Origin of the sequence: Sediminibacterium goheungense, from assembly GCF_004361915.1 — a bacterium.
Lineage (GTDB): Bacteria > Bacteroidota > Bacteroidia > Chitinophagales > Chitinophagaceae > Sediminibacterium > Sediminibacterium goheungense.
In genome coordinates, this window is sequence record NZ_SNWP01000015.1 from 1 (window position 1) to 57,671 (window position 57,671).

The window sequence follows — 57,671 nt, forward strand, 5'->3', positions numbered from 1 at the left end:
TATAGTGTAGTAGCGACCAGTGCAGAAGGTTGTTCATCAGCATCGGTATCAAGCAGTGTAACAGTTAATCCAGTTCCGACAGCAGCGATCAGTGCGAATGGTCCGACCACATTCTGTGCAGGTGGATCTGTAACCTTGACTGCAACAGGTGGTGCGAGCTACCTGTGGAGCAATGGAGCAACAACTTCATCAATCACCGTATCAAACGGAGGAACATATAGCGTAGTAGCGACCAGTGCAGAAGGTTGTTCATCAGCATCGGTATCAACCAGTGTAACAGTTAATCCAGTTCCGACAGCAGCGATCAGTGCAGATGGTCCGACTACATTCTGTGCAGGTGGATCTGTAACCTTGACAGCAACAGGTGGTGCAAGCTACCTGTGGAGCAATGGAGCAACAACTTCATCAATCACTGTAAGCAGTGGGGGTGTATATAGTGTAGTAGCAACCAGTGCAGAAGGTTGTTCATCAGCATCAGTATCAACAACAGTAACAGTTAATCCTAAACCAACGGTATCGATTAGCGCGAATGGTCCAACTACATTCTGTGCAGGTGGATCTGTAACATTAACAGCAAGTGGTGGGGTAAGTTATCTATGGAGTAATGGTGCTAATACAGCTTCCATTACAGTTTCAACAGCTGGAACATATAGTGTAGTAGCTGTTAATGGTGCAGGATGCAGCTCAAGAGCTGAAGTGGTAACGGTAAATGTTAACCCATTACCTGTGGCAACTATTACAGCAAATGGTTCTACCAGTTTCTGTGCAGGTGGATCTGTGACACTTACAGCAGGTGGCGGTACTAGCTATCTCTGGAGTAATGGCGCAAACACAGCATCTGTTAATGTAACAACCGGTGGTACCTACAGTGTGGTAGCCATTAATGCAGCGGGTTGTCAGTCGGCTCCTGTATCGCAAACGGTTACCGTAACAGCACAACCTACTGTTAACATCACAGCCAACGGACCATTAAATTTCTGCCCAGGTGGTAGTGTGACTCTTGATGCGGGTCCTGCCGCATCTTACCTGTGGAGTAATGGTGCAACCAGCAGAACCATTACGGTAAATACATCAGGTAATTATGCTGTAACCATTAATAATGGGAATAACTGTACGGCAACTTCTGCAGCAGTAACAGTGAATGCAACAGATAATATTGCACCATCGATTACAGCTCCAGCGAATATTACGGTGACTTACGGTCAAACGGTAGTATTGGGTAATGCAGTTGCTTCCGATAATTGTAGTGTAACGGTGACCAATAATGCACCATCTGTATTCCCTGTTGGTGTAACAATCGTAACCTGGACAGCGACAGATGGCTCAGGTAATACGAAGACAGCACAACAAACCGTTACAGTACTTGCACCAGCAACCTGTTCAAGCAGTATTACAGTTGTGCCTGAGAATACCATATATACAGGCGGTGTACCAACCGATATTTATCTTGGATATGGACCACAGAAAGTAACACTGAAAGTAAATGCAACCGGTGGTTCTTCCTATACCTATAGCTGGACATCTGTTTCAGGTGGAGGTACACTGAGCAATAATGCAAGCAGTCAGCCTGTATTTGCACCATCAGTAGCCGGTATCTATGTATTCAGGGTTCAGGTAAGAACACAGTCAGGCTGTGTAACGACCAGCACTGTTACCATCTGTGTGAAAGATATTCGTGTGAAAGAAAGCGATGATAATAAATGCGACCATAAATCTCATAGCTATAAAGATTGTAAACATAGTCAGCATAATCATTCCAAATGTGATCATAAATCACATGATAAGAGTAAGTGTAAGGACAAATATGATGATGGCGATGATGATGATGATGAGTGTGATCATAGGAGCCATGATTATAAAAATTGTAAGCACAAAGGTCATAGACACAGTAGCTGTGACCACAGAAGTCATAGTTCATCATCCTGTAAGAATAAATATGATGATGACGATGATGATGATCATGACGACGACGACGACGATGACAACTATAAAGTTTACATCTGTCACGTACCTCCGGGTAATTCGGGTAATCCGTTAACCTTGTCTATCAGCATCAATGCTGTAGAAAGTCATCTGAGAAACCACTCAGGCGACAGATTGGGATCTTGTGGTACACAAAACAGCTGTTCAGTATCTCAGCCACCTGTTTGTACCAGCTCTATAACAGCAGACGGATCAACCACTTTCTGTACCGGTGGATCAGTAAAACTTACCGCCAGTGCAGGTAGCAGTTACAAATGGAACACAGGTGCCACAACCCAGTCTATCACAGTTACCGCTTCCGGAACATACAGCGTCATCGTTACTTACGCAAATGGCTGTAAAGCACCGTCAGTTTCACAAACTGTAACTGTTAATCCGAAACCTGTGGTAAACATTTCAGCCAATGGACCATTGAATTTCTGTCCGGGTGGTTCTGTAACCCTTGATGCAGGCGTTGCAAATGCTTATCAATGGAGTAATGGGGCTACTACCAGAACCATTACGGTTAATAAGTCAGGTAATTATAATGTAACCATTAACAATGGAAATGGATGTACCGCAACTTCTTCAACTGTTTGTGTAACGGTAAGTGATAATGTACCTCCAACCATTACAGCACCTGCCAATATCACAGTTACGAGTGGACAGCCAGTTGTTCTGGGTACACCTGTTGCCAATGACAACTGTAGTGTAACAGTTACCAATAACGCTCCATCTGTATATCCAGTTGGTACAACAACGGTTACCTGGACAGCAAGAGATGGTTCAGGTAATACTGCAACAGCCACACAAAGAGTAACCGTGGTAGCACCGGTAGTATGTAGCAGTAACATTACGGTAATACCTGAAAACAATGTGTATACGGGTGGAATACCCACCAATATCTATATTGGATACGGACCTCAGAAAGTAACCCTTAGGGCCAATGCGACAGGTGGTTCAGGATACAGCTATAACTGGAGATCGGTTTCAGGTGGCGGTTCATTGAGCAGCACCAGCAGTTCACAACCCGTATTCTGTCCGAGCAAAGAAGGATATTATACATTTGAAGTAAGAATCACCAATTCAGCAGGCTGTGTAAGTACCAGTCAGGTGAGCATATGTGTAAAAGATATCAGGGTAGATGATGATTGCGATGACTGGGGCTGGAGAAGCAGCAGTTATTCCAAAGTATATATCAGCAGACGTTATGGCAATACCAATAACTATACAGTACTTCAGGTGAAAGTATCTGATGTAGCTAATCATCTGAATTGTTACCCGAATGACAGACTTGGTAAGGGCCTCACTGGTTGTGTAACCAATGCGCTATCTAGTCCGGTTACAACAGGTGTTAACACAGCAACACTCACTACTGAAACGCCGGCTGTAAGTTCGGGTGGCAAGATTGTTGCCAATGCTGCAACAGAAACAGATCTGGATGTACAGGTTATGGGTAATCCTTCGTACAACTACTTCATTGTGAGGGTTCGCAGTAAAGAAACGGCTCCTGTTCAGGTGAAAGTAGTCGATATGTATGGCAGAACTGTTGAAGCCAAAGCCAATCAACAAGCAAACAGTACCCTTCAGATAGGGGAGCAATATCAGACAGGAACATATTTTGCAGAATTCCGTCAGGGAACCCGCCGCAAAGTTGTTCAACTCATCAAGCTGAAACGCTGATGATCTTTTACCGGCATGTTATTGTATGCAATAACATGCCGGTTTTTTCAATCCAACTATCCTTCAAGTAAACAATCGGTCTTAACTGACTGATTATACTTGTTTATGCAAGAACCTGACCGTACAACTAAAACCACTGGCTCGTTATGTTTGCAAGGATCCGTATCGCCTTCTTTTTAATGGCAGTAATATTGATTGCCGTTACGAATGCAACCGCACAAAACACCACTTTCAAAAAAGGATCTGCTATTATTGATGTAGGATCTGCCACACCAACAATCGGTAATTCATTAAAGCCATATGGATTGATTTATGCTTTGTTGAAAAACCACAATGTTCCGGTAAATTGTGTGATTGATCCGAATAAAGTAAAAGACGGTATCGACTTTACCTATTCTGGAAAGAGTTATAGGGGTGGGCCATTTATTATTTCTGTTGATTATCTGACAACACAGGTAAAGAATACGATTAATTCTTTTGTGAATCAGGGAGCGATCGTAGATTATACAACTTCAGATCTTACTGTTAATGTTACCTATAAACTGAATTTTGCACCTAAGTGGGTAATGGACAGAACCAATGGTGTAATTGCTGTTCGTTTTCTGAATAATGCCGGTATTCCTTCTTCAGCTTTTTCATTCAAAGAACCCAGCCAGTTGGGCGATTGCGACGATTTGTTTGTAATGCCGCACGCTGATCCTACCTGGGCTTATCATAATAAATTATACTTCTGGAATAAAGAAAATAGAGGTGCCATCTGGGCTGGTTGTCATGCGGTAAGTGTGTTGGAAAACCTTTCTAAGGATACATCGATTTCTGGTGTGCCGACTACACTGAAAATGAATTTTCTTTCTACTAATGGGTTAGTTAATTTTGAAGAACATGGCAAGGGAGCATTGCCATATAGTCCTTATAACCCCGCAGATCCGCTTGCCCAGTATATTGGTAAAACAGATGGGGCGCAAACTTTTGGATCTGAAAATGTGTTCCTCCCAAAACTCGGTGGTGGTTGGAATAGCGGCACTAAAATTTTAACAGGTAGTCCGCAGCAATCTGATGTTCCCTTGCTTTCTCCTGGCCCTGGTGCCGTTAATATTTATGGTAAGGGATTCAATGATAATGCACGCGGATATGTTGCATACCAGGCTGGTCATAATATAGCATCAACACTTACCGCAGATGCGGTAGCGGCTCAGCGTATATTTTTCAACTTCAGTTTTTTTGCACTGAATGACAATGTGATTCCTAAAATCTCTGCATCCATTTCCGGAATTCCAACCCAAATGAATGCCAATACCACGTATACTAATTTTACAGCTAATGTAACAGGTTTGGGTGGTCCTTTTACTTATGAGTGGGTATCAACCATACCCGGAACCTTTACAGCTGCAAATGGTGCAGTAACTTCATTTACACCGAGCAATTCCATAACTACATTAACCACAGGAATTGTTACCTGTAAAGTAACCGATGCCTGCGGTCGTGTAAGCTTCGATTCAAAAGGTATTACGGTAGTGCCTGCTAATCCGCCGATTACTGCCAGCAATATTGCTAAATCTATACTGTCTGAATGTACGTCAAGTTCTATCGTATTCAATGTATTCGACAGCAATGTGGATGCCAATGCCGGTGCGAGAACACTGGTATCTGTTACTGGTCTTACCAATGGTACGGTATTGACCAATACTACGGGAGAAATTACTTATGTGCCGGCTGCCTATTTTAAAGGGACCGATGCAGGTACCTATACCATTTCGAATGGTATTTCGAATGTAACCGGTAACCTGAATATAACAGTAGGGGAAGTGGCATTGATTCCTTCCTTAACCAATGATGCGGCCACTGCAAAAATTGATAACCCAACTGCGATCAATGTATTGGGCAATGATAAGAATACGCCCTCAAGTTCAGATGGAGGAAATCTGTATATCAGGGATATTGTAACCAAGCCTGGTAAGGGTTATGTATATATTAATACCAATGGAACGCTTACCTATCTTTCTAAAAAAGATGAAACCAATATAACTGGTGGAGATTCTTTCAGTTATCTGGCCTGTAATAATTCAGGTTATTGTGCTGTGGGTCTTGTGAATATTACATTGGAGCAGGATGCGTGTACAACGGGACAGTACCAAGCTGCCAATACCACAACAAGTACGACTACATTTACTGCAGTTTCGGATACGTATATTAATAGCCAGAATTCTCCAATTGATTCTTCTAATCATGTATCTGTAGGTGGATTAAGTGTTTTAAGGTTACATGGTAACTCAACGTCAACAATCGGTGTCAGAAAACCACTGATGAAGTTTGATCTATCAACCATTGCTACCAATGCCACTGTGAATAGTGCAACATTAAAATTATATGTTACTTCAGGTACTTCTTTTCTTAATGCTACCCTTAGTCCGATACAGGCAACCATCTTTGCTTTAACAAAAGACTGGGTAGAAAATGAAGCTACATGGAATAATTATAAAACCGGATCTGCATGGTCTGCGGGCGGTGCCGGCACAGATGATTATTCAAGTCTTGTGACCAACCCATCACTTCCCGGTACAGCGCCAACCTATACGCTTACACTGGCTGCACAATCAGAAATGAATGCAAGTATTGGTTCATTGGTAAGTAGTTGGGTTTCTACACCTGCAAATAATAAAGGATTAATCATTGTACCTAAAACATCGATTGGGGCAATCGGTGGCGGTATTCATTTCTTCAGCCGTGAAGCATCTACAGCCAGCTTACGTCCTCAACTGGAAGTAAACTATTCGACACCGGCACCCTGTCTGGTTATACCCGGCAACTACAAACCGATTGCTTACCCTGACACTACCAGTACACCATCCGGGACAGCAAAAACCATATCTGTATTGGCGAATGATGCTAACTACTATGGTAATACCAATGTTATTCAATCCGTAACCACACCGCAATATGGTACTGCAAGTATTGTGGGTAATACTATTCTTTACACACCGAATGGTTCTTATGTCGGTACGGATACCCTTACCTATACGATTAAGGATAACAGTACCAATGAAACCACTACCACCACAGTGCGCATCAATGTAACACGCATTGCTCCCAAAATTAACCACGATGCAGCTTCTACTAATTCCGGTACTGCTGTGACGATTGCGGTAGGTGCGAATGATACTGATGCACAGGGACAAATGGGGGCGCCCACAGTTACCACCAATCCTAAAAACGGAACCTTTACCATTAATGGTAACAGTATTGTGTATACGCCAGGCGCAGGATTCTATGGTAAAGACAGTTTGATTTATTCCCGTTCCAATATCAGTTCTGACCCTTGTGTGCCGGTTTTGAGTGATACGGCCATCGTACGCATCACGGTTAATAACCAACCGCCAGTTGCGGGTAACGATATCGTAACCACATTCGGTTGCACACCAGTAGACATCAACGCGAAAACGAATGACAGTGATCCGGAAGGTACGCCACTCACAATCAATATAGTTTCCCAACCTACGAACGGGACCGTTACCATCAATGGAAATGGTACCATCCGGTATACACCCAATAATGGATTTACCGGTTCAGATGGGTTCACCTATAAAGTAAAAGATGGCTCGCCCGATTCCTTACAAAGTAATACGGCATCGGTTAGCGTAACCGTGAGTGCTGCTGCAAACCCAAATCAGGCACCGGTAGGTGTGGCAGACTCGGATAATACACTGATTAATCAACCAGTCAATACTGATGTATTAGCCAATGATAGTGATCCGAACAGTGATCCCCTTACCGTAAGCATTACTGCTCCGGGTTTATTGGCTCCAACCAATGGTACATTGGTATTGTTGGGGAACAAACAGATACGCTATATACCCAATGCGAATTTCACAGGAACAGATACCTACGAATATCAGCTGACTGATAACCACCCATCCTGTTCAGGTTCATCTTCTTTATCAGTAAAAGTATTGGTAACCATAAAAGTTACCCCAATACCTATCACGGTAGCCGGTACCGTATGGGATGATGCGAATGGTAGTGGTACAGGTACTTTCTCCAATATTTTCACAAGTGGAGAAGTGGGTACCAATGGTAATGGTGGTATATACCTGTATCTGGTAGATAACAACAATGAAATTATCGACCAGACTTCTATTGATAACAGCGGTAATTATTTACTGGTAAATGTGCCGCCTTCTTCCAATAACCTGAAACTGATAATGAGTAATGAGGTGAAGTCGATCGGTGAAACACTGACCACTTCAACCTTGCCAGCTGGTTATGTGGTAACCTCACCCGGTATCAGAAACCTGACTACCGGAACATCGAATCTGACGGGTATCGACTTTGGCGTCGGTATTCTGCCCGTAGCCATATCCTATGATTTTACCAAACAGGTAAATCCCGGAGCCTTACTGGCATTGGATGCCACTAAATTTACGGGAACAGATGTAGACGGAACGATTGTCAGCATTCGTTATACAAGTTTCCCCTCCAATATTGCTTCGGTGGTGATCGGAGGTACTACCTATACCAGTGGTAACTGGCCAGGTGGTGGTGTAACTGTAGCGTTGAATACAACGATTTCCATTTTCCCTAATGCAGGAACGGTAACACCTGAAATTCAGTTTCAGGTCATCGACAACAGTGGCAAGGAATCGCTTACAGCAGCAACTGTAAAAGTACCTATGTATACACCATTGTTGCCAGGTTCTATCAATGGGCCGGGTGCTGTATGTGGTGTGAGTGTGCCGGGAGCTTTAACTTCACTGACTGCAGCAAGTGGTGGTCAGTCTGCTATCAGCTATCAATGGCAAAGTAGTTTAGATAATACCACTTTCACAAATATTACAGATGCAACTTTCGCTGATTATACACCTGGCAATACCATAGCTGCTACTACTTATTTCAGGAGAAGAGCGATTACGAACGATGATGCAGCTGTATTCAGTAATGTGGTGACTGTTACCTTTAATGCCTTACCATCTGTGCCCGTAAGTGGAACCGGTGCTACCAGCGCAGTGTCGGGTACTTTTAATATCAGTGCAACGGCACCTGCCGGAGCAAATCTCACCCTCGATTGGTATGCAACTTTAACAGGCGGTTCAGTATTAACAGGGGGATCCGGTACCACCACGTTTACAACACCTACCGTAACCTATACAACTACTTATTTTGTGGCGACCAGAAATACGGTAACAGGTTGTGTATCCAGTTCAAGATTATCTGTAGTGGTCACTATTACAGGTAGTACCAATCCGGGTATTATCGGAAGTAACCAAACGATTTGCGGTTCCGGCACTCCTGCGCAGCTAACTTCTATACAGGCGCCAGATGCAGGCGCTATACAATGGCAGAGCAGTACAAGTACTGACCCGCTCACTTTTACCAACATTGGCGGAGCAAATAGTGCAACGTATACACCAACAACGATCACTACCACTACCTACTATCGCAGGTTGGTAGCCGGTAATGCATCCAATATTGTAGAAGTAACGGTTAATCCTCTGCCTGCTCAGCCAACTATTACAGCAGGTGCCAGAACGGGTACAGGTACAGTTACACTATCGGCCGCGGTACCGGCAGGCGTTACTGTAGACTGGTATTCTGCAGCTTCAGGCGGTACACTTTTATCTTCCGGTTCGGTTAACTACACAACACCATCTATCAGCAGTACAACTAATTATTTTGCATTGGCAAGAAATATCAGTACCGGTTGTGTGGCTTCTGCACGTACACCGGTTACTGCTACGATTAACCCTACATTAACAGGCGGAACCATTGGCAGTAATAACAGTTATTGCGGACCTTCTACACCTGCTGCATTTACTTCAACAGCCGCTGCTTCAGGTGGTACAGGTTCTATCAGTTACCAGTGGGAGAGCAGCACAGATAATACAACTTTCACCAATATAGGAGGTGCCACCAACGCCACCTATACACCAGGTACTAATATTGCACAGACAACCTACTACAGAAGAAAAGCAAGTACTTCGGTGGATGCTGCTGTGTATAGTAATACAGTAGTAATTACCATTAAAGCATTGCCGATTATTGTGATCGCTCCTTTAACAGCGGCTATAACAACGGGCAGCAGTATTGGTATTACAGCCAGTGGTGCGGTTACTTATTCATGGTCGCCAACCATCGGTTTATCTGCTGCGAATACGGCAACCGTTACAGCTTCACCCACTACTACAAGACTCTACACCGTATCAGGAACAGATGCGGATGCTTGTGTGGGTACTGCTAGCATTACTGTTACCGTAAACCCTGCATTAAATCCCGGATCCATTGGTTCAGATCAGGTGATTTGTGCGAATACAGCTCCTGCAGCTCTTACGTCTGTTGCTGCAGCTTCAGGCGGAACGGGTACCATCAGTTACCAATGGCAGAGCAGTACAAACAATATTTTGTTTACCAATATTGTTGGTGCGATAGCAGCTACATATGCCCCTTCAGCACTTTCTCAAACAACTTATTACAGAAGATTAGCTACCACATCAGTAGATGTTACAGTGATGTCGAATGTGGTTACCATTACAGCAAATCCATTGCCTGTATTAACCATTACGCCAGCTTCACTTACTTTACCCAAAGGAGCTTATGCCGTACTTACGGCATCGGGTGCTACTACTTATACCTGGACTCCCACTACGAATCTCGGTTCAACCAATACAGCTAGTGTTACCGCAAACCCATCCGCTACAACTACCTATACTGTTTCCGGTATTGGTGCGAATACCTGTACCAATACATTAAGTGTAACGATTACAGTGGATGATGTAAAACATCCTGATTTTGGTGTTACGAATGTAAACGTTCCATTACCCGGTAATGTATCCACCAATGATAATACACAGGCAGGTACAACCTACGGTACGCCGATACCAGTTACCGGTAATCCTTCTGGTGGTACTGTTACCATGAATGCAAATGGTACATACAGCTTTACCTCCCCCAATGTAGGTATATACAGGTATTATGTACCGGTATGTGCAAGCGGACAAACAACAGGTTGCCCGGTAACATTGTTGCAGATTACAGTGTTCAGTCATATATCAACTACCAATCCACCTGTTGCCAATCCGGATATTGCTACTACTAAAATGAATACACCTGTAACGGTAAATATTCTGTCGAATGATAAATGTGCCAATACAGGATGTACCTTAAATCCTGCGAGTGTCAGCATTACTACCAATCCAGTAAACGGAACAACTACAGTAAATCCTGACGGCACAATTATTTATACGCCGAATAATGGATTTACAGGAAGAGATAGTTTGCAATACAGTGTGTGTGATAATACTACACCAGTTGCATTATGTGCTGTTACAAAAGTTTATTTCAATGTACTGCCAACTGTAGTTTCGGCTAAGATTACAGCAGCCGATGACTATGGATCAACAACACTGGGAGGAACCATTACAGGTAATATTCTTTCAAATGATAAACACTCAGAAAATTCTGCTATTACAGTTACTTCAAATGGCACACCTTTAAGTTCACAGGGAACGTTGGTAATGAATGCAAACGGTTCCTATACGTTTACAGCAGCGGCTAATTTCACAGGACCTGTAGATATTGTGTACACGGTTTGTGGTGGTACTCCTAATATCTGCACGAATGCTACTCTGCACCTGCTGGTATCGCCTTTAGGTATCGACGCAGTGAATGATGACTTTACCAGCAAACCGATTGACGGTGCAAAAGGTGGAAGTACCACAACTGTATTGACTAATGATAAACTGAATAATAATGCCGTAAATGCCAATGATATCAATATTACAATTGTAAACAACGGTGGTATCACAGGTTTAACGGTTTCTTCTTCAGGTATATTAACCGTGCCTAGTAATACAACTGAAGGTAATTATACGGTTATCTATCAGATATGTGAAAAAGCGCAGCCGGTCAATTGTGACCAGGCAACAGTGCTTATCACCATTGCAAGAGGATTGTATAGTGAAGTAACTGCCGTATGTATAGGTGATGTGCCATATGTGCAATACAAGGTAACACCTAACTTCCTGGCAGGTGCCAATCCGGTTACATTGACCTGGCTGAATACGGATAAGTCTGTAGTAACCGCACAAGCGGTTCAGGCCAATCAGTCAACCACCGCAACTATTTTGTGGCCCGGTGCTGTAGTGGATGCTAATAGTAAACCTGTTGACTGGCCAGGTTGGATTATACAGAATGGTGTATGGGTACAGGGTAATGATGGCTTTGAAAAAACAAGACCCACAGCTTATCTGGTATTTAGTGTAAACCCTACTGATACCGTTCAGTTAAGTTATCCGCCTGCTTCTCCAGCTTGTGTGGCATCTCCTGATAAATACGAGTTATTGGCAGGTAGTATTGGAACCAATCATACAATATGTGCAGGTGCACCGGCGAATACATTGACCTCAATTACCAATGCAAGCGGCGGTATCGGTACAATCAGTTACCAGTGGCAGATTAGTACAGATGGTACCAACTTTACAAATATCACCAATACCAATGCTGCAACGCTGGCACCTGGTACGCTAACGCAAGACAGGTTTTATAGAAGAATAGCTTCTACCTCTAATGGTATTACAGCCATTTCGAATGTGGTAAAAGTAACTGTAACGCCAGTACCTGCTATTGTTGGACCTATTATTGGAGATTGTGCGGTTAATAAAGACAGTACAAGATTATATACCGTAACACCTGCTGCCAATGCTACCAGTTATTTATGGACAGTTCCGGTAGGATGGACGGGTAATTCAACCACGAATAGCATAACGGTTGGAACCGGTAATTCCAATGGTGTGATTACTGTAACACCTAAGAATGGCAATTGTACAGGATCGACTGTATCCTTTACGGTGAAAGTAATTGACTATGCACAGGTAACATTCAGTGCTACACCTACTACTGCATTAGGTGATAACAATACACCTATCAATGTAGGCATTCAGTTGATAGATGTGAACGGATTACCTATTACATGTAGCGGAGGACCGGCCACTTTATGTACCAATTCAGGAACCGGAACCTTTACAACAGTAATTGATAATGGTAATGGAACCTATTCTTCTACATTAACTTCACCGGCCAATAATATAGATATCTGTGGTTCGGTAGGAGGTGTGAAAATTCAGAAGACAGTGAAGGTGAATTTCACAGGACCGCAGGGTGCGATTAAAGGTAATGGACCTATATTTAGCCATGAAACACCTACTCTTACTTTTACAGCAACGGAAGGTGTAGCTCCATTTACCGTGATTTACAGAGCAGGTAATAGTCAGAAGACTGATACTTTGAAAAACATACAAAGCGGTCAGGTGATACCTGTGCCAAATATTCAGCAAACTACCTTCTATACAATGCTATCGATCATTGCTTCTGATGGTGCAAGGAGAGATAATAATTTTACACGTGACACTACAACAATAATTGTACTCGCGCCAAGGATTGTAGTAACACTGAAAGCGGATCCTCCTAAACTGATCAGAGACAGTATCTATTCTACAAAACTGAATATCAAAGTAAAGAATATTGGTGATGTAGACCTGAAGCAGGTTGAACTCAGGGCCAATCTGGAAGAAATTTTTCCAAGACCAGTTGAGTTCTTCCTTGATAGCGTGAAGGTGAGTGGTGCTACAGTAAGGCAAAATCCCAACTACAACGGGAGAAGTAATACTGATCTTTTTGCTTATTATAAACCCAAGCAAACACTGCCCGGTGAAATTTGGAGTGCCGGTATGATTAATTGGCATCAACCTAATACCTATAATGTTTCTTCGATAGGTTTGATGTCTGATGCGCAGATCAATCAATTGGCAGAACAGATCCAGCAAAAACTTGAACAGCGTATCAGCTATCAACTACGGACAGAATCTGCAGATGAAACAGCAACAGAAAATGAATTGGAATACTATACAGTAAGAAATGAAGAAGGCTACAATATGTTTGCGGCTATTTCTGAACTGCCTGTTAATGTTGAGGGTAATGTGCAAATATTCCTTCGTATTAAACCCAATGGTTATTTTGAACCCTTTATTGCACAGGTAACAACAGTAGGTACCGGATTTACACAATTTGGTACTGCGAAAGCCAATAGCGTTTCGAATGATAATCAGGATGAAACACAACATCCGGAGATTACAAAAAAAGGCACACCTGTACCTTCTGTGATTACCGTGTTCCCAAATCCATCTATAGGTCTCGCACTGAAAGCAGGGCCGCTCATAGCACAGGGAGATGGTAGTTATAATGTGAAATTGTCTTATGTAGTAACCAATTACGGAGACGTGAACTTACAGAATGTAACCCTTTTACATAACCTGTTAAGTAATATTGGAAGTCCCGCTACATTTACAATTGTAACACCACCATCTACTACTGGTACAATTGCAGCTAATCCGGCATTTAACGGGAAAACAGACATTAATTTGCTTGTGAGTGCCAATAGCATCCTGGGAGTAGGTGCAACAGCTACTGTTGAAGTGACGGTTAATATTAAACCGAATCAACCCAATGCCATCTATAAGTTACAGGCTACTGTTACAGGATTCTCTTTGGAAGTGAATGGTACAGTTAGTGATCTTTCTAATGATGGTGTAAATCCAGATACAGATGGTGATAAGAAGCCTTCTGAAAAACTGATTACTACCATTGCCATCAATGTAAATATACCTCCATTGGTAACACCACCTGTAGGAACACCGAAAGATATTACCGAAGCAGTATTGGTTACCGACACAACATTCTGTAATACCGTTAGCAATCTGAAGTTAATTCCAAGGGGAGCAGTAACAGGTGGTTACTATCCATATGAATACCAGTGGCAGCAATCGGCTAATAATGTAAACTTTACAGATATTACCGGTGCAACCGATACATTCTATGTAACAGGTACACTCACAAGTACCACATGGTACCGTAGAAGAGTAATATCAGGAAGTCTGGAAGTATTCAGCAACAGTATTAAGGTAACAATCAATAAAGCTGATAAACCAGCATTCTCACCTACAGGTACAAAAGTTATTCCATTCAATGGAAGTCTTACGGTAACCGCATCAACTGCAAAAACCTACGCATGGTCAACGGGAGGAACTTCCAATGCCATAACAGTGGTAAATGCAGGTAAGTATTGGCTGAACATTACAGATAATAATAACTGCGCAGCAGTAGATACCGTATTGATCATGCCGCCACCGCCTTTGGTCAAAGATTCTGTCTATATTTTTGGTACACCTGGCTTACCGGGTACACCAACATTACAAACAGAGAAGAGTGCCAATAATAATATAGTTTGGTATGCAGACAGCACCACAACCAATGGAACAGTTGCTCCTGTCTTCCCCACTACACCTGGAGTATATACTTATTGGGTAACACAAAAAGATCCGGTATGGGGTCTGGAGAGCATACGTGTGAAATTCACCGTAACTATTAAACCACCGGTACCAGTAACAAGAAATGCTATCTATATTATCGGGGCCCCAGGAAACCCGCCCAATAGTGGTGTACAGGCTCAGGCAACAGGTGGTGGAACCCTTCGTTTCTATACTTCACCTACGGGTGGTACCAATGTGGCAGCTCCGGTATTACCGGGTGTAATAGGAGTGTACACCTATTATGTGAGTCAGATCATCAATGGTGTAGAAAGTGATCGAATTCCATATACGGTAACTATGCTGGCACCAACACAGGTAACGGATATTGAGAAAGTGTTAACGAAACCTGTACAACTGCAGGAAGATGGATCATTCCTGTTTGGATTCACTTTCTATACCAAAAACCTTCGTCCTGAATTACTGGATAGCGTTAGACTTTCAGATGATCTTACAACCGTATTCCCGAATACAACCAGCTTCAATGTAGTGTCGATCAAGGCATCCGGTAATTTAATTGCCAATAGCCTTTATGATGGAAGGGCACAGATTGAACTGTTGGCGAATGGCAGCCAATTACCTGGTCTGAAAACTGATTCTGTGGAGATTATGGTTCGTATGGTGCCCAACGGTTTCTCCGGAACCCTTAATAACACAGCAAGAATCAATGCGATATCTCCATTCGGAAGAGTAGGTGTTGTATCAACAGACCCATTCGGAACTGGAACGGGAAGAATACCTACCAAGTTTTCAATTCCACTCGTTGATATTTTTATTCCAACAGGCTTCTCCCCGAACAGAGATGGGGTGAATGACAATTTCGTGATTACACGTCCTTTTAATACAAATATCAGTCTGGAAATTTTCAATAGATGGGGCAATCGTGTATATCGGGATGATAACTACCAGAACAACTGGGGAGGAAGAGGTAATCAGCCAAATCGGATACTAGGTGATGAACTGCCTGATGGAACCTACTACTACATAGTACTTGCAACAGATAAAGGAACGGGTGCCGTAAGGAAATTTGCTGGCTATTTAACATTAAAAAGGTAAGTGAAAGACATGAAGCGAACAGATACAATCATAGCAACAAAAGAGAGCTTCATATTGAGAGCGTGTATGGGGCTCTGCTTTCTACTTGTACTGCAACAAAGTAGGGCCCAGCAGCAACCCATGTATTCTCAATATATGTTCAATATGATGAACATTAATCCGGCATATGCGGGTAGCAGGGGCGTGGTAAGTGCTACAGCACTCTATAGAAACCAATGGGTAAATATGCCAGGTGCTCCTCAAACAAGTTCCGTATCGGTCGACATGTCTGCCAATCAAAATAGAATTGGTGTAGGTGTACAGTTATTCGATGATAGGCTGGGAATTGAACGAACAACGGGTATCAATGTCTCTTATGCATTCAGGATTAGAATGAGTGGTTCAGGAACCTTGAGTTTGGGTCTGCAGGGGGGAGCGTTGAATTATCGTGCTAATTTTACGGAAGCCAGAACCTTTCAGCCCAATGACCCTGCATTTTATCAGAATGTGAATGGAATATTACCCGCTGCAGCAGCAGGTATCTATTACAATTCAGATAAATTCTATTTCGGAGCCTCTGTACCTGCGCTGTTAAAAACAAAACTCCGTAATGGTACTACTGTCGATGTAACATCCGGTAGCCGGGATATGCACTATTTTGTAACAAGCGGTACTGTTCTGAAACTGGGTGAGGATTTTATGTTTAAACCATCGGTACTCATGAAAGTAGTAAGCGGGGCACCGGTACAGTTTGATCTGAATAGTAACCTGTGGATACAAAATACGATCGCCTTTGGTTTTTCTTATCGAACCGGTGATGCCATGGTAGGTATGTTGGAATGGCAGATGAATCCCAAACTTCGTTTTGGCTATGCCTACGATCATACGTTTTCAAATCTCGGCGTTTATAATAGAGGAACCCATGAACTGATGTTGAGGATGGAATTTGGTTCCGGTAATGGAAAAATTGCTTCACCCAGGTATTTCTGAATTTAATAATTGCTGCATGAAAAAAATTGCTTTTATCATATTATTACTTTGTATTACGGCGTTGAATGTATTTGCGCAAAAAACAGGTAGGGCCAGGTCATTGGCACTGAGAGCACACAAGGAATATTTGGATGAACGTTATTCTTATGCGATCGCATTCTACAATGCTTCTGTAAAATATGACAAGCCGGATTCACTAGTCATACACCGACTTGCAGAATCTTATTACCAGATCAAAGAGTATGATTCGTCCTATACTTATTATGATCAGCTGTATAAGCGTTATGGTAACGATGAAAAAATAATGCATCGGAGGGCGGAGTTGCTGACAAACAGAAAAAAATATGAGGAAGCTATTCTGGCATTTGAAGAATTAGCAAAACGTTTTCCTGCTAACCCTGTTTATCAGCATAAATACATCGGACTACAGAACAGGTCACAATTTTTTTCGGATTCACTTGATTATACCCTTGGCTTCTTAAAACTCAATACCGCTCAAAGCGATTTTAGTCCGCAACTACTGGGAAGAAATTTTGTTTTTATATCCAACCGCTATTATAAAAAAGTCATACATAAGCAATTTGGATGGGATGCACTTCCATTTTCTCATATTTATAAAGTGCCTGATACCACTTCTATCATTGTGTTGGATCAAATTCCGGTAGCCAATGAGAAAAAATTATTCAATACATTAAAGATAAATGACGATAACACTGCAGCAACCAGTAATGATAACAACTCAATCGCTGCCATCAGTTTGTCGGGGCTGTACATGGGTGATCGTAATGACCTGCCCATGTTTAGTGAGCAGTTAGATGCAAGGTTTAATTACGGCCCCTTGTGCTTTAATAAAGCAGGAGATAAATTGTATTTTACAAGGAATAGCAGTAGGAAAGTAAATGGCCGTTTTAACCTGGAAATATGTGAAGCTCAGTTAGTGAACAGTCAATGGTCGAATATAAAGCTGCTTCCGTTTATAGAACCTGCTTATGATTTTTTCCATCCTGCAATAACAGAAGATGGTACCAGATTGTACTTTTGTAGTAACAGACCTGGAGGAACCGGAGGGGTCGATATTTATTATGTAAATATTACAGATGGTAAAGTTGAACCCGCCATCATACATGGGGGTAAAAGTTTGAATTCTGCAGGCGATGAGTTATTTCCAACAATAGCTGGTAATGAATTTTTCTTTAGTTCAAATGGGATGGCAGGATTGGGAGGTCTGGATATTTTCCGTACTATCTGGCAAAAAAATGATTGGCAAACTCCTGTAAACATGGGGTATCCTCTGAATTCCCATGCCGATGATTTCGGATTGGTTTTCAATAATAGCAGATTTAAAGGTTATGTAACCAGTAACAGAAGAGGGAACGACGATATTTATGCTTTTCAGAAACAGGAAAAGATCATTCCGGTGGATGGTGTTGTATTGAACCGAGCCGATATGCGTAGGTTATCAGGTGTAACTGTTTATATTAAACCTAAAAGAGATACGGGTAGAGTCGCATTACCCATTACCACTACTTATACCGGATCATATCGTTTTGATTTGAAGCCGAACCGCGAGTATGAATTACAGTTTTATTATCGTGATACACTGGAGGAAACCATGGCGATTGTAACACCTCTGCAATCAGATCCCTATGAACTTAAGCCCGTTATTATCGGAAAATTACCTGTGGCTGCTCCTGTTGTAACGGCTGAGCCAGACAGGGATAAAGACGGCATTCCGGATATAACCGATAAATGCCCCGATAGTAAAGGAATCAAACCACTGAAAGGATGTCCGGAATCTGATATCTTAAAAAGACTTGCTGAACTGGCGAGAAATGTATATTTCAATACTGCCAAAGCAGACCTGAAGCCTGAATCCTTTAAGCCTTTAGCTGAAGTTATATCTATCATGAAAGAGTACCCGGATGTATTACTGACCGTCGAAGGCCATACCGATAATCAAGGCGGTGCGGAGATGAATAAAGGACTTTCGCAAAGACGAGCTGCAACGGTTGTACGTTACCTTACTTCAAAAGGAATTACCGCTGATCGCCTGAAGGCTGCAGGGTATGGGCTCGAAAGACCAATTGCAACGAATGCAACACCTGCCGGTAGAGCACTGAACAGAAGGGTAGAGATGAAAGCCATTTTCAGAAATATGGATTAGTATTTTATTTATCCCGATAGCATTAACTATCGGGATAAATAAAAATTCAATATCCCCACATGCTAGTTAGGGATCACACTCTCTCTTACTCACTTTCCTAAGTATTGGGAGTGCCGGGTTGTTATAATTTTCTTCTGGTTTAAAGCATATTTACGTCTTAATAGACATTTCTTTCACAAATTTCAGTAGTTTACGGGTAGTAATGCTTACCCCCAAAAGATTACTTGGATGATTACCCTGAGAATTCTTCAAAAAAGTGCTACTTTTTTGTCTGCCTTATTTATCATAATTGCAGGGGTGCTTTATTACCATAATTATAATAAGCAGTCGGCAGCCGGTAAAGATGCTTTGCAAGTTGAAGATTATATCAATGCTGTGAATGACATGTACATTTTACAGTTGAATGTGGTGGGTAATAAAAGGCTGTTTCAACTTACCAAACGCGATTCTGTATTGCAGCAGATGTATAGCGATAGGACCATTTTTAGGTCCTTGGCAAAAGAGTTACGCAATATCTGGGAGTCTGCTGATGATAGTATAGTTTTTGCAGATTGGATGGACATTAACGAACAAAGGTTTGCACAAATAGATGTCCACATTTCCTGGACCCGGACTTTGCCCAACAATGAGGCAATATCAAAAATCAATGATGATGTTGTAAAAACAATTTACTTCACCCGTAAAATATCGCTTGGTTACAATGCGATAAACACCAGATTAAAAGAGCAGGCACAAAAGATTAGGTTACTCAGAGCTGAATTGGCATCTAATAACGGAATTTATTTAGTAGGGCTTATTTTTGTGAATCTTGTTCTACTCTTGTTGAGTAACTGGGCCACAAGTAAAGCTGCTGCATTAAAGAGTCAGCAGTATATGGATCAATTGTCTATCCAACAACTCGCAATCAAAGAAAGAAAGTTTCGGGGTATTTTCAATTCAACACTTCATTTTATCTGTTTTCTTGATACGGAAGGTGTTTTAAAAGAAGTAAATGAAACAGCATTGCAGTTTGCAGGATTGATACAGAATGATGTTGTCGGAAAGAAATTCTGGGACTGTTACTGGTGGCAGATGAATACCGAAACAAAAGATAAACTTAAAAAGGCTTTTGAAACTGCGCTAGGGGGTGAAACCGTCACATATGAAGTAGCGGTATGGGATAAAGACAAGAATGAAGTAACCATATTATTCAATCTCAAACCGCTAACTGATGATAGTGGTAGGATACTGGCTGTATTGTCTGAAGGACAGCCGATTCAGGATATAGTAGATGCCAGAAAGGCAATCGCCCTCAAAAATCTTGAACTTGAACATTTTGCGGCAACCGCAGCTCATGACCTCAAAGAGCCCTTACGCATGATCAGTGGTTTTATGACACTGATGAAAAAAAATTATTCATATAATTTAGATGAGAAAGCTAACCAATATATTGACTATGCAGTAGACGGTGCCAAAAGAATGGATATGCTAATTACCGATATTCTTGAATATACAAAGTTGGGAAGTGCAGGTGTTCAAAAGCAAAAAATCGACACAGGAAAACTCCTTAGCGAAATTATTCTATTGTTTCATCCGATCATGGAAGAAAAAAAAGCGAGAGTCGAATGGGATCATTTGCCTGTTATTCAGGGACAGTTAACCGCTATACGCTTATTGTTTAATAACCTCATTTCAAATGCATTGAAATACCAGCAGGAAGGTTTACCACCCATTGTACATATTAACTGTACAGCATTTGAAAATGAATATAGGTTTAGTATTACAGACAATGGAATCGGTATTCCACCGGAACAGGCTGAAAAAGTATTTGATATGTTTAAAAGATTGCATGGCCGCGGGCAGTATTCCGGAACCGGAATGGGGCTTGCTACCTGTAAAAAAATTGTAGAATTACACGGTGGAAAAATCTGGGTTCGCCCGTCAGTTCAGGGGACGGGAAGTAGTTTTTATTTCACAATCCCTAAGTGATTTCCAGCATAGTATGGTATTTCACACTCAAAAATGGTCGGCATTTCTCATGATGATTTTCTGTACATAATCACGGGTTGATTTCATTAAGTTTGTGGTATGTCAGTCATTCTATTCGACAACCCTTACCGTAATCATCTATTCCCCCTCACAAAAACACGTGCAGTTGCTTCTTTACGTATGGGAATACTTACGGTAGCCGAACGCTGGGAAAAATTAACGGGTAGTGAGGTATTCATACATACCGCCGCTTACCTGCAGGATGTATATGGTACTGCAACCTCAGGAGACCATATCTGGATAGATGCTTCTGTGATTCCGGACGCAAAGATGATAGATATGATGGCTGGTCTCGAAAACAATGAATGCTGGGCCGATGAATATGGCCTGATTATGGGTAAAACCGATCTGGCATCTAAAGATTTTAATGCAGCTGCTTCACTCCAACATTTTCAAACCATTCACGATCATTCGGCTGTCAGGCGCATTCAATACCCGTGGCAAATTATACAGTTCAATGATGAACTGCTGCGCTTTGATTATGGATTAGTAACTTATGGGAGACAGTCGGCGCCCGTTTCTGCAACCAATCGTTGCATCCTTCCCGAACAGATTTTCATAGAACCAGGTGCCGTAGTTGAGTATGCGATGCTGAATGCGTCTACCGGACCCATTTATATTGGCAGGGATGCCATGATTATGGAAGGTTCTGCTATTCGCGGACCGTTCGCCATGGGCAACGACGCCGTGCTTAAAATGAACAGCCGTATCTATGGCGCAACAACCCTTGGACCATTCTGTATGGGTGGCGGAGAAATCAAGAACAGTATCATGACGGGGTATTCCAATAAAGCACATGATGGTTATATGGGAGATGCCGTAATCGGAGAGTGGTGTAACTGGGGAGCAGGCACCTGCAACAGTAATCTCAAAAATACAGCAGGTGTGATAAAAGTATGGAGCGAAGCTGCGAATGATTACCTTGAAGCTGGGTATAAATGCGGCGTTATCATGGGCGATTATTCCAGAACCGCTATTAACTCATCCATCAACACCGGATCCGTAATCGGCATCTCTTCCAATGTATTCGGGGATGGCTTACTGCCGAATATTATACCCGATTTCAGTTGGGGATGTAAAGGCGTTACTTACAGAATTGATAAAGCTTTAGACGATATTAATAACTGGAAAAAACTCAAACAGGCAAGTATAACAGAAGCAGAAAGAAACATCCTTCTCCACCTGTATAAAAAATAATTTTCTGTGTCATTCTGTACATTTACTGGTATTTGAAATAATTCAGTTCACCCGAAGGCATTGAAATTGAAATAAGAAAAAATGTATTTTCACCCTCTCAAAAAAACTTTCATGAGAAAACAAATAGCCGCAGCCAACTGGAAAATGAATCTTACCCTTACCGAAGGAGAGCAATTGCTTGATCAACTGCTAGCGAATGCATATGACTTGAACGGGAACAGACAGGTGGTATTTGCGGTACCGGCACCTTATCTCGCCATGGCAAATGAAAAAGTAAAAAAACATGCTCATGTGGCCGTTGCGGCCCAGAATTGTTATAGTAAAAAAAGCGGAGCCTATACAGGTGAAATTTCTGTACTCATGTTAGCGTCGATGGATGTTTCTCATGTGGTTTTGGGACATTCCGAGAGAAGGGAATATTTTAATGAGAGTAATCAGTTTCTTGCAGAAAAAGTAAATATCGCATTGGAACATGCCATTACACCGATATTCTGTTGCGGAGAACCGCTGCAAATAAGAGAATCGGGCAAGCAAAATGAATATGTAGCAAAACAACTGGAAGAGTCATTATACCATCTCAATGCTGAACAGCTTCAGAAGGTAGTTATTGCCTATGAACCCATCTGGGCCATTGGTACAGGCAAAACCGCCACCAGTGAACAGGCGCAGGAAATGCATGCATATATACGTGCTCAGTTAGCTGCTAAATACGGAAGTTCTGTAGCCGATGAAATCAGTATTTTATATGGAGGAAGCGTAAAAGCAGCTAATGCAAAAGAACTTTTTTCTCAGCCGGATGTAGATGGTGGCCTTGTGGGTGGAGCCTCTTTACTGGCAGATGAATTTAAAGTCATCATAAACTCACTCAAATAAACTTGGATAACTATGATGTTGGATGATAGGTATGATGATTGATTATCACAATGATCTTACATAATCATACCTATCCCATTTCTACTTTCTACTATGTATCCAACTGATCGACGAGAAGTACTGTTTTCATAACATCTTCACTTAAATGATAGGATAACTATGATGGCGAGTGATAGGCAAGATGATTTATTATCATGATGATCTTCCATAATCATACCTGTCCCAGTTCAACTTTCTCATAAGCATCCAATTGATCCAGGTGAAGCACTGTTTTCATACCATCTTCACTAGGATGATACATGGGTAAAAATTTGGCACCAAAAACCAGTTCCTCATAGGTGTAGGAAGTACGTGAAATGACCGTATTGGAAAAGCTTTCATCAAACCCCTGCACAAATACCAGCATTTCAGCATGTGCATTGGTGAGGTCATCTTTGGTAAAACCATATATCGGGCTTTCTTCATTGATGATATGCACAAGCGTCCAGTTAGCAGTCATGGTATTCGCTTTGGCAATATCAAGCGGCATATTAAAGAAACGGTTTTTCATCTGCCCATCTTCCATAACCTGCATAGCCAACGTAACTCTAACTTCAACATTCACCAGGTAATTTCTGGTAAAGGGCACCATTCTGAACATCAGTGCAATACCATCCCTGAAAGGTGCAACCACCGCATTTTTGCTGTATCGTATATAAGCTTTGGGTCTGGAAAAACGTCCCCACATAATACCGGTTGCAATAGCAAAAGTCATAAGACCAGTAAGCGCTTCCATAGAAGCGGTAAAGCTTGCCGCAAATCCCATGGGGTTAATCCGGCCATATCCAACCGTAGTAAAAGTTTGTGCACTGAAGAAAAATACTTCGCCGAATAATTCAAGCCCATGAACCTGCATAAGACCACCAAGGTGCTCAATACCAATCAGGTAGTAAATGGCAGTAAAAAGCAGATTGGTACCCAAAAAATAAATCACCACAACCAGTAAAAACTTCCACATAGACATGGTGAGCAGTGAGTGATATATGTTTAATCGCTGCCACAGGTTCATCCCCATAACCTGCATATTGGGTTCGCCATTACGGTTAAAAAAGCGACCTGTACCACTAAGGTTGGTATTGGTTCCAAGCCCGGTTTCATTGTTTATCTGGGCCTTTTTGTTCAGTTTTCTGATTAGCATAAACTGCAGGGTTATAATGCCAATTTAGGTGAAAACGGCGTTTGTGGAAGCGATATGGACATTTTTCTGCCCAAACAACCTGAAAAAGCACCTCAATCTGTATAACCTTGTGCCTTACCTTTTGATTCCTGACCCTTTTTCAGCGTATCTTTGCGCACTTATGAAGCAGATCAGGAATTTTTGCATTATTGCGCATATTGACCACGGAAAAAGTACGCTGGCTGACCGTTTATTAGAGCATACCAAAACGATTACTGAGCGTCAGATGATGGATCAGGTACTGGACGATATGGACCTGGAACGAGAGAAGGGTATTACCATCAAGAGTCATGCTATACAGATTAATTACACCTATAAAGGCGAGCAATATGTGCTGAACCTGATTGATACACCCGGGCACGTTGATTTCAGTTATGAAGTGAGCCGTGCACTGGCAGCCTGTGAAGGCGCATTGCTGCTGGTGGATGCATCGCAGGGTATCCAGGCGCAGACCATCAGTAATTTATACCTGGCCATCGAGAATGACCTTGAAATCATTCCTGTGATCAATAAAATTGATATGGATGGTGCCAAGATTCCGGAAGTAACCGACCAGATTGTGGATCTGATCGGCTGTAAACAGGAAGATATCTTATTAGCCAGCGGAAAATCGGGTATCGGTATTGAAGAAATTCTCGAAGCCATTGTTGAACGTATACCTGCTCCGGAAGGTAATACGGATGCACCTTTACAGGCATTGATTTTTGATAGTGTATTCAACAGTTTCAGAGGTATTATTGTGTACTACCGTATCCTGAACGGTGTGTTGAAGAAAGGAGATAAGATACGTTTTGTGGCATCCGGTAATGATTATTTTGCAGATGAAGTAGGGGTGTTGAAACTCAGTATGACTCCAAAGGATGAAGTAAGAGCGGGTGACGTGGGTTATATCATTACAGGTATTAAAAATGCCAAAGAAGTAAAAGTGGGTGATACCATTACCCTTGCCGCAAACCCGGGTGAAATGATTCATGGATTTGAAGAGGTGAAACCCATGGTATTTGCCGGCATCTTTCCGGTAAATACAGATGAGTTTGAAGAGTTGCGCGATTGTATGGATAAACTCCAACTGAATGATGCATCCCTCACTTTTGAACTGGAAACCTCTCAGGCGCTGGGCTTTGGTTTCCGATGCGGGTTCCTCGGACTGCTGCATATGGAAATTATCCAGGAAAGACTGGAACGTGAGTTTAACCAGACGGTGATTACTACGGTTCCAAACGTAAGCTTTAATGCCTATACTACCAGGGGAGAAAAGATTATTGTAAACAATCCGGCTGAAATGCCTGATGTAGTGAAGATTGATAGAATTGAAGAGCCTTTCATTAAAGCGCAGATCATTACCCTGCCAGACTATATCGGTAATATTATGACTTTATGTCTGGGTAAGCGAGGTATTCTCATTAACCAGAGTTATCTCACACCTTCACGTGTAGAATTGATTTTTGAAATGCCACTCACCGAAATCGTATTCGATTTCTATGATAAACTGAAAAGTTCTACACGCGGCTATGCCTCATTTGATTATAATCCGATTGGATACCGTGAAGCGGATATTGTGAAAATGGATATTCTTCTTAATAACGATAAAGTAGATGCACTGAGTGCATTGATCCACCGCAGCCGGGCACAGGATTTTGGTCGCCGCTTATGTGAAAAACTGAAAGAATTATTACCTAAGCAACAGTTCCAGATTGCCATTCAGGCTGCCATTGGTGCTAAAATTATCGCCCGTGAAAATATCAGCGCCATGCGCAAAGATGTAACAGCCAAATGTTATGGTGGTGATATCAGTCGTAAACGTAAACTTCTCGAGAAACAGAAAGAAGGTAAAAAGCGGATGCGACAGATCGGAAACGTAGAAGTACCACAGGAAGCGTTTCTCGCAGTACTGAAACTTGATTAAATGGCAGATGGCAGATCTCAGATCTTTAAAACAAATCTGAGATCTGCCATCTGACATCAAATATCCTGCTATTGTTTTCTCCTTGTCTGATCGGGGTTTACACGGGCATCCGGATTGGCTTCCTTGATATCTGGTTGATGTACCCAGCGGCCTCCCAGCCATTTAAAACCTTCGAAAGTTCCATAGGGTACCAGTGTGTGTTTCTTTTTATTATCTCCTTCTTCACTTACCAGATGGGCCAATACAATCATATCTAACTCCGGATCATAATTCAGTTTGGCATTGGCCTTCTTTTTAAATTCAACACAGAATCGGAATGCAGGTTGCCTGGGTTTCAGGTCATCTTCGCGATAATTGAAATACCTGCCACCAAAAACGGGATTACCATTTACATCGAAGGTGAGTACTTCCAGCCATTTTTTGGTACTACGGGCATCATTTTCATCATATCCAAAAAGTGTATAGTAATTGCGGTTATTGTATTTGGTCTGAATGATGTTATAATAAACCGCACCTATCCAGTTCTGTGCATTTCGTACAGAATCAGCCGGTGCTTCCGTGTATTTAGAAGCATCAAATAAAGGAATCAGTTTTAAGGATCCATCAGCTGTTCGCATTTGGATGGCTCCTTTTTGTCTGAAATGATTCATATCCTCCATCTGTAGTTGCCAGGTGAAAATGCGAAAACTACTGTCGGGCGCATACAGTTGTGAAATAGAGCTGAGTGAATCAAAACGATAACGAAAAGAGTGGGGCGTTCTGAGTGCCCTTACCAATCCACGTATAAAGGCACTGTCTGCTCTGAACCGCGTTACAAAATCATCATCGTTCATAATGGTATAGGCAAGGGGCTTTAACTCATCTTCCATTTGCTGCATACGCATGCGGTCATCCTGTGCAAGAGCCGGAATCATACCCATCAATAATAAACAGGGGATCAGTAATGCCTTCATATACTATAAAATTAAACCAATCGCAATGATGTAAAACAGTTTTATGTTTTTCTTATACAGCCTTCATTGCTGCGGCGAACTCCGGTAGGCTGTTAAAGCGAAGATCAATATCCGGATGGGGAAAAGGTGTTTCTGGGTGGGTGGTAGCCAGATAAACGGTATGGATACCTGCATTTCTGCCAAATTTCATATCACTGGGGCGGTTACCCACCATAATGCTTTTTGAGAAATCAATGGCCGGGAAGTCCTGTCTCGCCTGTAAAGCCATACCTGCCTGTGGTTTCCGGTTGGGTGAGTCGTCGGCCAGATCGGAGCAAAAATAAATTTTATCAATCCTTCCACCTGCCTGTTCTATCACCGATAACATATGACTATGTATGTCAGCTAAATCATCTTTACTCATCAATCCTTTGCCAACACCTTTCTGGTTGGTTACTACTACAATATGTTGGAACAACGTATTCAGCACAGCCATGGCTTCCGGAACGCCTTCATAAAAACGGAATTCGGCCCGGTTTAACACATAGTCATTATTCTTTTCGTGGTTCAACACACCATCCCGATCCAGAAATAGTGTCCATTCATTGTTTACCTGATCCAATGACAACATAATGTATTCTTATCCTTTAAAAATAGCAGCTTCTGTAAGTTCGCAGATGATATGCCCCAGCATAATATGACTTTCCTGAATACGCGGGGTATCTGTAGATGGGATGTTGAGCAGGTAATCAGACAGGTCTTTCATTTTACCACCGCTGGTACCTGTAAAACCTACGGTAATGATACCCTTGGTTCTGGCTGTTTCAAAGGCTTTTACAATATTGGGTGAATTGCCCGAAGTGCTGATGCCGATCAATACATCACCTTTTTCCATCGTGCCATCTACCAAACGGCTGTAAATATCATCATAGCTATAATCATTCGCTACCGCTGTGAGGTAGGAACTATTACAATGCAATGCATCGGAAGGTAGTGCGCGACGATTCTTATAAAAGCGGCCTGAAAATTCTGCAGCAAGGTGCTGAGCATCTGCTGCACTGCCGCCATTACCACAGAACATAACGCGATGCCCGGATTCAAAAGCTGACACTACCGCATCTGTAATCTGCTGTACCGTTTTTTGAATGGCAGCATCGTTGAGTATGGTTTGCTTCACGGCTATGGAAGCCGCAATGATTTCCTGTATTCTTGTAGACATCATACAATTTTTAGTTTTTTCCCGCCAACTGCCAGATACTGTCTGTCAGCAACTGCCAGTTGTATTTCTTTTTCTCATTGCGAAGATGAAACAAAAAATGCGCTTCGCCTAAACTGTATAGTTGTTCAATACCATGGGCAATGGCTTCAGGCTCAGGAGCTGTAACAATACCTACTTTTTCGTGAGGTACCATAGCGGGCAGGGCACCCACATTGGTTACCAGCATCGGTCTTTCAAAATGATAGGAAAGGGGAGTTATGCCCGATTGGGTAGCATGTTTATAGGGTTGAATCACAAAATCGGCTGCACAGATATAATTACGCACTTCATTGTCGGGAATAAAATCTGTTCTTAGTATCAACAGGTCTCGTATATCCAGTTCATCGATCATTTGTTCATACTGTTGACGATTCTCATAAAACTCACCGGCAATTAAAAGGAGTGGGGCATTGCCCTTTTGTTTTAAAACAGCCATGGCTTTCAGCAGAAGATCAAGACCCTTATATTGTCTGATGAACCCAAAGAAAAGAATGACAGGATTTTCCGAAGGAATACCCAATGCAGACCTTGCTTCTGTTTTAGAGATAGGTTCTCCAAAATTATCATACAGTGGATGTACAGTAGCCAGTGCAGGCTTACGGGTAAACAAAGTTAAATCCTTCAGTACTTTTTCACTCAGGGTAATAAATGCATCCACGGGTTTTACGAAATAACGCGTGAATGCCGTATCGCCAACCCTTTTTTCATGCGGGATCACATTGTCTGCAATACAAACAATTTTTGAACGATGATTTTTTTTAACGATACGGAGGATGGTACCCAGACAGGGCCCCATAAAAGGTAACCAGTAACGTACCACAATCAGATCGGCATTTTCTTTTCTGATGGCATTGCCACTACGAAACCAGTTGAAAGGATTTACAGAATTGATGACAGACTTAATATGCAGATCTGCCGGTCTGGGCTCATTGCCAAACTGTGATTTACCGGGAAATAAAAAAGAAGGGTATTGCAGAGAGAAACTATATATAATGACTTCATGCCCCTCCTGCATAAATGCCCTGGCCAGTCTTTCATTAAAAGTAGCGATGCCTCCACCTCTTAATGGCCAGGCAGATCCGATAATGATCACTTTTTTTTTCATGTAGTAGTCCGTCAGTCAAGCCCAGATTTCTCTTCTATCAGGTATACATTTCTTTCTGAAGCGTTGCGAGCAATCAGTTCTGCTACAAAACCCGTAAGGAATAGCTGCATACCGATAATCATGGTCGTAAGCGCAATATAAAAACTGGGTCTGTTGGTCAGCGAAAAATCGGTTGACATGAATTTAGATACAATGAGTGATATGCTGGCCACAAAACCAATCAGAAAAGACAGGGTGCCCAGTAAACCAAAAAACTGCATGGGTCTCTTGCCGAATTTACCCAGAAACATAATGGTGGCCAGATCCAGGAATCCATTCACAAATCTTTGCCAGCCAAACTTGGTAACCCCATATTTTCTGGCACGGTGTTCCACCACTTTCTCGCCAATTTTTCTGAAGCCGCTCCATTTGGCTAAAATGGGAATATACCGGTGCATCTCACCATATACTTCAATGCTCTTCACCACTTTCTTACGGTATGCTTTTAGTCCGCAGTTAAAATCATGTAATTGAATGCCTGAGCTGCTTCTGGCAACCGCATTGAATAGTTTGGAAGGGATATTTTTGGTAAGTGTATTGTCGTATCTTTTTTTCTTCCATCCGCTCACCATATCATATCCTTCTTCAATGATCATGCGACGCAATTCAGGTACTTCATCGGGCGAGTCCTGCATATCGGCATCCATGGTGATGATCACATCACCATGAGCCGCTTTAAAGCCTTCGTTCAAAGCGGCAGACTTGCCATAATTGCGTTGAAACTTGATACCCTTGAAACTTGCATTTTTTTTGCCAATAGCTTGTATCACTTCCCAGCTGGCATCGGTACTGCCATCATCCACAAGAATAACTTCATAGGAATAGCCGTTCTGTTGCATCACAGATTCAATCCAGCCACATAATTCGGGTAGCGACTCATCTTCATTAAAAAGGGGAACGACTATTGACAGATCCATGGGCGAATTTATAATTGATCTTCGAATTTAGGTTCTCTTCTAATAATAACGCTGATCAGTAAAGATTTAATAAAATTCCATATCAGGCTGGTACCCAATCCTACGAATACCTGTTTGAAAGAAGTAGTCTGAGGTTCTTTCTGTGCTTTACTGATGGCTTCTTCCATTTGTTGTTCAGATGCCCCAAAAGCTTCCATCATTTTCTGCGTTTTCTGCAGGGTTATTTCCAACACTTTAGCCGTTAGATCAGGATCAACGATCGCATACAAAACATAATTACCAATCGCTTCTATCAGCGCATAAATTACATAGGCCAGAAACGTAAATTTCAAAGCTTCTGAAAAAGTCATCAGGTTTTCATTTTGCTTACGGAGTCTGATACCGCCAACAATCAACAATACAATAACGTAGGGAATAAAAGTAGTGATACCTAATGCAGATACATATGTGGGTGTGTCTGCCAGGGCCCAGGCACCAAAATTGATAGCAAGGAAAATTAAACCGGTAATTACACCGTAAGTAATGGCAGTCTGATTGAAGTTAGGTTTCATGTATCAGTTGGTTTATGGTTGATGAATTTGTCCCCTGTGGATGGTCGCCAGCACGGCACCTTTAAAAGGGGTGTTTATAAATGGCGTGTTGGCAGATTTGCTTTTCAGGTTCTCTTTTTGCAGCACGGTTCCGGCTGTTCTGGAGAATAAAGTCAGTTCTGCCACGGCACCTTCCTTTATATGAGTCTTTGGAAGATCGAAAATATTACGGGCATTGTCAGATAATAATGCAACCAGTTGCTGTTCTGTTAGTTCAGGAATGGTTTCATTCACCACTGCAAATACCGTTTGCAGACCAATCATGCCATGCGCCGCATATTCAAATTCACAGGTTTTATGATCCCAGTCCTGCGGAATATGATGCGAAGCAATACAGTCAATATCCCCATCTTTTACTGCTTCACGCAAAGCCATCATATCTGTTCTGGCACGTAAGGGCGGGTTTACTTTCAGGTTGGTATCATATTGCTGCAGATCCTCATCACAGAAAAACAGGTGATAAGGGGTAACACTGCAGGTAATCGATAAACCTTCTGCTTTCGCCGCTTTGATCAGTTCTACACTTTTGGCTGTAGAAATACCGGTAAGATGAAGTTTGGATCCTGTATATCGCAATAAATCGATATCTCTTTTAATAAAGAGTTCTTCAGCCAAGGCAGGCAAACCGGGTAACCCAAGTCTGGTAGAAACAATCCCCTCATTGATGAGTCCGCCGGCACCAATGCTTTTATCAATCGGTAATTGAATCAATACGCCATCAAAAGCTTTTACATATTGTAAGGCTTTGAGAAAAAGTCCGGGCGATTGAACAGGGGTGAGACCATCTGAGAAAGCTATTGCACCGCTGTTGCGCATATCATACATTTCAGCCAGGGCGGTACCTTCCATTTTACGGGTAATGGCACCGATAGGGTGAATACTGGCAGCTAATTGCTGTGAGCCCAGTTTAATATATTCTACCTGTGCCTTATTATCGGTAACAGGTTTATTATCGGGAAGGGCAAATACCTGCGTATAACCACCAGCCGCAGCCGATTCAGCCAAAGTAACGAGTGTTTCCCGGTATTCATATCCGGGATCACAACCATGGGCAAAAATATCGACCCAGCCCGGAGAAACCAGTAAGCCCTCTGCTTTTATTTCTTTGTCGGCACTTGCTGTAATGTTCTCAGCAATACGGGTAATGATTCCATCCTCAATTAAAATATCCCTGACCTGTCCATTGATTGATGCATTTGTATCGGCGATCTTAGCCTGCCTGATGAGGATCTTCATGTAGCGGGTATAAAATTTTGTGCAATATAACCTGAATTTTTGTTTTACCCCTATATTTGCAGCCCCAAATCGATGGCTGATGTCGGATGGCAGATGTCAGATTTGGGAGAGCGGGACGTAGCGCAGCCCGGTAGCGCGTTTGCATGGGGTGCAAGAGGTCGCTGGTTCGAATCCAGTCGTCCCGACCAATAAAAAGAGGTTAAGTTGATGCTTAACCTCTTTTTTTATGCAGCATAACTTTTGGAAAGTTTCGAAACTTTTCAAAAGTTCATAGGAGCACAGTATCTATTCATTCAGTAGTAACCAGTAATCAAACAGAGAAATAGGAAACGGTGATATGTAATACTGCCGTTGTGGGTCAGGCGACCAACAACATCGAAAGTTCATCCTCATCCTGTCGATCCGCTCCATTCTGCACATCCTAGTTCATCCTCATCCTGCCCATCCCAGTCCTGTTAATATCATGTAAGTATTAGTTAAAATCAACACAGTCACCAGACACCGTTTCTTTATAGTTTTATGTTTAATTGTCAAACGAACAATTATTGACTGTATAACCTGTTAGCTGGGTTATCAAGAAAATGCTTACGATATGAAAATGTACAAATTTGGACTGCGTGTGATCCTGTTGTTGACGGTTATCTTACAGGGTACCACTGCTTCTTTTGCTCAGGGTGGCGACCAGATACTGGATGGTATTGGTGAAACCGGATTGATTGCCCGTTATCTTTTTAATGGTGATACCAGAGACTGGTCAAGAAATACCTTGCATGGTCGTCCGGGTACACAGGTGAAATTCGTAGATGATCCCCGCTTTGGTAAAGTATTATCCTTAGCCGGCGACAGCAGTTCCTATGTCAGCATACCTGGCGAAGCGCTTACCGATCTGGAGTCATTGAGTATTTCCGGATGGATCCATCTCAGGTCGCAAAAACCCGGTCAACGTTTTTTTGATTTCGGACAAAACAGTTCGAAACATTTTTTTGCAGCACCCGCAGGAGCCGGTTCACAACAGGGAATGGTTGCGGCACTTACTACCGGCGAACAGAAAGGAATTGCCGCTCCCGGCATTGAACTGAACAGGTGGGTGCTGGTAACCATTGTTATTGATATTCCTTCCAAATCACTGATTACTTATGTAGATGGTAAAGCAGTGGGTGAATCCAAAGAAATACCAAAAGAACTGACAGATGTATTTGGTCAGCAAACGGCCGACAAAAAACTATATATCGGTAAGTCACTGCTACCGGGTGATCCTTTTCTGGATGCAATGGTTCGCGATTTCCGTATTTATCGTGTTCCCTTGAATCCTACGCAGATTGGAAGCGTATTTAATAATTCCCGCAGAGGTATTAATCAGGGTGGTGTGAACCAGCGCAGGGTAGAAGAGGATCTTCCCAAATTTGCAGCAACCGAACCACAATTGTACACCGCTTATTTAACGGGCGTTGCTGATGTAAAAGTAGAAACAGAACTAGGAACCTTGCCAAGATTGCCAAGCTATACCAATGGTACTTACAAAGACGGATTCAAAGGGCCGAAAGTACGTGTGATCTGGCCCGCAGATGTAGATAATAATGCTGTATTGAAAGCCGGTACATATACCATCACAGGGCGTGTTGCAGGTACTACTTTTCAGCCGAAAGCGTTGGTGACTGTAAAAAACAGCAGCAAATCCATCAAACCTGTCGCTAAACTAAAACCCTTTGCATTACAACAGGTGACACTGCAAAATGATCCGCACGGACATAAATCAAAATTCGTTGAGAACCGGGATAAGTTTGTGAATACATTGGCCAAAACAGATCCGGATGCATTCCTGTATATGTTCCGTCATGCTTTCGGACAAAAGCAACCGGAGGGTGCCAAACCATTGGGTGTTTGGGATAGCCGTGATACCAAATTAAGGGGCCATGCTACGGGTCATTATCTTACTGCGATTGCGCAAGCCTATGCAGGTACGGGTTATGACAAAACATTGCAGGCCAATTTTGCACAGAAAATGGATTACATGGTAAATTCACTTTACCAGTTATCGCAATTATCCGGCAATCCTAAACAACCGGGTGGTGCCTATGTGTCTGATCCTACAAAAGTGCCGGTTGGTCCGGGTAAGAAGGATTATGATTCTGATTTAAGTGATACTGCTATCAGAAACGATTATTGGAACTGGGGCAGGGGTTTTATCAGTGCCTATCCTCCGGATCAGTTCATCATGCTTGAAAAAGGTGCTAAATATGGCGGACAAAAAAATCAGGTATGGGCACCTTATTATACGCTCCATAAAATTCTGGCAGGCTTAACGGATATATATGAAGTAAGTGGCAATAAAAAAGCGCTTGAAATTGCTTCCCATATGGGCGACTGGGTATATGCAAGATTGAGTCAGGTACCCACCGATACGCTCATTAAAATGTGGAACACGTATATCGCAGGTGAGTTTGGTGGTATGAATGAATCCATGGCACGCTTATACCGTATCACAAAACAACCCAACCACCTTAAAACAGCACAACTGTTTGATAATATCAGGGTGTTCTTTGGCGACACACAACATTCACATGGGTTGGCTAAAAATGTAGATCTTTTCCGTGGGTTACATGCCAATCAGCATATTCCGCAGGTGGTAGGTAGTGTGGAAACCTATCTGGCTACCAATAATCCGGAATATTATAAGATAGCCGATAATTTCTGGTACAAGATGGTAAACGATTATATGTATAGTATCGGTGGTGTGGCCGGCGCACGAAACCCTGCCAATGCGGAGTGCTTTATTGCGCAGCCAGGAACCCTGTATGAAAATGGTTTTGCTGCGGGTGGACAAAACGAAACCTGTGCAACCTATAATATGCTGAAGCTTACCGGTAATCTGTTTCTCTTCGATCAGAAGACGGAGTATATGGATTATTATGAGCGCAGTTTATACAACCATATCCTGGCATCTGTGGCGGAGAATACAGCTGCAAATACCTACCATGTGCCATTAAAACCAGGCTCTATCAAACAATTCGGTAATCCCAATATGACTGGTTTTACCTGTTGTAATGGTACGGCCATAGAAAGCAGTACCAAGTTGCAGAATACGATCTATTACAGAAGTAATGATAACAAAGCTTTGTATGTAAACCTGTATGTAGCTTCTACACTGGATTGGACAGAAAGAAATGTTACGGTAGAGCAGATTACCAGTTTCCCGAATGAAGATGAAACAAAACTCAAGATCAAGGGAAGCGGTAAGTTTGATGTGCATGTGCGTGTGCCTGCCTGGGCCACGAAAGGGTTTATGGTAAAGATCAATGGTAAAGAACATAAAGTACAGGCCACTCCAGGCAGTTATCTGAAACTCAGCCGTAGCTGGAACAATGGTGATGTGATTGAATTGAAAATGCCTTTCCAGTTTCACCTCGATCCGGTGATGGATCAGCAGAATATTGCGAGTCTGTTTTATGGCCCCATCCTGCTGGCCGCACAGGAACCTGAGGCGAGAAAAGAATGGCGCAAAGTAACACTGGATGCAGATGATATCAGTAAAAACATCAAAGGCGATCCCAAAACATTGCAGTTCACCATTGATGATGTGGTATTCAAACCATTTTATGAAACCTATGGCAGACATTCAGTGTACCTGGATGTGAAACTTAAGTGAACTTGGATGGGCAGGATTATAAGATGAGTAGGAAGGGGGACGATAAATTAAAAAAGGAGATTGAGTGATCAATTTCCTTTTTTAATTAGCTGATAAGTAGCTGTATCTATATTCTATTGTTAACCTTGATATTTTTATTCTGATTGCCACCCGATTTTTCTTTGTGTCTGCTCAAAAGTCTGGTAACCTAAATACAGAACTTGTCCCTTTTTATTGATATACCCTGTCTGTTTACATTCGGTGATATAATGTTTATCAGCATGGTCACCTTCGCAGCACCAAAGCACCTGCCGGCATTGTTTACCGATCAGGGCTTTGCCTTTGTAAAAGCTGGAGACAGCTTCAAATGTAGGCTTGATAATGACCTGACCTTTCTCATTGGCGAAACCTATCATTTCATTTTCTCCCACAATCCGGATCATTTTTTCCCGAAGCACATCGGGTGAGGGCTCCCCACTGCTGGTATTATATACCTCGAATAAAAGGTTTTCTTTTGTGTCGATGGCCCACCAGCCTTTTTTATTTCTGATACCTACGATGGCAAAATATTCAATAGTATCGCTGAAACACACATAATACTTTGCCGTGTCGAGCTTTGTAATGGTATCTCCTTTAGGGGTGGTAATAATATATCCAAAGGGTTGCTTACCGGTAGTATCGTATTTAACCAACAGATAATTGCCTCGCTTTTGTGCAAGGGAAGCAGTTGCCATCAATAATGTTAAAAGGAAAAATAAAGGGATTGACTTACGTATTGTGGACATTGGTGTTGGGAAGATTTTTTTTAACGATTAAAGAATGACTATTTCACCGGACTCTGCTGTAAGAATTGTACAAAATTTACATCAATCTTACGGCGATACTGTAGACGGATAGGTTGTTTAATAAATTATTAACGAACCTGTCACAGCGTTATTCCTCTCTGATAATTATTGAATACTTTCCCTAATTTTACGCATCCTTGCTGTATGAGTCAATATTTGTCATATGATAACTCCCTGCTGTTGAATCTGCTTTCTCATAGCGATGAGCAGGCTTTTATGACCATTTACCATCGTTACTGGCAGAAGATATTCACCATTGCCCATAACCGCTTACAGGATAGCCAGGAGGCAGAAGATATTGTTCATGATGTATTCTTCAGCCTCTGGAAGAACCGCCATACCCAGCAAATCATCCAGCTTGAGAACTACCTGGCCGTTACTACCAAATATATGGTGCTGGCCCGTGTAAAAACGAAAGTACGCGAAAGGCAATACCGTGAATCTACTGAAACAGCCCTTGTGGTAGAAATGCCTGTCGAAAATAGCCTCCACTATAAGCGTATTCTTATGCTCGTAAAAAAAGAAGTGGAGAAGCTACCCGAAAAATGCCGTATCATCTTCCAATACAGTCGGAATGAAGGCATGTCTGTAAAACAGATCGCCAAAGTGATGCATATATCCCCCAAAACGGTGGAAAACCAACTCAATAAAGCCCTGCGGCAGCTGCGAACAGCAGTACGAACATTTTTGCCTTTACTTTTAGTGATATTACTTGGTTTTTAGAACAGAGGAATAAGAAATAAGGAATGTCCGAAGTAGAAGAAGTTCTCCATCGGTAATTTTACTCACTTTGGACATTTCTCTGTTCCTTATTCCTCTGTTTCTCTGTTTTTTTTCTCCTCCCGTAGGTGCTTTTGCTCCGAATGCACACTATAGTATATGAACATCCCCGATCATATACAAAATCTGATCAGTAAATACGAGCAGGGTCTGCTGTCGGCGACCGAAAAAAAGGAACTGGACAACTGGTACCATTCTTTCGACGACCAGCAAACCGTGGTTTCCGATGTTCCACAGGGTTCAGAAGATGAGCTGGCGGAGCGTATGGCTGTTCGTCTGCAGGAAAGCCTGGCAGCGGACGAGGAGCGTTTAGAGCCGACTGGTGTGCCCGCCCGCAAATGGCGCACGCCTGCCGCTGCTGCATTGATTTTCATACTATTATCAGGGGTTATTTACTATTTTATTCAGCTAGATAATACGGCAGCACAACAGCCTTTGGTATTATCGGCACCGGTTCCTGCGGGAGATGTAGCACCTGGTGGTAATAAAGCCATACTTACCCTTGATGATGGGTCAGTCATTGTACTGGATAGTGCACACAATGGTATTCTGGGAGAGCAGGGTGATGTGGATGTGAAAAAGCTTGATAACGGACTAATAGCCTACCAGAATCAGGATGGCAATATACCCGCAGCAGAAGAAAAAATATTCTACAATACCATTTCAACGCCACGTGGTGGTGAATACCAGGTCACTTTATCAGATGGAACCAAAGTATGGCTCAATGCCGCATCTTCCATACGTTTCCCAACTGCTTTCAGGGGTGCAGACAGGCAGGTGCAGATTACCGGTGAAGTGTATTTTGAAGTGGCGCATAACGAAACCCAACCTTTTAAAGTTACGGCTGGCAAATCTGCCATTGAAGTATTGGGAACCCATTTCAATGTAAATGCTTACGATGATGAGGTGCAGGTAAGAACCAGTTTACTGGAAGGGTCTGTAAAAATAGCAGTCATTGATCAGCCCGATCAGCAACAAATGAAAATTCTCAAACCGGGTCAGCAGGCAAGAATGACCAGAAGCGGACGTATCAGTGTTGTAAATAATATTGATACAGAAGAAATCATGGCCTGGAAAAACGGATTGTTTGTATTTAAAAGCACCGATCTGCGTAGCATCATGCGACAGATTGCTCGCTGGTATGATATAGATATTGAGTACAAAGACAATGTGGGTATGCAGTTTACAGGGCAGATCACCCGTAACAACAACGTATCCAAAGTGTTGGAAATGCTGGAGCTGACTGAGGAAGTGAAATTCCGGGTAGCAGGAAAAAAAGTAATCGTAGCACGCTAACTATAAATCGCCATATATGCAAAACCTGTTAATGTTCCCGATGGGTAGCGATGGTTAAACAGCTGATCATGATTCACAAAAAAACCGGACACTGTTGCAGCAGCATCCGGCGAATGTGAGTGAAGTCATTTATCAGCTAGTCTAACTGTTTATTAACTACTCAATCTTTACAAATCTATGTATTTAACTTCTGTTTGCCAATCTACGGGCTTCCTGCATCGTAGGGCAAATCAAACGCTAAAGATTATGAAACTAACCACAGTTTTTATGATCATCGCCTGTCTTCAGGTAAGTGCAGCGGGCTTTTCACAAAAAGTAACCATTAAAGGAGAAAACATTTCCATCCAGCGCATTTTTGAAGATATCAGGAAGCAGACCGGTTTCCAGTTTTTATATGCGGATGATGCATTAAGAAGCGCTAAGCCAATTAGTTTGTCGGTACGAAATGAGAAACTGGAAAATGTGCTCGCTCTCTGTTTCAGGGATCAGTTGTTGTCTTATACCATCAGCGACAAAACCATAGTAGTAAAACGCAAGTATGCAGAGCCAACGGTTACTGCAACTATTGAACCTGAAGCAGTAGCTCCTCCTGATATAAAAGGAAAAGTAACAGACAACAACGGTGTACCGTTGGCCGATGTATCGGTGGCTGTAAAAGGAACCACACGTGGAACCCTGACTGATGCTTCCGGTAATTTTTCAATTTCGGTAAATGAGGGTGATGTACTGGTATTCTCTTATGTAGGATTTACTAGCATCGAACAAAAAATCGGAAAAAATACAACCATCAGTATTTCATTAAAAGCTGTTGAAAAAGCCATTGATGAAATCGTGGTAGTAGGTTACGGCACACAAAAGAAAAGAGACCTTACGGGTTCTGTATCTTCCATTAAGGGAGAGGAAGTGGCTAACCGTCCTGCAACCAACCCTATTGCATCACTGCAGGGGCGTGTGGCAGGTTTAACCATTGCGAATTCAGGTGTTGCAGGTGCAAGCCCGGTTGTAAGAATCAGAGGTGTGAACAGCACCAATACAGCCAGCCCGGTATATGTAGTAGATGGTATTTTACATGACAATATAGATTTCCTGAATCCTTCTGATATTGAAACCATCGACATCCTTCGCGATCCTTCGTCAATCGCTATCTATGGTTTGCGGGGTGCAAATGGAGTAATCGCTATCACTTCCAAAAAAGCCTCCAGAGGACAAACGAGGATTGAACTGCAAAGCTCTGTAGGTGTTCAGACTGTACAGGATAAGATTAAAATTACGGATGCAGATGGGTTCAAAAAATTATACAATGCGCAGCTGGCCAATCTGGGTGCTGCACCTTTCGATTATACCAATTATACCGCCAACACCAACTGGCAGGATCTGGTATTACGTGACGCAGTGATCAGTGCAACCAATCTGAGTATATCCAACACCGGTGAAAAATCAACGACTTACCTGAACATAGGTTATACCGACCAGCAGGGAGTACTGAGAGATAACCGCTTTAAACGTTATCTGGTTCGACTGAATGAAGAATTGCGTTTCAATGATAAAATTAAAGTTGGTGGTGGTATTACCGGATATCATTCCGTTAACAATCCTGCCGCAGCATCTATTACGAATGCATTGTGGGCCGCACCTATTGTGCCTATACAGCAGGATGATAAAACCTATTATAGCATGCCTTCATTCCAACGTGCGCAGGTAGGTAATCCGATTGCTACCCTGAACAGAAACAATGGAAATACCATCGACAAACAATATCGTGTAATCGGTAATTTGTTTGCTGAAATTAAATTCCTGCAAAACTTTACCTGGCGCTCTACGGTATATACGGATCTCGTATTTGATAATACAAGATCATATACAGCTTTACCATACTCATTCATAAATCTGGGTGAAAACGGATCGCCAACTACTACCACATTTGATAATGCTGCCAGAACATCAGTAAGTCAATCTCAGTCAGAGTCAAGCCGTTTCCAGCAGGATCATACACTCAGCTACGATAAGAACCTGGGAAATGGTCATAACATTAATGCTGTAGCTGGTTTTACTACCATTTACAATAAGAGTTCCTCAGTGGGTGGAACAAGAAGAGATACGCTTTTGAATGTACCCAATGACCCAGCTTTCTGGTACCTGGGTATCATCAATATTAACAATCCGATTTCGAACTCAGGAGGTGGTACAGAAAATGCCATCGCCGGCGGATTTGCACGCGTGGGGTATTCATACAAAGGCAAATACCTGTTGAATGCCACAGTAAGACGAGATGGTAGTTCAAAATTTGCACCACAGAATCGTTGGGGTACCTTCGGTAGTGTAGGTGCTGGTTGGGTGATCAGTGATGAAGCTTTCTTCTCAAAAGTAAAAAAAATAAACTTCCTGAAACTACGTGCCGCTTGGGGCTTAACCGGTAATGCCAATGGGTTTGCAGATAATCTGTGGAGACCCGGTGTGCAGAATGCATCTACTGCCATCTTTGGAGATAATATATACAGCTCTGTACAGGCAGCCTATATTCCAGACCCCAATCTGCATTGGGAAACAGTAAAAGGTATTGATGTTGGTATCGATGTAAGGGCATTTGATAATAAATTCAATGCTGAAATTACCTATTACAACAGAACGACAACTGATATACTCACTGGTGTAACACTGCCAAATGAAACACGCAGTTATTTCACCAATCTCGGAAGTATTACCAATAAAGGTATTGAGGTAAACCTGGGCTGGACCAATAATATCGGTAAGGATCTTTCTTATCGGGTAGGCGCCAATTTCAGTTATAACCACAATGTTGTAAACTCTATCGGAAATAATTTCAATTTCTCAATCATTGGTAATGGTGGTGCAAACCTCACTACTACCGGAAGATCTATTGGTTATTTCTACGGTTATACACAGACCGGTATTTATCAGTCTACTGCAGATCTGCAAAAAACACCAGCCTTTACCAATTCATTGCCAGGTGATATTGCATATGCGGATATTAATGGTGATGGACAAATTACACCTGCAGACAGAGGCTATATAGGCACACCATTCCCTCCCTATAGTTTTGGTGGAAATATCGGTATCAGCTATAAAGGATTTGATATCGAGATAGAAGGACAGGGGATGGCTGGTCATAAGATTTATACGCAACGCAGAACATCAACCTTTGCTGTGTTGAATTATGAAACAAACCGTCTGAATGCCTGGACAGCTCCCGGTACCAATAATGTTGAACCAATATTGGATAATACCAGAGGAAATAACTTTTTAATGAGTACTTATTTCCTTGAGCCTGGTGACTATTTCCGTATTAGAACATTACAGATTGGTTATACTTTCAAAAAGACTGTATTGTCGAAAATTGGAATTCAGCGTGCAAGAATATACCTGAACGGACAGAATATCAAAACATGGAGCAAGGTAACCGGATACTCGCCAGAGCCATTGATCGGAAGCATTCTGGGCGGAGGTGCCGATAACGGAGCCTATCCTGTTCCTGCGATTTACTCATTTGGTATCAATCTTACTTTTTAAAAGACTTTAATAACTCATTTATATGAAATCTATTAAACAAATATTCCGGTTAACCTACCTGGTGCCAGCAGCCATGGGTATGTTATTATTGTCTACCGGATGTAAAAAATTCCTCGACACTGAACGTCAGGGTGCATATGATGCAGACAACTATCCATATCCCGGTGGATCAGGTCCATACGACCAGTTTATCTTTGGTGCTTACAATGAACTGAGAAGTTTCAACGTACACAGTCAGGCCTTTATTACCGCTGCCAGTATTCGCAGTGACGATGCTGATAAGGGAAGTACACCGGCAGATGGTGGTGCCAACGCCACAACCATGGATAACTTTCCGGTACTGCCCAGTAATGGCTTTTGCAATACACTCTGGCTTGGTTATTATACACTCATCAACAGGTGTAATGTCACCATCAATGAAGTAAATACCAATACTACTATTGTAGCTACCGATCAGATCAAACAGCAAACCATTGCTGAGGCGAGATTTTTAAGGGCCTATGCTTATTTCAACCTGGTTCGTTTTTTTGGCAGGGTTCCTATTATCGACAAGCTTTTCGATAATCCTGCCCAGCAAAACAATGTTCCGCAAAGTACGGCTGCACAGGTTTATACTTTTATTGAGGGAGACCTTGTATTTGCAGCTTCCAACCTGCCGGCATCATGGGACGCAAAATTTGTAGGTCGCGCAACACGGGGAGCTGCCAATGGATTATTGGCCAAAGTATACCTAACACAACAAAAATGGAATGAAGCCATGGGTGCAGCCAATGCAGTGATGACTTCCGGTCAATATGATTTGTCTACTTCTTACGACCGGATATTCCGTGAGGAAGGAGAGAATAGTAAAGAGTCTGTTTTTGAAGTGCAGGCTACAGCTTCTGCAGCAATACCCAGTAACAACGGTGTTCAGTATGCACAGATTCAGGGTGTAAGAGGCGCGGGTATCTGGGATCTTGGCTGGGGATGGAATACGCCAACTACCGATCTGGAAGCTGCGTATGAAGCCAATGATCCGCGTAAAAACCGGACCATTATGTACACCAGTACCAATACTACAACCTTTCAGACCATCTATGGCGAAAACCTGCCTACCGGATTACCTAACCCCCGTTACAACAATAAAGTGTACACCAATCCAGCTACAAGGGCTTCTCTTGGTAACCGGTTCGGATATTGGATGAACGTTCGTATCCTGCGTTATGCCGATGTTGTACTGATGTATGCAGAAGCCGCCAATGAAGTAGGAGGAACCGCTAATATTACTGCAGCAAGAAATGCCCTGAACGCTGTTAGAGCAAGGGCCCGTGCAGGTAACAATACCATTCTGCCCGATGTAACAGCAACTGATCAGGCCACCCTGCGTGACGCCATACGTAAAGAACGTCGTGTAGAACTGGCGATGGAACATGACCGCTTCTTTGATCTGGTACGCTGGGGTGTTGCACAAACGGTATTAAATGCACATGGCAAAACGGCATTCAGCAATGCAAGAGATGTGTTATTACCTATTCCACAGACACAGATCGATTTAAGTGCCGGTGTACTTACACAGAATCCTGGTTATTGATTAGTGAATCTTTAAAAAAATGAAACATGTTATTGTCAACATCATATAAAATCAACAGGACACTCATCATAGCAGTTATTGCTATTGCAGTTGTTTCCTGTAAAAAAGATGGTAATCCCAATAACCTGCCGTCAGTAAGTACGGCAACTTATGAAGGTACTATCGATGGTTATAAAAGCTCTGATGAAGTGTATCCTGATAACCTCATCGCATATTGGAGTTTTGATGATACCAAAAATGAACTGAAGAGCAGCACAGCACCCACAAGTTCCGCCAATGATACTTATGTAGCTGCAGGTGTAAGAGGCAAGGCCCTTAACCTGAATGCCGGTTATCTCTACTACGCTACCCAGTTTCAGGCATTTAAAACGGCCGCATTAAAAAGCTTTACCATCAGTACATGGGTAAAGATTCTCAATAACGGCTCTAAAAGAACCATGTTGTTTCAATTGGCACGTCCGGGTATGTTTAATGGGAATATCAATTTTGCTTTAAATACCCAGTCGTTTCCGGCAACCACTACCAATACGTTACGTATTCAACCCACATTTATGACAGTTGGTGGTGGAACACAGGATAACCTGAACAATAATCTGTCACCTGTAATCGGTATGGATAAGTGGACACATATTGTATTGACATACGAAACCAATACAGGCGTATTTGATATCTGGGCAGATGGTATTAAGATAGGTGGTTTCCCCAACAGAGGTGTAGGAAATAACCTGTTCAATTCCTATGAGCCCAGTGAAATCATCATTGGATCTAATTACAATGGTATACCCGGAAAATCAGTAAGTACGGATGTGAGTTTTGCACCTATGACCGGACAAATTGATGAAGTCAGGATTTATAACCGTGCATTACCAGATGCACAGATTAAGTCTCTGTTCAATTTAGGGAAGGCTAATAAATAAGCAGTAAAAAATATTGGGCAGATCATGGCAACTTGCCTTAGGTCTGCCCATATTTTATTACATCCAAAATCCAGTATATGCATTTTGATCATCGCACACTACTAGCTACACATATCCGTCTACTTGTTCCCTGCTTCTTTCTATTGTTGGTTGCCTGTAAGCCCACTGCACAGCAAAAGCTGTCATCAGTAAATGAAACGGTAACATTTGCTTCTGCAGAAGATGAAAAGATATTTACAGAAGTAGAACGCGCAACGTTTCAGTATTTCTGGGATGGTGCTGAACCAACCAGTGGGCTGGCACGGGAACGTTTTCATAATGATAATATATATCCACAGAATGATAAGCATATTGTAACCAGTGGTGGTGGTGGTTTTGGTGTAATGGCTATTCTGGTAGGGATAGAAAGAAACTTTATCTCCAGAAGCGAAGGTTATCAAAGATTACAAAAAATAGTAAGTTTTCTGGAACTGGCAGACCGCTTTCACGGTGCATGGCCCCATTGGTGGAATGGAGAAACCGGAAAAGTACAGCCATTCAGCCGATATGATGATGGCGGGGATCTGGTGGAAAGTTCTTTTATGATACAGGGACTTCTTTGTGTACGTCAGTATTTCAAAGATGGAAACCCGGAAGAAAAAGCATTGGCCGAAAGAATTGATAAACTCTGGAAAGAAGTTGAGTTTGACTGGTATCGTAACGGTAAAAATGTACTCTACTGGCACTGGAGCCCTAACCATGAATGGAGAATGAATTTCCCGGTTCGGGGATACAATGAATGTCAGATTATGTATATACTCGCGGCATCATCACCTACACATGGCGTACCTGCAGAAGTATACCATGAGGGATGGGCACAAAATGGAGCGATTAATAATAATCCATCGGGCTATAAAAACATTCAACTGCAAATGCATCACCAGGGAGATGCTACTGAATCGGGTCCTTTATTCTGGGCACATTATTCTTATTTGGGTCTGGATCCGCGCGGATTAAAAGACAAATACGCTGATTACGGAAAAGAGAATATAAATCATGCATTGATTCATTATAACTGGTGTGTTGAGAACCCTAAAAAGTTTAAAGGATACGGACCAGATAGCTGGGGACTTACTTCCAGCTATTCCGTAAAAGGTTATGCCGGACATGCGCCGGGTATGAAAAGGGATATTGGCGTGATTTCACCCACAGCAGCTTTATCCTCTTTTCCCTATACACCCAAAGAATCGATGGCGGCCATGAAGAATTGGTATCTCAATAAAAAAGATAAGCTATGGGGTCCATTTGGCTTTTATGATGCATTCAGTGAAACAGAAAACTGGTATCTGCCACGTTACCTTGCCATTGATCAGGGGCCCATCGTTGTGATGATGGAAAACTATCGTAGTGGTTTGTTATGGAAACTTTTTATGAGTTGTCCGGAAATACAAACCGGACTCAAAAAATTAGGTTTTGAAAGCCCATACCTGAAATAAACAGTTACCCATGCAAAAGATCAGTTTAACCATACTTTTTTTATTGTTGAGTCGCTTGTTTGTGGATGCACAGGATATTCACCTGTTCGAAAAACAATGGCTGATACAAAACGGAGATACCCTGCCTTTCAGGGTGCTCCTGCCAGAAAATTATGATCCTGTAAAGAAATATCCATTGGTTTTGTTTTTACATGGAAGGGGAGAGAGTGGAACGGATAATGAAAAACAACTCACGCATGGAGCCAAAATGTTTTTAGAAGATAGTATCCGTAAAAACTATCCTGCTATTGTTGTTTTCCCACAATGTGCATCCAACAGTTATTGGAGCAATGTACAGGCAGTAACCAGTGGCAGCAAATCCGGGAAACGCAGTTTTTATTTTGTTCCCGAGGGAGAACCCTCACAGTCCATGAAAATGTTATTGGGACTGGTATATAATCTTCAGGAAAGATATCCGGTTAAAACAGACCAGCTATATGTGATGGGCCTGTCAATGGGAGGCATGGGAACTTTTGAGTTGGTAAGAAGAATGCCGGATGTTTTTGCGGCAGCTATTCCGATATGTGGTGGTGCACATCCCGCAACAGCGCCCCAACTTGTCAAAACCAAATGGTGGATATTTCATGGGGGTAAAGATGATGTGGTACTGCCTATCTATTCTGAGCAAATGTTTACTGCCTTGAAAAAGGCAAAAGCGAATGTTCAATTCAAATTATTTCCCACTGCCAACCATAATAGCTGGGATCCAGCTTTTGCAGAGCCAGGGTTGTTAAAGTGGTTGTTCTCACAAAAAAAGAAATAGACAGGATATCATTCAAAGGCGGGCATTGAATTATTAAGCAAAAAAGCCATCCGTTACCCGGGTGGCTTTTCCATTAGATGCCCTACATAACCTCAATGTTCTCATGTTGTCTGCGGTGATTGCTAATACAAGAAGAAGCCGCAGTAAAAGAAAAAGCCATCCAAAGTATGAATGGCTTTTCTCTATAAAAAATCAATTAATTAGAATCTTTCTAATTTAGAAAAGAAAAAATCTCCTTCAATCATTGCATTTTCGTCGCTGTCACTGCCATGTACCGCATTTTCACCCACAGAAGCGGCAAATTGTTTACGGATGGTTCCTTCTTCTGCCTGGGCAGGATTGGTAGCACCGATCAGCTTACGGAAATCAGCTACTGCATTTTCTTTCTCCAAAATGGCGGCTACGATTGGTCCGCTGCTCATGAATTCAACCAGTTCGCCAAAGAAAGGGCGCTCACGGTGGATATCATAGAATAAACCAGCCTGTTCAGGGGTAAGACGGGTCCATTTCATAGCTTTCACACTGAAACCTGCTTTAATGATCTGGTCCAGGATAGCTCCGGTATAACCTTTAGCTGTTGCATCCGGCTTAATCATGGTAAATGTTCTGTTGCTCATATATACTTGCTTTATCTATTTCGGGCGCAAAAGTACGTCAAAGCAGGGCTTTTTGTGGAGATATTCGCAGGAAATTTGTTAAATGGGGCTAAATTGATTTGCGAAAACAGTCCGGAACCCCCAATTTTGCCGCCACGCTATGCAGTCGATCGATTTATTTTTCCCTTCCTTGAGTCAGCCATTCAAAGCCGTTATAACCATGCATCAGAAGCCGGATGGCGATGCAATGGGTTCCACACTCGGACTTTACCATTTTCTCAAGGCACTGGGACATGATGTTACGGTCATTTCTCCTACCAACTGGGCCTCATTCCTGAACTGGATGCCGGGGGTGGATAAAGTGATGGATTTTGAACAACAGCGCCATGCTGCCACAGATCTGATTCATCAGGCTGATGTTATTTTCTGCCTTGATTTCAATGTGCTGCACCGTACCAAACATATGGAACAGGTACTCACTGAGGCAACATGCACAAAAATACTGATCGATCATCACCAGCAGCCCCAGGAAGAAGCGTTTGCATATGGCATAAGTGATACTTCCAAAAGTTCTACCTGTGAAATGGTGTACGATTTTATTATGGCATCCGGTCATGGCTCATTGCTCAACATCGACATGGCAGAATGCCTGTATACCGGCCTCATGACCGATACCGGTTCATTCCGTTTTCCGGCTACCACGGCATCTGTACACCGCATGGTCGCACATTTAAAGGAACTGGGACTGAACCATACCAGGGTACACGATTTTATCTACGATAGCTTTTTAGAGAACAGGCTTCGCTTTATCGGACATGCCCTTCTTAACAGAATGGAAGTATTATATGAATACAATACCAGTCTGATGTATATTACGAAGGCAGATCTCCATAAATTCGATATTAAAACAGGCGATACAGAAGGATTGGTTAATTACCTGCTCACTATTCAGGGTATTAAGCTGGGCGCCATCGTAATTGACAGGGATGAAGAACGAAAATGGAGTTTCAGAAGTAAGGGCGACTTTGATGTAAATACTTTTGCCAGGGAACATTTTGAAGGCGGTGGACATAAAAATGCAGCAGGTGGCCGGAGCAGTAAAGGTCTGGAAGCAACATTGAAGGATTTTAAAGAAATAATCAAACAATATCACAATCAATTACAATAAAAACAATGATGAGAACAACCACCTCGCTGTTACTGGCGATCGTATTGCTTGCAAGCTGTAACCAATATGAAAAAGCTCCTTCCGGAATGACCTACAAAATCAGCGGGAATAGCAAAGAAAAACTGAAACATGGTCAGTTTGTAAAAATGCATATTGAGTATAAGTTGAAATCAAAAGACACTTTATTACAGTCTTCTTTCGACAATATCCCTGTATATTTTGCAGTGGATACCGGCCGTTTGGGTAAACATACTTTTACCGAAATCATCACTTTATGTGGTGCAGGTGATAAAGTAGATTTTGTATTGTCTATCGATACCCTGAAGAGCATGCAGGTAATGGATTACAATGATATGTTCAAGAAAGGTGATCTGATCAATGGTCATTTTGAAATCCTGAAAGTTTTTGCTAACCAGGACGAAGTAAAAGCTGACTACGATAAAGAGCTCGTATTGGAAAAACAAAGAGAAATCAATGCAGTAAAAGAATATGTCAAGAAAAAGAAACTGAATGTACAGTCAACCCCTTCAGGCTTGCAGGTGGAAGTACAGAATGCGGGTACCGGTCAGAAAGCTGATTCAGGCTGGCAGGCTGTTGTACGTTACAAAGGTTATTTCATCGGTAAAACCAATGAGGGTAAAGTATTTGAAACCAATATGGATCCCAATGCCCAGCCTATTAATGTAGAAGTAGGTACAGGTTCTGTAATGCCCGGATGGGATGAAGGTCTCCGTATGTTTGGTAAAGGTGGTAAGGGCCGTCTGATTATTCCTGCGGCACTTGCGTATGGAACACAGGGTTCTGCACCTGTAATACCTCCGTTCGCTAACCTGGCTTTTGATATCGAAGTGGTGGATGTAGTGAAAGCTGCACCTAAACCTGCAAACCCTGAAATGCCACAGCAGATGCCGCAACAAATGCCACGTCAATAAAATAGCATTACTGTAAGGATGATGATCAGAAGCGTACCGGAGAAAAACGGTACGCTTTTTTTATGCGATCAGGTAACGGGTGAGCTTGATGGCTTCCATGGCTTCTTTTACATCATGTACCCGTAAAATATGGGCGCCGCCCAATAAGGCAGCGGTGTGCAATACTGTAGTGCCGTTTAAGGCTTCAGCTGCAGTAATACCCAGGGTTTTATAAATACTCGATTTTCTGGAAACACCTATCAGTACCGGCTTGCCCAACGCAACAAAGCTGGATGTGGCACCGATCAGTTGAAAATTCTGTTCGGTTGTTTTGCTGAAACCAAAACCGGGGTCAAGTATCATATCTGTAATACCGGCTTTCATGCCTTCTTCCATACGTTCGATAAAATAATCCATCACATCGGTTACCACATTGGTATATAAAGGAATGTCATGCATCGACCCGGCACTACCCCGAACATGCATACATACATAAGGCATTTTTAAGTCGGCCACTGTTTCGAGCATCAAAGCATCAAAATGTCCGCCACTGATATCATTAATGATCGATACACCCATATCGGCTGCTGCACGGGCTACTGCACTGTAAAAGGTATCAACAGACAGAAAAGTATCCGGAAAGCTTTTGGCAAGGGCTGGTATGATGGCCTGGAGTCGTTTGATCTCTTCGGCCTCGCCTACCATTTCACTGCCGGGTCTGGTGCTTTGAGCACCTATATCGAGTATGGTAGCCCCTTCACTAATCATCTTTTCAGCCTGTGCCAACGCATGCTCAATACTGTTTACCCGGCTGCTTTCATGGAAAGAATCGGGGGTAGTATTGATAATACCCATAACAATGGGCTGATGAATTGTGAGTAATCTTCCTTTGCAGTTCAGTGTAAACATTGCGGGTTTCATTTATATTGCATCCACAGACCAAAGATATTATCAAAGCCTATAACGGTTTCGGAAAAATGAGTAATACGAATCAGCAATATGATGCAGCTATTGCCAGCTGTAGGGATATATTTATCAAAAAAACAAAGGACTATGGAACGGCCTGGCGCGTACTCAGGACCATTTCAGTGGTGGATCAGATTTTTATCAAAGCATTACGCATTCGTACCATACAGGATCTGAAAACACAGAAAGTAGGGGATGATATCCCTTCCGAATTCAAAGGAATTATCAATTACGCAGTGATAGGCCTGATACAACTTGAGTTGGGAAATCCACAGGTAGAAGAAGTGCCGGTTGAAAAAGTAGATGAACGCTATCATCATTACATAGCGTTTGCAAAGCATACCATGCTCGATAAAAACCATGATTATGGAGAAGCCTGGCGTGAAATGAGTCAGGAAAGTTTTGCGGACCTGATACTAATGAAATTATTACGGATCCGCCAGATACTGGAAAACGACGGAAAAACCCTGATCAGCGAGGGGATTGATGCGAATTATGTTGACATCATCAACTATGCAGCTTTTGCACTGATTTTAATAGAAGAGGGAAGACATTGATGCATTAATGATGCGCCGGAAGTAGGTTAAGTTCAATTAAAATGTCAGGCGCATGTATAAAAAAACAGACATGAAAATAATTATCTCACTCATTCGGTGGTTTGTAGGCCTGCTTTTTATTTTTTCAGGTTTAATTAAAGCCAATGATCCATTAGGACTCAGTTATAAAATGCAGGAGTTCTTTGAAGTGTGGGGCTGGCATTTCCTGAATGATTATACACTTGTTTTTTCACTGGGTATGAATGTACTGGAAGTGGTAGCAGGTGTAGCTGTAATTGTGGGCTGGCGCAAGAGAAGTGTGAGCTGGATGTTATTACTGCTCATTATCTTTTTTACATTCCTGACCGGATATGCGTTGTTCTCTGGTAAAATTAAAACCTGTGGCTGTTTTGGCGATTGCCTGCCTTTAACACCAGCTATGTCTTTTGGAAAAGATATTCTGTTACTGGTACTCATACTGGTTTTATTGTTTACCAACCGCAAAGTGCCATCTATGATGAGTGAGTCGGGCGCTGTGATATATGTGCTGCTTAGTTTGTTTGCTACAGCTGGTTTACAATGGTATGTATTAAAATACCTGCCACTGGTAGACTGCCTGCCTTATAAAAAAGGAAATGATATAACTGAACAGATGAAAACACCTCAAGGTGCCATTCCGGATAGTTTCGCTATTGTTTTTCAGTATAAAAAAGATGGCAAAGACATTTTTTTCGATCAGGCATCTTTTCCTGCCGATTTTGATTCAACGTATGAATATGTTGACAGAAAAGACAAATTGGTAAAAAAAGGTAATGGGCTAACGGCTAAAATTATAGACTTCTCTCTGCAGAACTTATCGGGTGTTGATACTACAGCGGCTGTTTTTGCCAACACGCATCCCTATGTACTGGTTTTCGCAAAAGATATGAGTAAGGTTGCTGAATGGGCTAATGAATTTACAAAACTGAAAGCTAAATGGAGCTCCGCTAATATTACGGTAGCCATTGTAACAGCAGATACAGAAAAAGCCGTAACGCTGTTTCCGGGAACAACTATTATCCGTTGTGATGCTACTGTGATTAAAACAGCAGCCCGTGTGAATCCTACTTTTTTCCTGATGGAAGGAGCGAGGGTTAAAAATAAACTCGCACTTGCAAAAGCAGATGCGCTCATTCCTTAAAAACGTCGAATGCTTCAATACCTCACAAAAAAAATCCTCTATGGATTGCTTGTACTGGCAGGTGTGGTGGTAATTGTATTCTTTCTGTTCCAGGGTTTTGGTGATCCTGCAAGATTGGTGTTAGGGCAAACCGGTGATAGTGCTACCATTCAGAATATCAGAAAAGAACTGGCACTTGATCAGCCAAAGTGGAAACAGTTTTTATATTACCTGAATGATGTATCACCGATTGGTATCCATTCAAAAGAAGAAATCGAACGTAAGGAGCTAAAAGGTATTTTCATTGGTGGGGATACAAAATTTGCACTAAAAGTTCCTTATCTCAGGCGTTCCTACCAAACTAAAAAAGAAGTGTCAGCTGTTTTATCAGAAGCATTACCCGGCACCATTGTACTGGCGGTTTCGGCTATGTTGCTGGCAACCATGGCGGGTATTACACTCGGTGTGGTTGCTGCTGTAAAAAAAGACACCTGGATGGATACAGGTTCCATATTTGCGAGCATACTCGGTATTTCTGCTCCTTCCTTTTTTATGGGGATCGTATTGGCATATTTATTTGGTTTCGTGCTGAGTCATTACACAGGTCTTGAAATGACGGGGAGCCTCTATCATATTGATCCCTTTCAGGGCAGATCATTACAGCTAAAAAACCTGATATTACCTGCCATTACACTGGGGATACGTCCGCTGGCTATTATTACACAATTAACCAGAAGCGCCATGCTCGATGTGTTGAACCAGGATTATATCCGGACAGCCATGGCAAAAGGATTGCGTAAAAGAACCATTATTGTAAAGCATGCTTTACGTAATGCATTAAACCCTGTAATTACAGCAGTAACCGGTTGGTTTGCAGAACTACTGGCCGGTGCTTTTTTTGTAGAATATATTTTCGGCTGGAAAGGCATTGGCAAAGTAACTGTTGATGCGCTCGAAAAACTCGATTTCCCCGTAGTGATGGGTAGCGTTTTAATCACTGCCACATTTTTCATCGTCGTAAATATGCTGGCGGATGCCTTGTACAGTGTGGTTGACCCGAGGATCAGAAGAAGGTGAGTAGTGAGTAGTCAGTAGTGAGTGAATGGTCAATGGTGAATGAAAGAAATATTGTGCCTGCACAATAAAGATCGTCAGGGCCGAGATGAGTCTACTCACTACTCACTACTCACTACTCACTGTATCACCACTTCAGTAATCACTTTCTCCCCAAATGCTTCATTCACTCTTTCAATGATCTGGCTCTTTTGGTAAAGTAATTCGTTTTTTAAGGGACCTACGCTGGTGGTGATGAATAATTTCTGGTTAATGATCTGAATCTTATCTGTATAGCGGGCGATGGTTTTGCCCATCAGTTGTTCCCATATCTCTTCAATCTGAACGGCACGTATACCGTTCTTAAGCTGGCTCTTGCGAAGAAAGCCCTTAATAGCATCGCCGATATGGGATTCAGACATAATGCGAAGGTACTGAAAAGTAAAAAGTCAAAAAGATAAATTCAAAAACCTGTAGCAAATGGTGAGTGAATGGTCAATATTGAATAAAAAAAAATATTGTGTTTGCGCAATAAAGATCGTCAGGGCCAAGTTTCGTTTATTGACCATTGACCATTGACCATTGACCATTGACCATTGACCATTGACCATTGACCATTCACAATTCAATCATCTGAAACCCGGTTCCGATCGATTCCAGTTGTTGTTGTAATCTCTCAGGATGTGTATCGGTTATGAAAACCTGTCCGTCGCTTTCAGCGCAAACCCAATGCAGTAACTGGTTCATTCTGCTATCATCCAGTTTTTCAAAAACATCATCCAGCAGCAGAATAGGGGTGAATCCTTTCTGTTCTTTTAATATCTGCCATTCCGCAAGTTTGAGCGCAAAAAGAAGACTTTTTCTTTGTCCCTGAGAAGCTTCGTTTTTAAACAGCTGTTCGCCCATTTGTAGTACAATGTCATCCCGGTGAATACCCGAACTGGTTCTTTGAAGGGCAAAATCTTTACTACGGTTCTGCTGTAAAAGTGCAGGGAAGTCGGTTTTTAATAAAGGGCTGTGGTAAGATAAATAAATACCGTCATTACTGCGGGCTATTCTTTCGTAAATACTGAAAGCAAGCGGCAGGAAGGTTTGCAGAAACTGCTGGCGGGTATGAAATAGGATGGTGCCAGTTTTACACAATTGTTCATTCAGGATAGCAAAAAGTGTTTCATCATGCATGCCACTTTCGGCTGACTGTTTAAGGAGGCTGTTTCTTTGCTGTAATATTTTATTGTAGTCGATGAGCTGCTGTAAATACTGGGGGTTAATCTGTGATAAGACGGTATCCAGGAATTTTCGTCTTTCTTCACCCGGACCACTGATAAGTTCCACATCATCGGGCGCGATCATCACGATCGGGAAACTGCCGATATGGTCGGAGAACTTCTTATAAGGCTCAGCATCCAGTTGTAATTCTTTTTTTCCGGTTTCACGTACAATCAGTGTAACTGTTTTCTCTGCGTTATTCATCTGGTAAAGGCCATTTAATCGCATGCCCATACTACCATGATGTACACTCTGGCTATCGGTACGGTTGAAATAACTTTTGGAGAAGCTGAGGTAATAAATTGCATCCAGCAGGTTGGTCTTACCTGTTCCGTTAGGGCCACAGATACCTACGATACGTTCGGAAAACCCGAAGGACCGACCCTCATAATTGCGGAATTGAACCATAGAAAGCTGCTGAAGCCTGAACATAAGGCGGCAAATTAACACACCTGTTTCGGAATTATTCATGTGTGGTATCAGGGAAAGCAATTATTTTTATTAAAAAATTGGTTTGAAGACGATATTATCAGGTCAGCAGCTTTCATTAACGGTAAAAAGACTGGCACATCAGATACTGGAAAACAATGCTTCCTTACAGGATACGGTGGTTATTGGCTTACAGCCCCGTGGTATTTTCCTGAGTGACCGTATCGTTACGGAATTGGAAACGCTGGTAACAGGAGGCAAAATCGCATACGGCAAGCTGGATATCACTTTCTACCGCGATGATGTGCGCAAGAGCCTTCATATTGCCAATAGTACTGATATTCCGTTTAGTCTGGAGAACAAACATGTGATCCTGATTGATGATGTATTGTATACCGGCAGAACCATCCGTGCAGCGCTCGATGCTTTGCTGGCATTTGGCCGTCCATCCAAAGTCTCTCTTTGTGTACTGATCGACCGCCGCTTCAGCCGCGAACTACCCATACAACCCGATTTCACCGGTAAAACCATTGATACCATCATCTCCCAAAAAGTAAAAGTATGCTGGAAGGAAAGGGATGAGGTGGATGAAGTGGTGTTGATTTAGGGCTCAAGGCACAAGACCCAAGATACAAGATACAAAAGCCCGGAAATATGTTTCAGGCCGCGGTAGAAAGACCTACCCCTTTCTTAACTACAGATTCATTGTCCATGGTCTTTATTTTCTACTAAAATTGCGGGGTATCGCAGGTAATTATCTATGTAGTTTATGGAAAAGTTTATTGATATTCTCTTTAGTTTCGAAAGATGTCAGAAGACCTGGATAAACGTTTTTATAAATTTGCTGTAGAAGTACGCGATCTATGTGCTATTGCAGGTAAAGAATGGATCAATCATGAATATGTAAAACAATTGCTTCGCTCATCTTCATCTGTTGGGGCTAATTATATAGAAGCTTCGGATTCGCTGGGAAAAGCAGATGAAAACATGAAACTTAAAATCGCCCGGCGGGAGGCTAAGGAATCAGTTTTCTGGTTACAATTACTTTTCATCCATACTGATAGACCCTTGGCTACCGACCGAAATCGCCTCATCAGCGAATGTATTCAAATCACCAAAATCTTATCTGCCATTCTGCTGAAACGAAGCTGATGCTGGCTATTTTTTATTTCTTTTATTTTATCCCATATTCCTTGTTTCTTGTCTCTTGCTTCTTGTACCTTTTTTTCCTAACTTTGACCTTTAATGAAACTCTCTACCAAACATCTCCTTGGTATTAAAGATCTCACACGAGATGATATTCAGTTAATTCTTACAACAGCTGCTCAATTTAAAGAGGTTTTACAGCGACCGGTAAAAAAAGTACCATCTCTGCGTGATGTAACCATCGTAAACCTGTTTTACGAGAATTCCACCCGTACACGGATGTCCTTTGAACTGGCTGAGAGAAGACTTTCTGCTGATGTGCTCAATTTTGCAGCTACCACATCCTCTGCCGCCAAGGGTGAAACCCTGCTCGATACTGTAAACAATATCCTAAGTATGAAAGTGGATATGGTAGTAATGCGTCACAGTGCATCGGGTGCACCCCATTTTCTGGCTAAACATATACCTGCCGCTATTGTAAATGCAGGGGATGGTATCAATGAACACCCAACACAGGCTTTACTGGATGCTTTTTCGATGAAGGAAAAACTGGGCAGACTGGAGGGATTGAAAGTAGCCATCATCGGAGATATTATGCACAGCAGGGTAGCATTGAGTAATATGTACCTCTTACGTAAAATGGGGGCAGAAATTACCATTGCCGGACCACCAACCCTGATTCCGAAATATATTGAAGAAGCCCTCGATGTACGGGTAGAATATAACCTCAAAAGAGCATTGCAGTGGTGCGATGTGGCCAATGTATTGCGTATACAACTGGAAAGACAGAACCAGCCTTTGTTCTCCTCGCTGAGAGAATATAACCTGGCCTATGGCATCAACAGACGCTTACTGGAAAGCCTGGGTAAAGATATCGTAATTATGCACCCCGGACCCATCAACAGAGGCGTTGAATTAGATAGTGATGTTGCCGACGGACCATTCTCTATTGTACTGAACCAGGTAGAAAACGGGGTAGCGGTAAGGATGGCGGTGTTGTATCTGCTTGCGGGAGAATAGGGAACAGAGAAATATAAAACAGAGAAATAAGGAATAAGAAAATAGAAGATGTTGAATAAACTTTCTAATTTCTTATTCCTTATTTCTTATTTCTCTGT

The 57,671-nt window shown here is 42.2% G+C and carries 37 protein-coding genes and 1 tRNA gene; 25 read left to right on the forward strand and 13 right to left on the reverse strand.

Annotated features, from left to right (window positions below; genetic code table 11):
• From BC659_RS15635 to tpiA, 7 genes are all read left to right on the forward strand, one after another.
• Window positions 1-3,645, forward strand: a 3,645-nt coding sequence (locus BC659_RS15635; RefSeq protein WP_133475760.1) for a PKD domain-containing protein, incomplete at its 5' end; no start/stop codon positions are given.
• A 146-nt stretch (window positions 3,646-3,791) separates the two neighbouring features.
• The gene (locus BC659_RS15640; RefSeq protein WP_133475761.1) at window positions 3,792-16,052 is read left to right on the forward strand and encodes an Ig-like domain-containing protein; all 12,261 of its coding nucleotides are present in this window, start codon (window positions 3,792-3,794) and stop codon (window positions 16,050-16,052) included.
• Window positions 16,053-16,061: 9 nt separating this feature from the next.
• On the forward strand, window positions 16,062-17,021 hold the full coding sequence (locus tag BC659_RS15645; RefSeq protein WP_246027163.1) for a PorP/SprF family type IX secretion system membrane protein: 960 nt from the start codon (window positions 16,062-16,064) through the stop codon (window positions 17,019-17,021).
• Between the two features lie 16 nt (window positions 17,022-17,037).
• Window positions 17,038-19,185, forward strand: a complete 2,148-nt coding sequence (locus BC659_RS15650; RefSeq protein ID WP_162847454.1) for an OmpA family protein — start codon at window positions 17,038-17,040, stop codon at window positions 19,183-19,185.
• Window positions 19,186-19,413: 228 nt separating this feature from the next.
• The gene (locus BC659_RS15655; RefSeq protein WP_133475763.1) at window positions 19,414-21,153 is read left to right on the forward strand and encodes a sensor histidine kinase; all 1,740 of its coding nucleotides are present in this window, start codon (window positions 19,414-19,416) and stop codon (window positions 21,151-21,153) included.
• Window positions 21,154-21,252: 99 nt separating this feature from the next.
• A complete protein-coding gene (locus BC659_RS15660; RefSeq protein ID WP_133475764.1) occupies window positions 21,253-22,410 on the forward strand; it encodes a putative sugar nucleotidyl transferase in 1,158 nt (385 codons plus the stop codon).
• Window positions 22,411-22,521: 111 nt separating this feature from the next.
• Window positions 22,522-23,283, forward strand: a complete 762-nt coding sequence (gene tpiA / locus BC659_RS15665; protein WP_133475765.1) for a triose-phosphate isomerase — start codon at window positions 22,522-22,524, stop codon at window positions 23,281-23,283.
• 211 nt (window positions 23,284-23,494) lie between these two features.
• On the opposite strand, the gene BC659_RS15670 is transcribed toward tpiA, so the two are convergent.
• Complete coding sequence (locus tag BC659_RS15670) at window positions 23,495-24,460, reverse strand: ion channel (RefSeq protein ID WP_133475766.1); 966 nt, start codon at window positions 24,458-24,460, stop codon at window positions 23,495-23,497.
• 160 nt (window positions 24,461-24,620) lie between these two features.
• Between BC659_RS15670 and lepA the strand changes: the two genes are divergently transcribed.
• Window positions 24,621-26,405, forward strand: a complete 1,785-nt coding sequence (gene lepA, locus BC659_RS15675) for a translation elongation factor 4 (protein ID WP_133475767.1) — start codon at window positions 24,621-24,623, stop codon at window positions 26,403-26,405.
• Between the two features lie 68 nt (window positions 26,406-26,473).
• Here lepA and BC659_RS15680 read toward each other — a convergent pair whose 3' ends face one another.
• The 7 genes from BC659_RS15680 to BC659_RS15710 are packed head-to-tail and all read right to left on the reverse strand — an operon-like array spanning window position 26,474 to window position 32,482.
• Complete coding sequence (locus BC659_RS15680; RefSeq protein WP_133475768.1) at window positions 26,474-27,358, reverse strand: hypothetical protein; 885 nt, start codon at window positions 27,356-27,358, stop codon at window positions 26,474-26,476.
• A 52-nt stretch (window positions 27,359-27,410) separates the two neighbouring features.
• Complete coding sequence (locus BC659_RS15685; RefSeq protein ID WP_133475769.1) at window positions 27,411-27,968, reverse strand: D-glycero-alpha-D-manno-heptose-1,7-bisphosphate 7-phosphatase; 558 nt, start codon at window positions 27,966-27,968, stop codon at window positions 27,411-27,413.
• Between the two features lie 9 nt (window positions 27,969-27,977).
• The gene (locus BC659_RS15690) at window positions 27,978-28,559 is read right to left on the reverse strand and encodes a D-sedoheptulose-7-phosphate isomerase (RefSeq protein ID WP_246027164.1); all 582 of its coding nucleotides are present in this window, start codon (window positions 28,557-28,559) and stop codon (window positions 27,978-27,980) included.
• Window positions 28,560-28,566: 7 nt separating this feature from the next.
• Window positions 28,567-29,700: a glycosyltransferase gene (locus BC659_RS15695; RefSeq protein WP_133475770.1), complete on the reverse strand. Its 1,134-nt coding sequence runs from the start codon at window positions 29,698-29,700 to the stop codon at window positions 28,567-28,569.
• Window positions 29,701-29,711: 11 nt separating this feature from the next.
• Entirely contained in the window at window positions 29,712-30,656 is a 945-nt protein-coding gene (locus BC659_RS15700; protein WP_133475771.1) for a glycosyltransferase family 2 protein, read from the reverse strand.
• Between the two features lie 8 nt (window positions 30,657-30,664).
• A complete protein-coding gene (locus tag BC659_RS15705) occupies window positions 30,665-31,207 on the reverse strand; it encodes a DUF4199 domain-containing protein (RefSeq protein ID WP_133475772.1) in 543 nt (180 codons plus the stop codon).
• Between the two features lie 12 nt (window positions 31,208-31,219).
• Window positions 31,220-32,482, reverse strand: coding sequence for a dihydroorotase (locus BC659_RS15710; RefSeq protein WP_133475773.1), 1,263 nt, complete (start codon window positions 32,480-32,482; stop codon window positions 31,220-31,222).
• A 111-nt stretch (window positions 32,483-32,593) separates the two neighbouring features.
• Between BC659_RS15710 and BC659_RS15715 the strand changes: the two genes are divergently transcribed.
• Window positions 32,594-32,670 (forward strand) — tRNA-Pro (locus tag BC659_RS15715).
• 404 nt (window positions 32,671-33,074) lie between these two features.
• Window positions 33,075-36,128 (forward strand): beta-L-arabinofuranosidase domain-containing protein, encoded by a 3,054-nt coding sequence (locus BC659_RS15720; RefSeq protein WP_133475774.1) that lies wholly within the window; start codon window positions 33,075-33,077, stop codon window positions 36,126-36,128.
• A 134-nt stretch (window positions 36,129-36,262) separates the two neighbouring features.
• On the opposite strand, the gene BC659_RS15725 is transcribed toward BC659_RS15720, so the two are convergent.
• Window positions 36,263-36,841 carry a WG repeat-containing protein gene (locus BC659_RS15725; RefSeq protein WP_162847455.1) on the reverse strand — a complete coding sequence of 193 codons (579 nt, stop codon included), beginning with the start codon at window positions 36,839-36,841 and terminating at the stop codon, window positions 36,263-36,265.
• Between the two features lie 255 nt (window positions 36,842-37,096).
• On the opposite strand from BC659_RS15725, the gene BC659_RS15730 reads away from it, so the two are divergent.
• The 7 genes from BC659_RS15730 (at window position 37,097) to BC659_RS15760 (ending at window position 47,320) form a co-directional block, all read left to right on the forward strand.
• Complete coding sequence (locus tag BC659_RS15730) at window positions 37,097-37,675, forward strand: RNA polymerase sigma-70 factor (protein WP_133475776.1); 579 nt, start codon at window positions 37,097-37,099, stop codon at window positions 37,673-37,675.
• 156 nt (window positions 37,676-37,831) lie between these two features.
• Window positions 37,832-39,028 (forward strand): FecR family protein, encoded by a 1,197-nt coding sequence (locus BC659_RS15735; protein WP_133475777.1) that lies wholly within the window; start codon window positions 37,832-37,834, stop codon window positions 39,026-39,028.
• A 246-nt stretch (window positions 39,029-39,274) separates the two neighbouring features.
• Window positions 39,275-42,556, forward strand: coding sequence for a TonB-dependent receptor (locus tag BC659_RS15740; RefSeq protein ID WP_133475778.1), 3,282 nt, complete (start codon window positions 39,275-39,277; stop codon window positions 42,554-42,556).
• Window positions 42,557-42,578: 22 nt separating this feature from the next.
• Window positions 42,579-44,126: a RagB/SusD family nutrient uptake outer membrane protein gene (locus BC659_RS15745; RefSeq protein ID WP_133475779.1), complete on the forward strand. Its 1,548-nt coding sequence runs from the start codon at window positions 42,579-42,581 to the stop codon at window positions 44,124-44,126.
• Between the two features lie 26 nt (window positions 44,127-44,152).
• Window positions 44,153-45,043: a LamG domain-containing protein gene (locus BC659_RS15750; RefSeq protein WP_133475780.1), complete on the forward strand. Its 891-nt coding sequence runs from the start codon at window positions 44,153-44,155 to the stop codon at window positions 45,041-45,043.
• A 77-nt stretch (window positions 45,044-45,120) separates the two neighbouring features.
• Complete coding sequence (locus tag BC659_RS15755) at window positions 45,121-46,518, forward strand: glucoamylase family protein (protein ID WP_133475781.1); 1,398 nt, start codon at window positions 45,121-45,123, stop codon at window positions 46,516-46,518.
• 10 nt (window positions 46,519-46,528) lie between these two features.
• Entirely contained in the window at window positions 46,529-47,320 is a 792-nt protein-coding gene (locus BC659_RS15760) for a carboxylesterase family protein (protein WP_133475782.1), read from the forward strand.
• Window positions 47,321-47,520: 200 nt separating this feature from the next.
• On the opposite strand, the gene BC659_RS15765 is transcribed toward BC659_RS15760, so the two are convergent.
• Window positions 47,521-47,937 carry a nucleoside-diphosphate kinase gene (locus BC659_RS15765; protein ID WP_133475783.1) on the reverse strand — a complete coding sequence of 139 codons (417 nt, stop codon included), beginning with the start codon at window positions 47,935-47,937 and terminating at the stop codon, window positions 47,521-47,523.
• Between the two features lie 139 nt (window positions 47,938-48,076).
• Between BC659_RS15765 and BC659_RS15770 the strand changes: the two genes are divergently transcribed.
• The gene (locus BC659_RS15770) at window positions 48,077-49,084 is read left to right on the forward strand and encodes a DHH family phosphoesterase (RefSeq protein WP_133475784.1); all 1,008 of its coding nucleotides are present in this window, start codon (window positions 48,077-48,079) and stop codon (window positions 49,082-49,084) included.
• Window positions 49,085-49,092: 8 nt separating this feature from the next.
• Window positions 49,093-50,016 carry an FKBP-type peptidyl-prolyl cis-trans isomerase gene (locus tag BC659_RS15775; RefSeq protein WP_211340803.1) on the forward strand — a complete coding sequence of 308 codons (924 nt, stop codon included), beginning with the start codon at window positions 49,093-49,095 and terminating at the stop codon, window positions 50,014-50,016.
• Between the two features lie 60 nt (window positions 50,017-50,076).
• On the opposite strand, the gene folP is transcribed toward BC659_RS15775, so the two are convergent.
• Entirely contained in the window at window positions 50,077-50,904 is an 828-nt protein-coding gene (gene folP / locus BC659_RS15780) for a dihydropteroate synthase (protein WP_133475786.1), read from the reverse strand.
• Between folP and BC659_RS15785 the strand changes: the two genes are divergently transcribed.
• From BC659_RS15785 to BC659_RS15795, 3 genes are all read left to right on the forward strand, one after another.
• A complete protein-coding gene (locus BC659_RS15785) occupies window positions 50,904-51,518 on the forward strand; it encodes a DUF1599 domain-containing protein (RefSeq protein WP_246027165.1) in 615 nt (204 codons plus the stop codon). The two genes, folP and BC659_RS15785, sit on opposite strands and share 1 nt — an antisense overlap.
• A 70-nt stretch (window positions 51,519-51,588) precedes the next feature.
• Window positions 51,589-52,677: a BT_3928 family protein gene (locus tag BC659_RS15790; protein ID WP_133475787.1), complete on the forward strand. Its 1,089-nt coding sequence runs from the start codon at window positions 51,589-51,591 to the stop codon at window positions 52,675-52,677.
• Between the two features lie 9 nt (window positions 52,678-52,686).
• Window positions 52,687-53,733 (forward strand): ABC transporter permease, encoded by a 1,047-nt coding sequence (locus BC659_RS15795; RefSeq protein WP_133475788.1) that lies wholly within the window; start codon window positions 52,687-52,689, stop codon window positions 53,731-53,733.
• Window positions 53,734-53,849: 116 nt separating this feature from the next.
• On the opposite strand, the gene BC659_RS15800 is transcribed toward BC659_RS15795, so the two are convergent.
• The gene (locus tag BC659_RS15800; RefSeq protein ID WP_133475789.1) at window positions 53,850-54,131 is read right to left on the reverse strand and encodes a DciA family protein; all 282 of its coding nucleotides are present in this window, start codon (window positions 54,129-54,131) and stop codon (window positions 53,850-53,852) included.
• Window positions 54,132-54,327: 196 nt separating this feature from the next.
• The gene (gene recF, locus BC659_RS15805; protein ID WP_342775757.1) at window positions 54,328-55,449 is read right to left on the reverse strand and encodes a DNA replication/repair protein RecF; all 1,122 of its coding nucleotides are present in this window, start codon (window positions 55,447-55,449) and stop codon (window positions 54,328-54,330) included.
• A gap of 43 nt (window positions 55,450-55,492) precedes the next feature.
• Between recF and pyrR the strand changes: the two genes are divergently transcribed.
• The 3 genes from pyrR to BC659_RS15820 all read left to right on the forward strand — a co-directional run bounded on the left by pyrR (window position 55,493) and on the right by BC659_RS15820 (window position 57,573).
• On the forward strand, window positions 55,493-56,014 hold the full coding sequence (gene pyrR / locus BC659_RS15810; RefSeq protein ID WP_133475791.1) for a bifunctional pyr operon transcriptional regulator/uracil phosphoribosyltransferase PyrR: 522 nt from the start codon (window positions 55,493-55,495) through the stop codon (window positions 56,012-56,014).
• A 200-nt stretch (window positions 56,015-56,214) separates the two neighbouring features.
• Window positions 56,215-56,559 carry a four helix bundle protein gene (locus BC659_RS15815; protein ID WP_133475792.1) on the forward strand — a complete coding sequence of 115 codons (345 nt, stop codon included), beginning with the start codon at window positions 56,215-56,217 and terminating at the stop codon, window positions 56,557-56,559.
• 93 nt (window positions 56,560-56,652) lie between these two features.
• The gene (locus BC659_RS15820; RefSeq protein ID WP_133475793.1) at window positions 56,653-57,573 is read left to right on the forward strand and encodes an aspartate carbamoyltransferase catalytic subunit; all 921 of its coding nucleotides are present in this window, start codon (window positions 56,653-56,655) and stop codon (window positions 57,571-57,573) included.
• Window positions 57,574-57,671 lie beyond the last annotated feature (98 nt).

Bases quoted from the DNA above. Each gene is read 5' to 3' on its own strand.
- BC659_RS15755 (WP_133475781.1), top strand. From the start codon at position 45,121: ATGCATTTTGATCATCGCACACTACTAGCTACACATATCCGTCTACTT.
- BC659_RS15740 (WP_133475778.1), top strand. From the start codon at position 39,275: ATGAAACTAACCACAGTTTTTATGATCATCGCCTGTCTTCAGGTAAGT.
- BC659_RS15720 (WP_133475774.1), top strand. From the start codon at position 33,075: ATGAAAATGTACAAATTTGGACTGCGTGTGATCCTGTTGTTGACGGTT.
- BC659_RS15645 (WP_246027163.1), top strand. From the start codon at position 16,062: ATGAAGCGAACAGATACAATCATAGCAACAAAAGAGAGCTTCATATTG.
- BC659_RS15745 (WP_133475779.1), top strand. From the start codon at position 42,579: ATGAAATCTATTAAACAAATATTCCGGTTAACCTACCTGGTGCCAGCA.
- lepA (WP_133475767.1), top strand. From the start codon at position 24,621: ATGAAGCAGATCAGGAATTTTTGCATTATTGCGCATATTGACCACGGA.
- BC659_RS15815 (WP_133475792.1), top strand. From the start codon at position 56,215: ATGTCAGAAGACCTGGATAAACGTTTTTATAAATTTGCTGTAGAAGTA.
- folP (WP_133475786.1), bottom strand. From the start codon at position 50,904: ATGTTTACACTGAACTGCAAAGGAAGATTACTCACAATTCATCAGCCC.
- BC659_RS15800 (WP_133475789.1), bottom strand. From the start codon at position 54,131: ATGTCTGAATCCCATATCGGCGATGCTATTAAGGGCTTTCTTCGCAAG.
- BC659_RS15680 (WP_133475768.1), bottom strand. From the start codon at position 27,358: ATGAAGGCATTACTGATCCCCTGTTTATTATTGATGGGTATGATTCCG.
- BC659_RS15660 (WP_133475764.1), top strand. From the start codon at position 21,253: ATGTCAGTCATTCTATTCGACAACCCTTACCGTAATCATCTATTCCCC.
- recF (WP_342775757.1), bottom strand. From the start codon at position 55,449: ATGAATAATTCCGAAACAGGTGTGTTAATTTGCCGCCTTATGTTCAGG.
- BC659_RS15795 (WP_133475788.1), top strand. From the start codon at position 52,687: ATGCTTCAATACCTCACAAAAAAAATCCTCTATGGATTGCTTGTACTG.
- BC659_RS15690 (WP_246027164.1), bottom strand. From the start codon at position 28,559: ATGATGTCTACAAGAATACAGGAAATCATTGCGGCTTCCATAGCCGTG.
- BC659_RS15750 (WP_133475780.1), top strand. From the start codon at position 44,153: ATGTTATTGTCAACATCATATAAAATCAACAGGACACTCATCATAGCA.
- BC659_RS15770 (WP_133475784.1), top strand. From the start codon at position 48,077: ATGCAGTCGATCGATTTATTTTTCCCTTCCTTGAGTCAGCCATTCAAA.
- tpiA (WP_133475765.1), top strand. From the start codon at position 22,522: ATGAGAAAACAAATAGCCGCAGCCAACTGGAAAATGAATCTTACCCTT.
- BC659_RS15655 (WP_133475763.1), top strand. From the start codon at position 19,414: ATGATTACCCTGAGAATTCTTCAAAAAAGTGCTACTTTTTTGTCTGCC.
- BC659_RS15760 (WP_133475782.1), top strand. From the start codon at position 46,529: ATGCAAAAGATCAGTTTAACCATACTTTTTTTATTGTTGAGTCGCTTG.
- BC659_RS15710 (WP_133475773.1), bottom strand. From the start codon at position 32,482: ATGAAGATCCTCATCAGGCAGGCTAAGATCGCCGATACAAATGCATCA.
- BC659_RS15820 (WP_133475793.1), top strand. From the start codon at position 56,653: ATGAAACTCTCTACCAAACATCTCCTTGGTATTAAAGATCTCACACGA.
- BC659_RS15685 (WP_133475769.1), bottom strand. From the start codon at position 27,968: ATGTTGTCATTGGATCAGGTAAACAATGAATGGACACTATTTCTGGAT.
- BC659_RS15640 (WP_133475761.1), top strand. From the start codon at position 3,792: ATGTTTGCAAGGATCCGTATCGCCTTCTTTTTAATGGCAGTAATATTG.
- BC659_RS15730 (WP_133475776.1), top strand. From the start codon at position 37,097: ATGAGTCAATATTTGTCATATGATAACTCCCTGCTGTTGAATCTGCTT.
- BC659_RS15695 (WP_133475770.1), bottom strand. From the start codon at position 29,700: ATGAAAAAAAAAGTGATCATTATCGGATCTGCCTGGCCATTAAGAGGT.
- BC659_RS15775 (WP_211340803.1), top strand. From the start codon at position 49,093: ATGAGAACAACCACCTCGCTGTTACTGGCGATCGTATTGCTTGCAAGC.
- BC659_RS15670 (WP_133475766.1), bottom strand. From the start codon at position 24,460: ATGCTAATCAGAAAACTGAACAAAAAGGCCCAGATAAACAATGAAACC.
- BC659_RS15790 (WP_133475787.1), top strand. From the start codon at position 51,589: ATGAAAATAATTATCTCACTCATTCGGTGGTTTGTAGGCCTGCTTTTT.
- BC659_RS15700 (WP_133475771.1), bottom strand. From the start codon at position 30,656: ATGGATCTGTCAATAGTCGTTCCCCTTTTTAATGAAGATGAGTCGCTA.
- BC659_RS15650 (WP_162847454.1), top strand. From the start codon at position 17,038: ATGAAAAAAATTGCTTTTATCATATTATTACTTTGTATTACGGCGTTG.
- BC659_RS15735 (WP_133475777.1), top strand. From the start codon at position 37,832: ATGAACATCCCCGATCATATACAAAATCTGATCAGTAAATACGAGCAG.
- BC659_RS15705 (WP_133475772.1), bottom strand. From the start codon at position 31,207: ATGAAACCTAACTTCAATCAGACTGCCATTACTTACGGTGTAATTACC.
- BC659_RS15765 (WP_133475783.1), bottom strand. From the start codon at position 47,937: ATGAGCAACAGAACATTTACCATGATTAAGCCGGATGCAACAGCTAAA.
- BC659_RS15725 (WP_162847455.1), bottom strand. From the start codon at position 36,841: ATGGCAACTGCTTCCCTTGCACAAAAGCGAGGCAATTATCTGTTGGTT.